This is a genomic window from Pseudohaliea sp., assembly GCF_040217025.1.
Taxonomy (GTDB): domain Bacteria; phylum Pseudomonadota; class Gammaproteobacteria; order Pseudomonadales; family Halieaceae; genus Pseudohaliea.
The window spans coordinates 684,824-740,728 of record NZ_JAVJOA010000008.1; the positions used below are offsets into that span (position 1 = coordinate 684,824).

Genomic DNA, 55,905 nt, shown 5'->3' on the forward strand with positions numbered 1-55,905 from the left:
CGTGGTAGGCAATGCCGGCCGCCTCCACCATGGCGATGAAATCCTCGGGGGTATAGCGCCTGAGGGCGGAAATGCAGAAGTGGGGGTTATCGGAGAGGAAGTGCTCGAGCGGGTCCGCCCGGCGATTGGTGAAGTTGCAGCGCCCCCCGCCGGAGACCAGGATCTTTAGCCCCACTTTGGGCCCCATCTCCAGCACCCGCACCGAGCGACCCCGATAGCCGGCGCTGATGGCGCACATGAGGCCGCTGGCGCCGCCGCCTACGATGATGACATCGGGGTTTTCACTCATGGCCGCGACTGCGCTGCAAAACGCCCGCCAGTATACCGTGCCGAGCAGTCCGATCCGGACCCGTGCGTCCGCCTACGGCGTTCGTTCCGCGAGATGTTTGGTTTCGTCCCGGACTGCGAGCAGGCAGCTGCGGCACAGGCAGCCTTCCCAGCGGGTGGCAATAATGCTGCGCTGCTCGTCGTCAAGCGCCACCCCGGCGCAGGGGCACGGCCTCCCGGTGCCCGCCATGCACTGGAAGCCCCCCCGGCAACGCGGGCACGTCGAGTTGTTGCCGTCTGCGGCCGGCCCGGCCACCAGCTCAGCTGCATCAATGACGCGGTTACGCCCCGCGTTCTTCGCCGCATAGAGCGCCTCGTCAGCTCGCTCGCGCAGCACCTTTACTGTGCCCGACCCCGGCACGTGCGCGGCCACACCCACGCTGACCGTGACCGCGGGCGAGCGCAGTTCGGCCTCGACAGCACGCCGCAGGCGCTCTGCCACCTGCATGGCGCCATCCCGATCCGCCTCGATAAGCAGCAGAGCAAACTCCTCGCCGCCGATGCGCGCGGCGCAGTCGGTGCGCCGCGCACAACCATCGATCACCCGACCGAGTTCGGCCAGCACCCGATCACCGACGGCGTGACCATGCGCATCGTTAACGGCCTTGAAATGATCGGCATCCACCAGGAGCAGTGCCAAACGCTGCCCGTTCCGCTCCGCCCGCAATAGCTCCTGGTCGAGAACGGCCTCGAAGCGGTGGCGATTGGCAAGGCCGGTCAGCGCGTCGGTAAACGCCAGCCGGTGCTCTTTCCGAAGGCGGCGGGCCACGCCCCAGGCGAAGCAGGGCAAAGCGATCACGATACCGATAGCCGGAAGATGCACGATCCAGTCGGCCGGCGGGAGATGGCCGGCGATGCGCAGCGTGTTCAGCAGGGCACTGCCGTGCGCCACGACCCAGCCTACAGTGAAAACACCGGCAAAGGGGTGACCCCGCCCCCACAGCCAGGCCGCGAACAGCGAGTTGAATACCGGCGCCACGCCGGTGAGCAGGAGAAACACCGACGACACGAAGATGGCGGGGAGGCCCAGGAAGAAAAGTGTCGGCGCCAGGAAGCTGGCCCACTGCAGCACGCGTAGCCCCGTGTCAGCCCGCGGATAGAAAGCGGCGAGCTGCAGGAAACGGCGAAAGAACAGCGTGCCGGAACCGAACAGCAGCCCGATCGTGGCGATGTGCGCGTAATAAAGCAGGGAGGTCGACAGCGGTGCGAGCCAGCCCGTAAACAGTCCGTTGAGGAAGCCGATGTAGGCGCCCCAGGCGGCGAGATACACCGCCATGGCCAGGGCGGTGCGGTCCCGGTAGAGGACGACACCGTAGAGCAGCCACAACTGCGTCAGCGCAAGAGCACCGAAAAGGAAACCGTAGGCTGCGAGAACGATGCCCTCGGAGCGCGCGTAGGCCGCCGGCGACCAGAGGGAGAACGCGAAGTTCATGTTGGCACTGCTGCGCAGCTGCAGCAGGACCGTGCGCGACTCCCCGGCATCGAGGGTCAGCGGGAAATTGGCGAGGCGCCGTGGGTAGTTAGAGTCAGCGCGCGGCACGCCGTCGCCCGCGACCCGGGTGCGCTCAGCGTCGTACAGCGTAACGCGGTCCATGGGGGCGTAGTCGTGAGCGAGCACCACGGTGCGCCGCTCCGGCGCCGCGTTGCGCAAACGCATGGCTGCCCAGAAGGTATCGCCGGTGATGCCGGCATTGAGCGCAGCATCGCTCGTCGCGTCACCAGCGCGCAGGCGCGCCAGGGCCTGCTCCGGTGCCAGTGCACCCGCCGGGTCGCGCAGCACTCGCACGGCGGCCGCCGGAACCTTGGCTTGATCAACGGGCAGCGCCATCGCCGGCCAGGGATCCTGCGCCAGACCCTCGGCGCAGAACAGCGCCAGGAGCCCCGCGAAGAGCCTCCGTAAGAGGCTCAACAGGTCGGGCCCGGCGCCTGGTGGCCGCCCCCGCGCCTGGCTCAGGCCCTGCGGGTCCCCGCCCCGCTTCGCTGGCTGGGCAGCAACTCCTCGAGCAGCGCCGGGTGGTGCTTGTACAGCTGCCGGTACACCGACCCGTTCAGCTTGCGCAGTTCCGTGCGGTTGCGCGGCTCGTGCTCGCGCAGGTAGCGGCGGAAGTCGCCCTCGGCCCAGGTCGCCGGATCGGCGGCCTCAGGCGGTGCGGGCGCGGGCTCGGCCGTGGGGCGGCTCTGCGGCGCCGGTGCCGCGGCGTCTCCGGCTGTCTGCGCCGGCGCCGTGGCCGGGCTGTCCAGTTCGCCGGCAAACAGGGCCCGCACGCGCGCCCGGTCGCCCGCGGCGACCCGGGGCAGCAGGCGGGCTTTCAGGTCCCCGTCCTTGAGGCAGGCCTTCAGCGCCGCCTCGCCGAGTGCAGCCAGGGCGGCGTTGCGCCGGGCTTCCCATTGCTTCTGGTGCAGGTTGTCGACGACGGCACCCACCAGTGAAAAGCGGGTCAACTGTCCGGCGACAGCTTCCTTCATGCGGATGAAGTGCGCCTCGAGGCCGGGCGCGTCCTGGTCTACCACGGGTCTCTCCTCTCCTGTTCCCCCCACAGGCAATTCTAGAACGCCAGCGGGAAATTGCAGGGCTTTTCAGCCACCCCATCCACCCTGACGTCAGTCCAGGGTGCGCTCCAGGAAGTCCTGGAAGGCCGCCCAGGACTGTTCGTCCGCGTCGGCGCGATAGCGGTCGCTGCCGAACACGGTGAAGGCGTGGGGCGCGCCGCCATAGGTCGTCATCTCGTGGGGAATGCCGTTGTCTTCCAGTGCGCTGGCGAGCGTCGCGAAATCCTCGAGCGTGACCGCGGCATCGGCGCTGCCGTGGTAAACGGCAACCGGGCCGGCCACGGCGCGGTAGTCCTGCCCCGGCGGCGTACCGAGGCCGCCGTGGAAGGTCGCGAAGCCCTTCAGCGCCGCGCCCGAGCGGGCGAACTCCAGCACCGCCGCGCCGCCGAAGCAATAGCCCATGGTGACCGCATTGCCGACGTCGCCACCCTGGCGCTGCGCTTCCGCGAGCGCGCCGCGCATGAGCGCACGCATGCGCTCGCGGTCCTCGTACAACTCGCCCGTGTGCTGGCGCTTGTCCTCTACCTTCGTCGGACGGACACCGGCGCCGAACAGGTCGGCGGCGAAAACGTCGTAGCCGAGCTCTGCAAGCATGTCCGAGCGCTGGCGCTCGTAATCGGTGAGGCCGTCCCAGTCGTGGATCAGGAGAACCAGGCCCTTGGCGTCTTCGGCGGCAGCAAAGTACCCTTCGAAAGGTTCTCCGTCGACCGAATATGAGACGTCCTTTCCAGCGGCATGAAGCGGCGGCGCGGCCAACGTCACAAGGAAAGGCAGGAGGAAGAGCAGGCGAACCATGGATGACCTCGTTATGCAGACGCGGCGCTTCACCTTAGGCCAGCGCCGCGCCTTACTGCAACCACGGCCGGATACAGGGCATAAACGGTGACCACCCTCGACTGGTGGGTCATCGGCTGCTACCTCGCGGGGATGCTGCTCCTCGCGGTGGGCCTCGGCCGGCACCAGCATTCGCGGGAGGACTACTACCTCGCCGGCCACGGCCTGCCCAACTGGGCCCTCGCCACCTCGATCATCGCCACCCAGTGCTCCACCAACAGCCTGCTGGGGGCGCCGGCTCTCGTGGGCTTCGCCGCGGCCGGCGGCCTGCTCTGGCTGCAGTACGAGCTCGCCGTGCCCCTGGCCATGCTGGCGCTGTGCTTCCTGTTCGCTCCGGTCCACGCCAGCGGCGTCATCTCGATCTACGCTTTCCTCGAGGAGCGGCTGGGGCCGGCGGCGCGCCGCCTCGCCAGCGGCTGCTTCCTGGTGTTTCGCGGTGTCGCCACCGGGGTCACGGTCTACGGCGTCGCCTCGGTGCTGGGACTCATCACCGGCCTCAGCTACCCGGTCGCGGTCTGCCTGCTGATGGGGATCACCATCGCCTACGACGTGCTCGGCGGCATGCGCGCGGTGGTTATCTCCGACGTGGTGCAGATGCTGCTGCTGGTGGCCGCCGTGCTCTTCGCGGTCGCCTGGCTGGCCGAGCCGCTGCTCGCGGACCTCGACGGGCTCGTCCCCCGCCTCGGCCCGCTGGTCGATGACTGGGGGCTCACCACCGGCAACGACTACGGCTTCTGGCCGATGCTCTTCGGCGGTTTTTTCCTCTACGTGGCCTATTACGGCTGCGACCAGAGCCAGGCCCAGCGGCTGCTCGCGGCGCGGGACCGACGCGGCCTGGAGCGCGTGCTGGTGCTGAACGGCCTGCTCCGCTTTCCCCTCGTGCTGGCCTACTGCCTCCTCGGCCTGGGCCTTGCCGCCTACGCCGCGCGCCAGCCCGAGTTCCTGGCCTCCCTGCCGCGCACGGCGGACGGCAGCGCGAACATCAACCTGGTGTTTCCCGCCTTCGTCTCCCGGGAATTCGCCCCGGGCTTTGCGGGCCTGGCCATCGTCGGCCTGTTCGCCGCCGCCATGTCCTCCATCGACTCGGCGCTGAACAGCCTCTCGGCGGCCACGCTGGAGGACTTCATCGACCGCGACCGGCGGCGCAATGAGGAGCAGCTGTTCCGCCTCTCCCGCTGGGTCACGCTCGCCTGGGGCGCGGCCGCCGTGGCTTTCTCCTTCAGCGTGGAACACATCGCCCCCACGGTGCTCGAGGCGATCAACAAGGTCGGCTCCATGGCCAACGGCCCGCTCCTCGCCCTGTTCATCCTGGCCCTGTTCGCGCCGGCCGCGCGCGGCGCCCCGGCGATCCTCGGTTTCCTCGCGGGCATCGCCGGCAATGCGGTCATCGCGCTCGCGCTGCCGAGCGTCTCCTGGCTGTGGTGGAACGTCTCCGGGCTGGTGCTGGCGCTGGGCATCGCCCTGGGCCTCACCGCGGCCGGCGGCCACCGCGAGCGCGCCCGGCGCCTCACAGCGCCCGCGGGGCGCAGCATCGCCTGGCTCGCGGGGGGCGCGGCGTCGATCCTCGCCGGTCTCGGCGCTGTCCAGCTCCTGTCGCGAGGGCTCGGCTGAGGGCGCCGATCACCCTTGCAAAGCGCCCCACAGCCCCCATACTGTTCACCTATGACAGGGAACCGAAAGCGGCTTTCCCGGTCCTACTTCAGCACGTGTCCCAACGGAGTGAACGATGGAGAACAGAAGCCTTTACAACGTTGCCAACAGCGGCGTGGAGCAGGTGGCGAGCACCAACAAGGTGCTGCGCAGCACCTACATGCTGCTGGGTATGACCCTGCTCTTCAGCGCCGGTACCGCGGGCCTGTCCATGGCGCTCGGTCTCGGCCACGGCGCCGCCCTCGTGCTGACGCTGGTCGGTTTCGGCCTCCTGTTCGTGGTCAACCGCCTGGCGGACAGCGCGAAAGGCCTGCCCGCGATCTTCGCCTTTACGGGCGTGATGGGTGCCTCCCTCGGCCCGCTGCTCAGCTACTACCTGTCGATGCCGGGCGGCTCTTCGCTCGTGCTGCAGGCACTCGGCGGCACCGCGATCGTGTTCTTCGGCCTGTCCGCCTATGCGCTGACCACCCGCAAGGATTTCTCCTTCCTCGGCGGCTTCCTGATGGTGGGCCTGCTGATCGCAGTGGTGGCCATGATCGCGAACATCTTCCTGGCGATCCCGGCGCTGTCGCTGACGATCTCCTCGGCCGTGGTGTTCATCATGTCGGGGCTGATCCTGTTCGACACGAGCCGCATCATCCACGGTGGCGAGACCAACTACATCCGCGCCACGGTGGGTCTGTACCTGAACATCTACAACCTGTTCATCCACCTGCTGAGCCTGCTCACGGCGCTCGGCGGCGACGACTGACGGCGGCGCTGCCCGCCCCCGGAACCCCGGCCCTGCCGGGGTTTTTTGTTTATAATCCGCGCCCATGCGCTACGCCCTCCTCGTGCTCGCCCCGCCCCAGGCCACCGCCGTACACCGCGCCGCCATCGGTCTCTGCGAGGCCGCGCTGGACGCGGGCCACGCGCTGCCCCGGGTGTTCTTTTCCGATGCGGGAACGCAGGTGGCCCTCGACACGGCCGTGCCGCCCGGTGACGAGCCGTCGCCCCGGGAGCACTGGCAGGCGCTCGCCCGCCAGCACGGCGTCGAGCTGGTCGCCTGCATAGGCTCCGCCGTGCGCCACGGCGTGCTCGACAGCGACGAGGCCGCGCGCTTCGAACGCCCGGCGGCGACCCTGGCAGAAGGCTTCGTCCTCGGCGGCCTCGGCCTGCTGGTGGAGGCCACCGCCGCCGCCGACCGCGCCCTGACCTTCGGCGGCGGCGCGCCGTGAAGTCCACGCTGCTGGTCATGAACCGCGCGCCCTACGCCGGCACCCTGGCGCGGGCGGGCCTGGACGCCGCGCTGGCCTACGCCGCCTTCGACCAGCCGACCAGCGTGCTCTTCGCCGGGCCCGCGGTGCTGCAGCTCGCGCCCGCGCAGGAACCGGCCGCGATCGGCCGCAAGAGCCTGCGCCGGCTCATCGATTCCATGCCGCTGTACGACCTGGAGGCGGTCTACGCCGATGCCGGGGCCCTGGCCCGCTACGGCCTGGCCGCCGCCGACCTGCCTGCCTTCGTCACCGTGCTCGATCCGGCGGCGCAGCGCGAACTGCAGGACCGGCACGAGCACCTGCTGTCCTTCTGATGGCCCTGCACACGGTCAACCTGCTGCCCGGCGATGACGCCACGGAAGCTGCCCTCGCCCAGCTCCGGGACGGGGATGCGGTGCTGTTTCACGGCGAGGGGGCCTGGCACGCCGCGGCGCCCGCGCTGGACGCCTGGGCGCGCACCGGTGCGACGCTGCACGTGCTCGCGGCAGACCTCGCCGCCTGCGGCCTCACCGGGCGCTGCGACCCGCGCGTTGCCGCGGTGGATTCGGCGGGCTTTCTCGCCCTGACGGAGCAGCACGCGACGCAGCGTGCCTGGTTCTGAGCCGGCCGTGGCCCTGCCCCCGCTGGATAAGGACGGCTTCCTGCGCGACAGCAGCGACTGGAACCGCGACGTGGCCGCGGCGCTGGCCGCCGAGGAAGGCATCGCCCTGGACAAAGCCCACTGGGAGGTGCTCGAGCTCCTGCGACGCTACTACGCGACCTATGACAGCTCCCCGGCCATGCGGGCGCTGGTGAAGTACTGCCGGCAGGAACTCGGGGCCGACAAGGGCACGAGCCTCTACCTGCTCAAGCTCTTCCCCGGCTCACCGGCCAAGGTCGGTGCGCGCCTCGCGGGCCTGCCGCGGCCGGCAAACTGCCTGTGAGCCTGCCCCGCTTCGAGCCCCACCGCTACGACGCGCTGCTGGCGGACAAGGCCCGGCGCGTGAGCGCCCTGCTCGCCCCCTTCGACCCGCCCGCGGCCACGGTGGCGCCGTCGCCGCCGGAGGCTTTCCGCATGCGCGCCGAGTTCCGCTTCTGGCATGGGGGCGACGACAGTTTCTACGCCATGTTCGACCCGGCGGCGCCGAAGGAACCGCTGCGGGTCGACGATTTCCCAATCGCCTGCACCCCGATCCGCGAGCGCATGGAACCGCTGCGCCGGGCGCTGCGGGATGACGCCGATTTGCGGCGCAAGCTGTTCCAGGTGGAGTTCCTCGCGGCGACCACGGGCGAGGTCCTGGTCACCCTGGCCTATCACCGGCGCCTCGACGACGCCTGGGAAGCCGCGGCAAGCGCCCTTGCAGAGGCGCTCGGCCTGGCGATCGTCGGGCGCAGCCGCGGCCAGAAGGTGGTCATCGGCCGCGACTGGGTCAAGGAGCAGCTCACCGTCGACGGCCGTCGCTGTCACTACCGGCAGCGCGAGCAGGCGTTCACGCAGCCCAACGCGGCGGTCAACGTGGCCATGCTCGAGTGGGCCTGCGCGGCCGCGAGCGAGCTCCCGGGCGATCTCCTCGAGCTCTACTGCGGCAACGGCAACTTCACCGTGCCCCTGGCCCGCCATTTCCCGCGCGTGCTCGCCACGGAGCTGTCCAAGGTGTCGGTGCGCGATGCCCGCCACAACCTCGCCGACAACGGTGTCGACAACGCTGCCGTCGTGCGGCTCTCGGCAGAGGAAATGAGCAGCGCCCTGCGCGGCGAGCGGGCATTCCGCCGCCTCGCGGAGCTGCCGGTACCCCTCGAGGACCACGACCTGCGCTGCGCCTTCGTGGACCCGCCGCGGGCGGGCCTGGACCCGGCGACCCTGGCCAGCCTGCGCCGCTTCGATCACCTGCTCTATGTCTCCTGCAACCCCCACACGCTGGCAGAGAACCTCGCGGTGCTGCACGCCGACTACCGCATCACCCGCTTTGGGCTGTTCGACCAGTTCCCCTACACTGACCACATGGAGTGCGCCGTCGCCCTCGCGCGGCGCTGACGCGCCCGCAAACACCACGACCAGTGACGGAGGTTTCCATGGAACGGCTGAACGATGCCGCCGTCGAGGCGGCCCTCGACAAGCTCAGCGGCTGGCGCCGCGACGGCGACCACCTGCGCCGGGACTTCAAGTTCGCTGATTTCAACGCTGCCTGGGGCTTCATGAGCCGGGTAGCGCTCTGCGCAGAGGCGATGAACCACCACCCGGAGTGGAGCAACGTCTACAACTCGGTGAGCATCGGGCTGTCGACCCACGACGCCGGCGGCCTGACGGAGCTCGACCTGAAGCTGGCCGAGGCGATCGACCGCTGCGCGGGGGAAGGCTAGAAGCGCAAGCCGAACTCGAGCAGGCGCCGGCCGAGGACTTCGTCCAGGCGGCTCTCGTCCCGGGCATTGATCTCTATGCTGCGCAGCCCCAGCTGCTCGTAGATGTCGCGTTTGCGCAGCCGGCCGCTGAGCTCGCCGGCGGGCACGTCTGCTTCCCAGCAGTCGATGTAGATACGTCCCGCCGGCAGATAGAAGTCCGCGCAGAGCGTCTCGTCCACCGGCAGGCTGCGGGCGTGCGCGTGGGTGAGCTGGGCGAGGTAGAGCCAGTTGCAGACGTGCATCTGCAGCGGGCTGTGCAGCACGTGGCCGTCGATACCGGCGTAGCCTTCGACGGCGACCTGGCCGGAGCTCGCGAACAGGTCCGGCTCGGCGCTGTCGTCCACCCGCGGCGCGCCGTGCTCGGAGAAACGCCCCAGTTCCCGGTGCACCACGGCCTCGTCGATGATTTCGTGGGGCCAGCTCACGTAGAGCGCGCCCGAGTCCTCGCTCTCCTCCTGCTGGCCGCCGAAACGGCGGCCGAGCTCGGTCAATTCCCAGCCCAGCAGCGTGTGCTCCTGCAGGCCGAGCTCCGCCAGCGCCCGGTTGATGGTTTGCGGGTGCAGCTGCGGGTAGTAGCGGCGCATGCCGCGCGCGGTAATGCGCTGCCGTGACTCGATCGCCGCCAGCAGCGGATGGGAGGCGAGGGTCTCGGGCCAGACCACGTAGCGGCCGAAACGCTTGCTGTTCTGGTAGGCGCCGCCCTCGAACTCGCCCTTCGGCGTCAGCAGCCAGTGGTCGCCGCTGCGCTCGATCCAGCCGTAGTCACGCAGCGTGGCAAAGAGCTGCTGGATCGGGAGGTGCAGCTTCTTGGCGAGCGCGGAGGTGGAGAGCAGGCCGCCCTCCCCGCGTTGGTCAGCCCCCGGCGCCATAGCGCTCGCCGAGGGCGACGTAGAGCCGCTCGGGGAAGTCCGCGGCGCTGCCGTCGAGGCTGCCGAGAAGTTCGTTCAGGTGCTCGTTGTCCTCGCGTCCGCTCCAGGTCTTGCGGTAGCTGCCGTCCTGGTAACCGTTGTCCTGGCGGAAGAAATTGAGCACGTTCTTGCCGACGTAGGCGGTGTAGAGATCCTCGAACGCGAGCTCTGCGGTGCGCATGAGATCGCGGAAGGCGGTCACGGAAAAGCGCCGGGAGGCCAGCGCCTCGGCCGCCAGGGCCTCGGTGGCCAGGCGCAGGTCGTCGGTGGCCGGGGCCTCGTGCTCGATCTCCGCGGCGATGCGGGTCGCAAGTGCCGCGTGGTCGTCATCCTCGAGCAGCAGCATGGACAGGCCGAAGTGCCAGATATCGACGATTTCCAGCCGCACCTGTTCCATGGCCGGCTGCTGCCGCTTCCACCACTTGTAGCCGAAGTGTTCGAGCAGCTCCGCGCACTCGATCCAGGTCGCCCGGTACCAGGCAAAGCCCTGCTCCCGCCACTCGGGATGGACCCGCGTATTCATGCGGTCCTGCATGGCGAGCATGGTCTCGAGTTGTTGCTGCACGGCCGGTCTCCAGTCGACGGGAGAGCGCAGTGTAGCAGCGGCTGCGGGGGCCTCCCAGCCTGCCGCTCAGCCCGATTGCGCCGCCGCCGGCCACTTCGCCTGCACGATGCGGAAGCGCCCGGCGACGAAGGCGAGGTCGGTTAGACAGGCGTTGCCCGCCGGGTTGAGGCCGGTGACGTGATAATCGGAATAGGCCGCGGCGAAGTTGATCGGCATGCCGTGCAGGTTGCAGGCCACGGAGGCGCCGGCGTCGTGGTAGGCGTCGATGGCGCGCTCGATGAAGGCGTCATCCGTGCTGTAGACGTGCGCCGTGATCGCCCCGCACTCGCGGGCGTTGCGCGTGGCGTCGGCCAGCGCCTCCTCCGCGGAGCCGTGGCGGATGACGAAGGAAACGGGGCCGAAGACCTCCTGCCGGTACCAGTCCGCATCGTCCGGCGCCGCGGCGATCACCAGCGGCGTCGCGGTGCGCGCGGCGGGAAACTCCGGGTTTTCGTAGGGACACGAGTCGCGCAGGATGCGGCCGCCGGCCGCCGCGCGCTCGCGGCAGGCATCGACCGTCGCCTGCACCGAATCGTCGAAGAGCGTGCCGCAGAGCGTGGCCGCCCGGCGCGGGTCGGCGAGCCAGCCGTCCACGGCCTCGCAAAGCGCCTGTTCCACCGCCTCGACCGGCACCGTTTCCCCGCCCACGCGCGCACCGCCGGCCGGCACGTGAATGTTCTGCACGCTGGTACACATCTGCGCCGAGGCCTGGCACAGCGACTGGGCGATGGCCCGGGCGGTGGCGTGGAGGTCATCGGTGGACTCGAGCACCACGGAGTTGCAGCCGGCGGTTTCCGTGAACACGAGCTTGCCGGGGCAGTTGTGTTCCAGCCAGCTGCCGAAAGCCGGGCTGCCGGTGTAGTCGACGATCGCCGTCTGCGGCTGCGCCAGCAGCGCCTGCGTCGCGGGTTCCGCACGCGTGTCCGCGACCAGGGTCACGAGGTTCGGGTCGAAGCCGGCTTCGGCCAGCACGGCGCGGCAGGCCGAGACCACCAGGGCCACCGGCAGCACCGCGCGCGGGTGCGGCTTCAGCACCACCGGGTTGCCGGTGGCCAGCGACGCACAGAGCGCCGGGTAGGCATTCCACAGGGGAAAGGTCGCACAGCAGATGACCACGCCCACGCCGCGCGGCCGCAGCCGGTACTGCTTGGCCAGGTCGGCGACGCCGTCGCGGCCGAACTGGCGCTGCCAGCGGCCGGTCCGCGGCACGTCGGCCATCGCCTTGTGCGCGTAGACGAGCGCTTCGAGCCCGCGATCCAGCGCATTGGCGCCGCTGCCGGCAAAGGCCATGACGTAGGACTGCCCGGAGGTGTGCATGGTCGCGTGGGCGTTCTCGAACAGCTGCTCGCCGCAGCGTGCCAGTATCTCCAGGCAGAGGCCGACGCGCGTCCCGGGATCCGCGGCCGCCCAGGGGCCGCGCGCCGCGTCGATGGCGGCAAAGAGTTCCGGCACGGCGACCTTCGGGTAGCCGATGCCCAGCGGCTCGCGGGTGTAGGGCGACAGCTCCTCGCCGATACGGCCGATCTCCGCCGGCTGCTCCAGCGGGAACGGCTTGCCCAGCAGTGCCTCGAAGCGCGCCCTGCCCGCGGCCGGCGGTTCCTCGCCGTGGAGCTTGCTGCTCGGGTTCTCCGGCCAGCCGCTGAAGTGCCGGCGGTCCGCGCAGGCGGCCAGCGCCTCGTCGAACAGGGCCCGGTGCCGGGCGAGGTAGTCAGTGGTCATGGTGCAAAGCCTCCTGCACGGTTTGCAGCGCCTTTTTCCGCGCTTGCTGTGGCAACTGCCGGCTCCTGCTCCCCGGCGAAGGTCAGGGCGACCTCGTAGGCCTCCAGCGGCTCGCCGCACTGGTCGCAGCGCACGCGGCTGTAAAGGCGCTGGCCGCAGGGATCGTGGCGCAGCAGCATGGGCGGGCCGAGGCCGTGCCGGTCACACCAGCGGTCACCCCAGTGCAGCAGCGTCTGGAAGAAGGGAAACAGGTCCCACCCCTTCCCGGTGAGCCGGTACTCGAAGCGCCGGGGCCGCCGCTGGTAGGCCTGGGCCGCAAGCACGCCCGCATCCTCCAGCAGGCGCAGCCGGTCGGCGAGGGTGTTCGTGGCCACCGGCAGCTCGCGGTGGAAATCGTCGAAGCGGGCGATGCCGTGAAAGGCGAGCGCGATCACGTTCGCGGTCCAGCGGTCGCCGACGAGGGTGACCAGGTGGCGGTAGACGTTGCGGGCACCCGGTACCGCGCTTGCCGGCAGCGTGGAGCGACGGCGCGTCTTCACCGGGCGCTCGTCGGTGGTCGCGCCGGGCCCGGGGCTGTAGGAAACGGCGCGGCCGTCCACCGCGGCCCTGCAGCCATCGCAGGCCAGCACCGGGGAGAAGGCCTGGCCGCAGCGGCGGTGTCGCAGCGTGAAGTCCTGCGCCGCGGGCACCGGGTGGTAGCGGCGCTCCCAGGCCATGGCCATGAGCGCGGTGTCGTAGAGGTCGAGCGACTTGCGGGTGAGCCGGTAGCGGCCGTCGCGGCGGCGCAGGCAGTCGATACCCTGCAGCCACTTGAGCCGGTCCGAGAGCACGCCGCGGGAGGCGCCGGTCGCGGCGAGCAGGTCGCCGAAGGTAGAGCCGCCCCAGAAGGCCTCCTGCAGGATCAGCAGGCTCCAGCGATCACCGACCTCGTCCAGCGCCCGGTTGATGGAGCTGGCGCGGGTAACGAGTACGCTCACGGCTCAGGCGCGGTACAGGTCCTCGCCGCGCGCCCAGGTGGCGTGGAAGCCATAGGGCACGCGCCGCGGCAGGTGCACCCTCGCCACGGGCCCCTGCTCGATGTCGCGGGCATCGAAGACCAGGCAGTCCGACTGCCAACTGTTCGAATCGGTCACCAGGGTGATGACGTAGCCGTCGTCCTCGGCCCGTTCGCGGCCGGCGCCGCGGCGCGGCGCGAACACCGCCTCGCTGCCGAAGACGCCGTCGCCGTAGTCCCACTGCCAGCGGCAGCCGCTGTCGTTGTCGTACTTCACCAGGCCGGTAAAGCGCAGCGTGTGACCGCCCTCGTGGGACAGGGGAATGCGCTGGTGGTAGGCATAGCGGCTCTTCTCGCCGTGGAAGAGCGGGTTGGTCTTGTTGAACTCCGTGTTCAGGTCGTCGATGTCGCCCTCGCGCACTTCGCCGGTGCGCAGGTTGAAGCGCCAGCGGTAGTTGTTCGCCTCGAGGCGCATGTAGGCGAGCATGTGGGCCAGCTCGCCCTCGCCGGGCTTCGCCTGCGGCATGGGATTCACCGAGCGGCAGCCGTCCATGATTACCCAGTCGCCCTCCTCCCAGCAGTTGCTCACGTGGAGGATGTAGCACGGCTCGCACTCGAACCAGCGCACGTCGCCGCCGTCGCCGTAGCGCGGGACGATGCCGAAGCGGGTCGGGATATCGCGGTGGAAGGTGAGCACGCGCAGGTGGTGCTTGCGCAGCACGTCCATGTCGTGGAAGAACGGCAGGTCGTGAACGATCGCATAGTGCCGGGTAAAGCCGATGTCGTGCGGCAGCCGCGGCCCGGGCAGGTCGATGGCCGTCTCGTGCACCAGCCGGCCCTCGCGGTCGGCGATGCCGTAGGTCATGTAGGGCGGCTCGTCGCCGTAATCGAAGAAGATCAGCTCCCCCGTGGCCCAGTCGACCTTGGAGTGGGCCGACATGCGCGCGTGGCGGCGACCGGGGAGCACGAAGCCGCCCTGCGTTTCCAGCGTCTGGCCGTCGAGGCGGCAGGGGTTGCCGGCGTTGTACCAGAGCGACACCAGATCGCCGTGGTAAAAAACCAGGTCGGTATTGGAGGTGTCCTTGATGCCGAAGGGCGAGACACTGTAGTCGAAGGGACCCATGACGCCCGGCGACACGGAGCTGCCCCGGGCCCGCTCCCCGGCCAGCGCATCGGTGCCGACCCAGCGGTTGCGATAACTCACCGAACCCTCGCGGAAATAGACGCCGTGCACCATGCCGTCGCCATCGAAGGGGTGATAGCGGTTTTTCGGCGGAAGCAGCGGGTTCGGCCCGTTGCGCAGGTAGGCCCCTTCCAGGTCTGCCGGGAGCTCACCGCTGACCCGCAGGCCCTGCGCGGACAGTTCCTGCGTCACCGGTGCGTACACCCCGTGCAGGTAGGGGTTGTCAAGGCCGTAGATCCATTCCGGCGCGTCGTCGAAGTGGGTAACGCCCCCGACGCAGTGGTTCACGGTGGGGTACTCGGGATGCTGTGCGGGAAGGCCCATGGGGAACTCCTGCCTGGCTGGCTGTATGCCCGAGTATAGAGCGGCAGTTCTGTTATGCAAGTTGCTCTTTCTGCAGGCCTCGGCTTTGCTCACCCCGGTATTTGCCGGGCGCATCAAGCTGCCCTAGACTGCAGGTCTAATTACAAAAGTTACTATTCGCGAAACTCACTACGGACGACCGATGACAGACTGCCTCTCCCGCCTCCGCCTGCCCGTGTTCCAGGCGCCCATGTTCCTGCAGTCCGGGCCCGCCATGGTCATCGCCAGCTGCCGCGCGGGCATCGTCGGCTGCTTTCCCTCGGTGAATGCCCGCTCCGAGGCCGACCTCGCGCAGTGGCTCGAGGAGATCACGGCCGCCGTCAGCCCGACCGATGACGCCCCCTGGGCCATCAACCTGATGATGCACCGCTCCAACAGCCGCCGCCACGCGGACCTCGAGCTCGCCGTGCGCTACCGGGCACCGCTGGTCATCACCGCCCTCGGCAGCCCGAGGGAAGCGGTCGACGCGGTGCACGGCTACGGGGGCCGGGTCTTCGCCGACGTGATCGACCCGCGCTTTGCCGCCAAGGCCCTGGAGGCCGGGGTGGACGGGCTGGTACTGGTCGCCGCCGGGGCCGGGGGCCACACCGGCCAGATCGCCGGCTTCGCCTTCGTGCAGGAAGTGCGGCGTTTCTGGGACGGCCCCATCGTCCTGGGCGGCGGCATCAGCACCGGCCGCGCCGTGCGCGCCGCCGAAGTGCTCGGCGCGGACTATGCTTACCTGGGTACCCGCTTCATCGCCAGCGAGGAAAGCATGGCAGACCCGGATTACAAGGCGATGGTCGTCGCCGCCTCGAGCGGGGATATCGTCTGCTCTGACGCCCTCACCGGGGTGCGCGCGAACTGGCTGCGCCAGAGTCTCGTCCAAGCCGGCTACGACCCCGACGCCATGCCGAGCCCCGGGCAGATCGATGTCATTGCCGCGGCCGGGGACGCGAAGCGCTGGCGCGACGTCTGGTCCGCCGGCCAGGGGGTCGGCGCCATCGACGCCGTACAGCCGATCAGCGCCATCGTGGACGACCTCGCCCGGGACTATGCCGCCGCCAGGGGAGACGCCTGAGATGAAAACGAGCAGCGCGGCGCGCATCGCCGCAGAACGCGAGGCGGGCTACTGGGGCGACGACACGCTGCACAGCCTCCTCGCGGGGCTCGCCGCGGAGCACGGCGAGCGCGCGGCCGTGGTGGACCCGCCGAACAGCGAGGCGCTCGGTGCCGGGACGCCGCGGCGCCTCACCTTCGCAGCCCTCGACCGGGAGAGCAGCGCCCTCGCCCGGGCGCTCTCGGCACGGGGGGTCCGCCGGGGCGACGCACTGCTCGTGCAGCTGCCGAATACGCACGCGCTCGTCCTGCTCTACGCCGCCGCGAGCAAGCTGGGCGCCATCCTGTCGCCGCTGGCGGTGCAGTACGGGCGCCACGAGATCGCCGGCTTTGCCGCGACCCTCGAGCCGCGGGCCTTTATCGGGCAGCGCGCGCTTGGGGAGCGGGCACTCCTCGACGAGGCCGCGAACGCGCTGCGCGACCTGCCCGCCTGGGCCATCGACGAGCTGCTCGCCGATGCCGCCGCTTGCGGGGACGGGGACGCGGACTGGGGCGGTGACGCGGACGAGATCCTGACCGTCTGCTGGACCTCCGGCACCACGGGCACACCCAAGGGGGTACCGCGCTCGCACAACATGTGGCTGGTGCAGGGCCGCACCACGCAGACGGCCGGCGGCTACCGCCCCGGCGAAGTGCTGCTGGCGCCCTTCCCCTTCGTCAACATGGCCGCCCTGGGCGGCTTTCTCTTTCCCATGGCGCTGCTCGGCTGCACCGTGGTCCTGCACCACCCGCTGGACCCGGCGCTCTACCTTTCGCAGCTGCAGGACGAGGCGGTCAATTTCACCATCGCCCCGCCGGCGCTCCTCAACCGCCTGGCGCAGCAGCCGGCGCTCTGGGAACAGTTCGATTTCACTGCCCTGCGCGCCATCGGCTCCGGCTCCGTGCCGCTGTCGCCGGCCATGATCGAGGTCTTCGAGGAAAGCTACGGCAAACCGGTGGTGAACTTCTACGGCTCCAATGAGGGCATCGCCCTCTTCGCCACGCCGGACAGCGCACCGGCACCCGAGCAGCGCGCGAAGCTGTTTCCACGGCTCGGGGCGGCCGGCATGCCCTTCGGCGGCTACGGCGCCGAGGTGCTAAGCACCCGCGTGGCCGACCCGGCAACCGGCGCCATCATCGACGAGCCGGGGCGGCCCGGCGAGCTCTGCATCGCCGGCCCCGGGGTCTTCGACGGCTACCTGGGCCACGACAATCGCGGGCTGTTCAGCGACGACGGTTTCTTCCGCACCGGCGACCTGGTGGAAATCAGCGGCGACCCGCCCCACTTCTACCGCATCGTCGGGCGCTGCAAGGACATCATCAACCGCGGCGGCATGAAGCTTTCGCCGAGCGAGCTCGACACGCTGCTCGAAGGCCACCCGGACCTCGCCGAGGCTGCCGTCTGCGCCTACGCGGACCCGGACCTCGGGGAGCGCGTCTGCGCCTGCCTGGTGCTCGTCGAGGGATCCAGCGCCCCCAGCGTCGAGGCGCTCGGCGACTGGCTCGGCGAACGCGGCCTCGCGCGCTTCAAGGCCCCGGAACGCATCGAACTCTTCGACGCCCTGCCGCGCAACCCGCTCGGCAAGGTCGTCCGCAATGAACTGGCGGCTGCGGTAGCAGCCCGGGGAGGACCCGCGTGAACCACGTCTACATCCTGGGCGGTGCCCAGAGCGACTTCGCCCGCAACTGGGCCCGCGAGGGCCTGGACCTGTACGCCCTGTTCCGCGAGACGCTGGAAGCCGGCGTCGCCGATGCGGGCATCGAGCCGGCGCAGATCGAGGTCGGCCACGTTGGCAACTTCGTCGGCGATCTTTTCTCGCGCCAGGGGCTCATCGGGGGTTTCTTCGCCCACGTCTACCCGGAACTCGCGGGCATTCCCACGGCCCGGCACGAGGCCGCCTGCGCCTCCGGGTCCATGGCAATCCTCGCGGCCATGCGCGACATCGAGGCCGGGCACTACAGCGTCGCCTGCGTGGTCGGCCTCGAACTCATGCGCAACGTCGACGGGCGCACGGGTGCGGAGTACCTCGGGGCGGCGGCCTGGCAGGGCCAGGAAGCGCAGGAGGCAGAGTTCCCCTGGCCGCACCTGTTCGATCGCATCACCGCGGAGTACGAACAGCGCTACGGCATCCGCGAGGAGCACCTGGCGCGCATCGCCGAGATCAACTTCGGCAATGCCCGCGACAACCCGCATGCGCAGACCCGCAACTGGACCTTTCCCGACGGCTGCTTCGGCCCGGACGACCAGCTCAACCCGGTCGTCGATGGCCGCATCCGCAAGCTCGACTGCGGCCAGATCACCGACGGCGCAGCCTGCGTGGTGCTCGCCAGCGAGAACGTGGCCCGCGCCCACGCCCAGCGCCAGGGGCTGGCGCTCGCGGACCTTCCCCGCATCAAGGGCTGGGGCCACCGCAGTGCCCCGCTACTGCTGGAGCGCAAGCTCGCGCTCAGCGCCGGCCAGCCGCTTGTCTTCCCCCACGCGGCGAAGACCCTCGAAGATGCCCTGCACCGGGCCGGCTACGCCGAGGTAACCGAGGCCGATGGACTCGAGACCCACGACTGCTTCACGATCACCGAGTACCTCGCCCTCGACCACAGCGGACTGACACCTCCCGGGCAGGGCTGGCAGGCCGTGGAGGACGGGCGCATCGCCCGGGACGGCAGCTTCCCGGTCAACGCCAGCGGCGGGCTGATCGGTCTCGGACACCCGGTCGGCGCCACCGGCGTGCGCATGGTCCTCGACGGGGCGCGGCAGGTCAGCGGCCGCGCCGGTGCCTGCCAGATCCGCGGTGCCGAGAACCTGCTCACCTTCAACGTGGGCGGCTCCACGACCACCTGTGCCAGCTTCGTGGTGGGGGTCGGTGAATGACGGACGCCTGCCTCTACGAATGGGTGCGCAGTCCGCGAACACGGGCCAAGGACACCGGTGGGCTGCACGCGCTGACCCCGCAGGCACTCCTAGGCCGGCTTTACGGCGCCCTGGCGACCCGGGCGCAGCTCGACCCGGCGCTGGTCGACGACGTCATCCTCGGCTGCGTCACCCAGCACGGTGAGCAGGCGGGCAATATCGCCCGCTCGTCGCTACTGCACGCCGGCTGGCCCGATCACGTACCCGGGATCACCGTGAACCGATACTGCTCTTCCGGGATCGACGCGCTGGGCCTCGCGGCGCTGAAGGTCCGCGGCGGCGAGGCGGGCGCCGTGCTTGCCGGCGGGGTCGAGATGATGTCGCGGGTGCCCATGCTCGCCGACAAGGCACGCGTCTTTCTGGACCCGGCCTTCGCGGCCGAATGCCGCATGCTGATGATGGGCAGCGGCGCCGACCTGATCGCGACGCTCAACGGCGTAAGCCGCGAGGCCGCCGACGCGGTCGCCCTGGCCAGCCAGGAGCGCGCGGCGCGGGCACGGGACGCGGGCTACTTCGCACCCTCCCAGGTGCCGATCGAGACCCCGACGGGCACGGCCGCCGTGGACGAGTGTATCCGCGAGGGTCTGCGTGCCGAGGACCTGGCCGCCCTCCCCCCGGCTTTTGCCGAGGCCGGTGCTGCCGGTGTCGACGCCTACCAGCTCGCCGCCAACCCGCAGCTCGCGGCAATCGAGCACATCCACACGGCGGGCAATTCGCCCGCCATGGCCGACGGTGCTGCGCTGCTGCTGGTGGGCGACGCCGCCCTCGGCGAGCGCCTGGGCCTGGCTCCGCGCGCCCGCATCCGCGCTGCCTGCACCGTGGCGGCGGACCCGCTGCAGGTACTGACCGGGTGCCTGGCCGCCACCGAGGCGCTGCTGGCGCGCACGGGCCTCACCGTCGACGATGTCGACCTGTTCGAGATCCACGAGGCCTTCGCGGCGGTTTCCGTGGTCGCCCGGGAGCGCCTGGGCATCCCCGACGAGACGCTCAACGTCAATGGCGGCGTGATCGCGCTCGGCCACCCCATGGGCGCCACCGGCGCGATCATGGCCATCACCCTCCTCGACGAGCTCGAGCGCCGGGGGCTGGAGCGCGGCCTGGTCGCCGCCGCCGGGGCGGCGGGCAGCGGCAGTGCCCTTTTGATCGAGCGGGTAACGGTCGCCTAGACGCCGGCCGGACTTGCCCGAAAACCCGCCGTAATTACTTTGTAATAAAAGTATTGTAGGCCGCGCCACTCTGCGACCTCAGCCTAAAAAAATGTTCTAAATCGGCAACTTACTTGCGTTTTGCCCTGATTCCTGTATCATTTGGGACAAATTTGATTTGGGACTAAACCATTACACCCGAAAATATCGATGGGCCCCGGAAGACCGCAAGCCTCCGGGGCCCGACAATCGACGACGGCGCAGCTGTCAATCGCCTGATCAGCGAGTGCCCCCCGCTCGACGAGAATTCCCTCTACTGCAACCTGCTCCAGTGCGACCACTTCGCGGCGACCACCGTCGTCGCGGAACAGGACGGCGAAGTGGTGGGGTGTATCTCGGGATACCTCGTCCCGGCGCAGCCGGACACCCTGTTCATCTGGCAGGTGGCGGTCGGCGCCGCGGCCCGCGGCCAGGGCCTCGCCCTGCGCATGCTCCAGCATCTCCTCGAGCGCCCCGCCTGCCGGGCCGTGCGCTACATGGAGACGAGCATCACGCCCGACAACGACGCCTCCTGGGGGCTGTTCCGCAAGCTCGCGGAGTCCCGCGATGCGCCGCTGGCTGACAGCGACTGGTTCGACCGGGACCGGCACTTCGGCGGCGCCCACGACAGCGAACAGCTGGTCCGCATCGGCCCCTTCGCGGCGGCCGAGGACAGAGAATCCACCTTTAAAGAACAACGCAATGACGAGAGGAACACGGCATGAACATCTTCAAGGAAACTGAATCGGAAGTTCAGAGTTATGCACGCTCCTTCCCGCGCGTCTTTCACCGCGCCCAGGGCGAACACATCTATGACGAGGACGGCAACGCCTACCTCGACTTCCTCGCCGGCGCCGGTGCCCTGAACTACGGCCACAACAACGCCGTGCTCAAGGAGAAGCTCCTCGCCTACATTGCCGAAGACGGCATCACCCACGGCCTCGACATGCACAGCCGTGCCAAGGCGGAATTCCTGAAAACGCTGCGGGACAAGATCCTCAAGCCCCGCGGCCTCGACTATCGCGTGCAATTCACCGGCCCGACAGGCACCAACGCCGTGGAAGCGGCGATGAAGCTCGCGCGCAAGGTCAAGGGCCGGGAAACCATCGTGTCCTTCACCAACGGCTTCCACGGCGTGAGCCTCGGGCCGCTGGCGGCGACTGGCAACGCGCATCACCGCGGCGGCGCGGGCACGCAGCTCGCCGGCATCGCCCGGGTGCCCTATGACGGCTACCTCGGCAAGGGCGTGGACACCACGGCCTACCTCGACAAGCTGCTCTCGGACGGCAGTTCCGGCATCGACCACCCGGCGGCAGTGCTCGTGGAGCCCGTGCAGGGCGAGGGTGGCGTGAACGCCGCCTCTGCCCAGTGGCTGCGCAACCTCGAGAAGGTCTGCCGCAAGCACGACATGTTGCTGATCGTGGACGACATCCAGGCAGGCTGCGGCCGCACCGGCACCTACTTCAGCTTCGAGGGCGCCGGGATCAAGCCGGATATCGTCACCCTGTCGAAGTCCATCAGCGGCTACGGCCTGCCCATGGCCATCGTGCTGCTGCACCCGGAACTCGACCAGTGGAAGCCCGGCGAACACAACGGCACCTTCCGCGGCAACAACATGGCGTTCCTGACGGCGAAGGCGACCATCGACGAGTTCTGGTCCGACAACGCCTTCAGCGACAGCGTGAAGCGCAAGGGCGCTTACGTGGCCAAGCGCCTGCAGCGCATGGCGGACGAGTACGGCGAGGGCCACTTCTCCGTCCGCGGCCGCGGCATGTTCCAGGGGCTTAACTGCGTCTCTGGCGACCTCGCCGGCAAGATCGCCGCGCACTGCTTCGAAGAGCGCATGATCATCGAGACCTGTGGTGCCGATGACGAGGTCATCAAGATCTTCTGCCCGCTGACGATCTCGGACGCCAACCTGACCAAGGGCCTCGACATCCTCGAGAAAGCCGTGGCCGAGGTCTGCGCCGAGACCGACGAAATGCCCGAAGCCACGGAAGTGTTCGAGCTGCGCCGCGCCTCCTGAAGGCGCCGCAGCCACCGACCTGCAAGCAATAGGAGCCAAGAATGATTGTAAGGACCCTGGCGGAGGCGCAAGCCTCCGGCCGGCGCATCGTGTCGCCGGACAACAACTGGGAAAGCACGCGCATGTTGCTTAGGAACGACAACATGGGCTTTTCCTTCCACATCACCACGATCTACGCCGGTGCCGACTTCCGCATGCACTACAAGAACCACCTGGAGTCGGTGTACTGCGTGAGCGGTGAAGGCGAGGTGGAGACGCTGGCGGACGGCAAGAAGTACCCGATTGCCCCCGGCACGCTCTACATCCTCGACAAGCACGATGAGCACATCCTGCGGGCCTTCAGCGAAATGACCATGGCCTGCGTGTTCAACCCGCCCCTGTCGGGCAAGGAAGTACACAACGCGGAAGGCGCCTACGAGCTGGACGCGGAGGAGATCGACGCGTGAATACCCACACGGTAGAGAAGATCGGCGGGACGTCGATGCTCGACTACCGCGCAGTCCGCGACAACATCTTCCTGCACGGTGGCGAAAGTGACAATCTCTACGGTCGCGTGTTCGTGGTCTCCGCCTACGGCGGCATCACGAACCGCCTGCTCGAGCACAAGAAGAGTGGTCGGCCTGGCGTCTATGCCCTGTTCTCCGGCAGCCAGCAGGACTCGTCCTGGCGCGAGGAGTTCGAGACGCTGCGCGAGGAGATGCACGCCCTGAACGCCGAGCTGTTCGAGGATCCGGCCGAGACGAAGCGCGCCAACGGTTTTATCGACGAGCGCCTGTACTCGGCGGAAGCCTGCCTGCAGAACCTGGCCAAGCTGTGTGACCACGGCCACTTCAGCCTGGAGGCCCACCTGGACACGGTGCGCGAGATGCTCGCCAGCCTCGGCGAGGCTCACAGCGCCTGGAACACCGCGCAGCTGCTGCAGCGCGACGGTGTCAACGCCTGCTTCGTAGACCTCACGGCCTGGCGCAGCGAGGAGCACCTGCCGCTGGACGACCGCATCCGCGAGGCCATGGCGGAAATCGACGTGAGTACGACCATGCCCATCGTCACCGGGTACGCGCACAGCGACAACGGCCTCATGGCGAGCTTCGACCGCGGCTACAGCGAGATGACCTTCAGCCGCCTGGCCGTCATAACCGGCGCCAGCGAAGCCGTGGTGCACAAGGAGTTCCATCTCTCCAGCGCCGACCCGAAGGTCGTCGGGGAGGACAAAGTCGTTCCCATTGGTCGCACCAATTACGACGTGGCCGACCAGCTTGCCAATCTCGGCATGGAGGCAATTCATCCGAAGGCCGCCAAGGGCCTCCGCCAGAGCGGCATTCCCCTCCGCGTGAAGAACACCTTCGAGCCGGAACACACGGGTACGCTGATCACGTCCGAGTACGTGAGCAGCACGCCCTGCGTGGAGATTATCGCCGGCCGCCGCGGCGTCTACGCGCTGGAGGTCTTCGACCAGGAGATGGCGGGCCAGGTGGGCCGCCATGACCAGGAGATTCTCGCGATCATCCGGCGCTTCAAGGCTGGCATCGTGTCGAAGGACATCAACGCCAACACGATCACCCACTATCTCAATTGCAACCTGAAGACCGTGAAGCGGATCCGCCGCGAGATCGAGGCGCTGTTCCCGAGCGCCGAGCTGGATCAGCAGCGAGTCGCGATCGTCTCGGCAATCGGCAGCGATATGCAGATTCCCGGCATCCTCGCGCGCACGGTCACTGCCCTCGCGGACGATTCGGTCTCGGTGCTGGCCATGCACCAGTCCCGCCGCCAGGTGGATATGCAGTTCGTGGTCAACGAGAACGACTACGAGCGCGCCGTCGTGGCGCTGCACCGCAGGCTGGTGGAGCCAATCGATCACGGCCGCGCTATCTCCCTCGCGTCCTGATGCGGAACTGAAGCGAGCACTGCGGCGTGGTCGCGTCTTTCGTTCTCTGCCTCCTCGGCTTCACCCTCATTGGCCTCTCGTCGGCGCGGGCGAGCCGGGGCACGCGGCACGACTACTACCTCGCCGACGGTACCGTGCCCCCCTGGCTGGTCGGGCTGTCTGCGGTCGCCACCAACAACTCGGGCTACATGTTCATCGGGGTAATCGGCTATACCTACGCCACCGGCTTCCCCGCCATCTGGCTCATGCTCGGCTGGCTCCTCGGCGACTACCTCGGCTCCACCTTCATCCATGCCAGGCTCCGCGCCGCCACCGAAGGCTGTGACGAGGTGTCCTACGCCGGCGTCCTCGCGCGCTGGCACGGCGAGCGCAACACCGCCCTGCAGCGCAGCATCGGCGCTATCTCCCTGCTGTTCCTGATCAGCTATGCCGGCGCACAGCTGCTAGCCGGCAGCAAGGCCCTGCACGTGCTCTTCGAGTGGCCGCTCTGGGCCGGGGCGGTCCTCGGGTCGGTGCTCGTCGTCGCCTACTGCTTCGCCGGCGGCATCCGCGCATCCATCTGGACCGACGCAGCCCAGTCCATGGTCATGATCGTCGCCATGAGCCTGCTGTTGGTCGTCGCGGTGGTCGAACTGGGCGGCTTCGGCGCCGCCTGGGCCGAGTGGAAGGAAATCCCCGAGTTCACGCGCTGGACGCCGCAGGCGCCCGCGTTCCTCGGCTGGACCGGGGGGCCGCTGTTCGTGCTCGGCTGGATGGCGGCGGGGCTGTCGGTGATCGGGCAGCCGCACGTCATGGTGCGCTTCATGACCCTCTCCGCAGGGCCCACGGGCATGCGCCGGGCGCGTACCTGGTACTACCTCTGGTTCACCGCGTTCTACTTCGCGGCCACCGCCGTGGGCCTGCTGTCTCGCCTCTACCTGGCCGACAGCGGCGATTTCGACGCCGAGCTGGCCCTGCCGACCATGGCCCTGGAGCTGCTGCCGGGCGTGCTCGTGGGGGTGATCCTCGCCGGCATCTTCGCGGCGACCATGTCGACCGCGGATTCGCTTATCCTGTCCTGCTCGGCCGCCCTCACCCACGACCTGCTGCCGCACCGCATCGAGCGGCCGCTGCTGATCAAGGCGTCGACGGTGCTGATGACCGCCGGCGCTCTCGTGCTCGCCCTCTCCGGCAGCGACAGCGTGTTCGCGCTGGTCATCCTGTCCTGGTCGGCCCTCGCCAGCGCCTTCGCGCCGCTGCTCATCGCCCTCGCCCTCGGTGCACGCCCCTCCCAGGCGCGCGCACTCATCGCTCTGACCGTTGGCCTGGGCGTCTCGCTCCTCTGGCGCCAGCTGGGGTGGGAATCGGTGGTCTACGAAGGCCTGCCTGGCATAGCGGCAGGCCTGCTCGTGCACGCGGTCCCCGCCGCGGGGCGCAGGGCCCTGCGCGCAGCGGAGTCGTCGACCTGACGGGCTCAGGCCGGGTAACGCGACCCGGAGGTCATCGAATAGCCGCGCGCCGCACCGCCACACTTTAAGTCGTCTCTGGAAATGTTCCGTCGGGAACGAGAGCCGATTCTTCCTGGCCGTTGGCGGCCTGGAACGGGCCGTCACTCGCCAACGAGTTCAAGTGAATGCTTAGGTATCGCACCGCGATTCGGCCACCGTCACGTGGCACAGGCGCTCCACCTTGTCGCGCCCGTGGGAACGTGCCATCCAGACCGATCATGGCCACAGTGCGCTCGGGGCCCTCAGTCCCGTCGAGTAACTGGCGGCGAACCAAGGCGCCGAAATCTCAAATAATGCGTGGACCTAGTTACGGGATACTTACACGCGCATGACTGTTTTCTCAGGAGCGGACCCTCAGCCGAGGGGCGCCGACAGGCTGCCCCAGGCCAGAAGCTGCCGCTCCGAACACTAGTTGGTCAAAGATCGAACTGGTTCTTGATCCGCACACATTCCGCCGACTATTTGCCAATCACCAGCCACCTTCATCCAGGTATGGGTGAACTTTCGCCAGTCCCCTTCACCCTTACTGGTGCCGTCGCCGTAGCCAAATATGTACCCAGCGGCATAGTGAACAACTGCGACCTCTCCGAAGAGCTGCACCGCCTGAGGCTTCAGTTCATACGTAAGTGACCAGTTGTTGTCACGAATTTCCTCAACCCATGATCCGATATTTGCCTTTCCGGTCGGCGTCCAGCTAAAACACGGCCAACCGACGAAATCGTCGTGCCAAAGAGCGACGTAGTCCTCGACATTTGCAGCTGCTACGAGACGCCAATACGTCTCTTCCATCTGCCACACGGCGGCCTGTTCCTCGTCAAGTTCGAGCGCGCCGGCCGACAGACAAAAAGGCAGGGTGAGGACTACCAGCAGGACTAATCTTGTCATTGTTCTTCTCCCCACACTTCAAACATCAAGATGCAAATGAGCAGCTGCTTTGGGTCAGTAGCTGTTAGTGTAGCTCAACTGTCGTGAACGGCTGGAACGGGTCGGGAGCGGTCACACAGGACCGGCTTTTTAAACGGCCGCTAACGGCTTCTCTGCAGCCCAGCCGCCACAATTAAAGTTGCTTCTAGAAACGTTCCCGCGGGAATGAGAGGCAATGGTTTTCGCAGCCCGGTAGCCGGTAATGTAGCTCCCCGATCTTATCGTTCATCGCGCTGAGTCGAGAACCCGTAAAACACGCACGACCGCTAGGCCGACGGCGCAAGACCCGCTGCCAGCGCGGGAACCGCGCCTCGATGCCAGCGCTCAGGCTGATTGATCGCAAGCCTGAGTGAGATAGGTGCCCGTCCTTTCGATACCAGCCGCGGCTACCTTCATCGTCATCATCGCCTGAGAAACCAGTTAAGCAGGCACCCGGGGCCAGGCGCGGCCGGTCTAGAAGGCAACGTAACTGCTGCGTGAATGGTTTACGACGCACTTCGCGAAGCGGTCATTCAGCTTCTGCGGCTCGGAGTCACCGGCCATCAGGCCTGCCATCCACTCATCGTAGGCAGTACCGAAGGCAGCAAAGTCAGCGCTTGTCCCGACCCAGTAGTAGGTTTCTAGGTCACTGTCGTCGTGCGGCATGAATATCTGCGCGTTGTAGCCGCGGGGGTTTGCCCAGCCGTTGAAGTCCTCGACGACTTTCATGTATTCGCCCCAGCTGCATTCGCCGGTCATCTTGAAGGCGATGATGTCCTTGTGTTCTGCCTGGGACAATGCTGAAGCCGACAGCAGGGCAGCGGCGATGGCCATTTTTTTCATTGTTCTTTCTCCTCGGTGTTGGGTCTACGGGTTATCCCGAGTTGTAAGTAAAGTCCAGGATGGGGTTCTGCGCCATTTTTCTGGCCCACGGCTTCAAGCCTGCCCGAAAGCCCGCGGCTTCAGGCTTCCATCGGGCTTTGCAGACCGGACAACTGAAACCAGCGCTTTGGATCCCTGCCTGGCAGGCAGCATATAGGGCGCCGCGCCGCGCCGCGCAGCTCTGCGAAGCAAAACCACGGCTGCAGGCAAACAAGGTTTCCGGGCAGCATTGTATGCGCTCTCCTATACTGTCTGTCCCGGCAGCGCCATCGCCAACAAGAAGTGCACAATAACCCTGAAGGGAGAAAACAATGAAAATGCAGCACTGGATTCCGGCGTGCGCGGTCGCGACGTCGTTACTCGCCTCGGCAGCCTCCTTTTCCCAGGTCACCGAGGACGGCATGGGGAAGATCCTGCCCGTCGAGCTCTATGTCTGTCAGTTCATGGATGGAAAAGGCCATGGTGACCTGGAGCCTGTGGTCGCACAATGGAATGCGTTCATGGACGAGCATGACGTAAACGGTTACGCGGCATGGCTGCTGACGCCCTACTATCGCGGCGCCGAGCAGAACTTTGACGTTCTGTGGATGGGCGCCGCAACAGACGGCAACGCGATGGGCCGTGGTGCCCATCACTGGATCACGGAGGGCGGCGAGGTCGCTGCGGCCTTCGCAGAGGTCATGGACTGTCCGGTTCACCTCGGCCTCGCCTCGGCCATGTACAAGGCGCCACCGAAAGGCAACACCTCCGGCTTGCAGGTGATCAGCATGAGCGACTGCAAGATGAACGAGGGCACGCGCTATTCCGACGTGCGGTCCGCGGAAGTCGAATGGGCACAGCACCTGTCCGACGCCGGATCTGATGCTGCCTATTATCACTGGTTCCCCGACTTCGGCGGCGGCGATCAGGACTTCGACTACAAGCTCGTCTACGGTTATACGGACCTGAAGCGCATGGGCAGTAACTGGGAGATGATGGCCAATGGCGGCGGCCGCACGAAGTCCAAGGAAATCTTCGGCGATCTCGACGAGTGCGATGACTCGCGCGTCTATGTCGGTAAAAGCATCAGGAGCACCAAACTGCGCAAATAGCCCGCGTCCTGGCACCGCCGGTCGCGGACGGGCTGCCGGGAAGCCCGGCAGCCCTGCTCCTGCACGCAGTGCCCGCTGCGCGGCGGAAAATGCTGCAGGCCGCCGAGCCCTCGGCCTGACGCGCTCAGCCCGGAGCGCTGTCTCCGGTCGCCATGGGCAGTAACAGGTCCTCCAGGAAGAAGGCGGACAACTCGGCCCGCCCGGTCACGCCCGCCTTGCGGTAAACCGCCCTCGCCTGCTCTCGCGCCGTGCGCTCGCTCGTGGACCGCACCTCCGCAATCCCCTTGTGTCCCAGGCCCTTCAGGAGCAGAAGGGCGACCTCCTGCTCTGCACCGGTCAGTTCCCAGCGCTGGAACTGTTCCTCGATCGCCGCGCCAAGCCCGCGCAACACCTGCTCGTTCTCGCTGCGCCAGCGGGTGGCTTCGGCCTGCGCCTCTGAAAGATCCGACTGCAGGGTGGATACGGCAACCCGCGCGGCCCGGAGACGACGCCAGAGCAGCACCGCGCCAAGTAACGCCAGGATCAGGACGAAGCCCTCCGCGAGGAGGTGAGCCATGCCGCTGCCCTCGCCATAGTCTGCAACGAGGTCTGAGGCCACCAGGCAGGCGATAACCACGAAGAGCACCAGGGATGCGATCGACAGCCGTCCTTCCTGTGCGTCATCCGACCTAAAGCTCGACAAATCAACCACCTGCGACCGCCTGCGTCATGCGGCGCATTGTAGCAACGGGCAGCCGGCACCACGATAAACGGAACGACAGGGACTCGCAGGAGCGATGCCATGAGTGATACAGCGACCGATACTGCACGACATGAAGGGACGGCCCCGCCGGCGGGGAGGCCGGGCAGTGAGATCAAGGTCTGGGACCTGTTGGTGCGCCTGGGACACTGGACGCTGGTGATCGCGTTCACCATCGCCTGGTTGACCGGCGAGGAGGAAAGCGCGTTGCACATCTGGTCGGGCTACGCGATTGCCGCTGTGGTGGCGCTCCGCCTCTGCTGGGGTCTCGTCGGTACGCGCCACGCCCGCTTTAGCGACTTTGTGCGCGGCCCGCGGGCAGTGATCGACTATCTCCGCGGCCTCGCCGCGGGGACGGCGCCGCGCCACCTCGGGCACAACCCGGCCGGCGGTGCCATGACGGTACTGCTGCTGCTTGCGCTCGCCGTGACCACGGTGAGCGGCATGATGGTCTACGCCATTGAGGAGAACGCGGGGCCGCTGGCCGGCTTCGTCATGTCGACGGACAGACCGGCACCCGCACTCGCTCTCGTGCCCCGGGCCGTGGCTGACGACGATGACGAAGAGCACAGCCGGGGCGGACACGACGAGCAAGGCGAGGAGTTCTGGGAGGAGATTCATGAAATCGCCGCCAACCTGTGCCTGGCGCTCATCATTCTCCACATTCTCGGCGTGATCGCCTCAAGCCTCGCTCATCACGAAAACCTGCCGCGGGCGATGGTAACCGGCAGAAAACGAGCGGAATGACAAGGACAGGCTGGCGGCGAGAGCCGGACTCGATGGTCCGGCACCCCGGCCGGCACGCGTGCCGGTTCGGCCGCCGCGTTGTCAGGCTGGTGCCCGGAGCCGGACTCGAACCGGCACGGCCTTTCGGCCTGGAGATTTTAAGTCTCCTGTGTCTACCTATTTCACCATCCGGGCGCGCCGCGGAGCATAGCACAGCGGCCCGCGCGCCGGCGGCCGTCGCGGCCAGTGCCATGCTAAACTGGCCGCGTAACAGCGACCCCGGACCATCATGTCGGCCCTTCGCAAGTGGCTACTTTCCTGCCTGGCTGTTCTCGCCGTTCTCGTTGCCGGCGGCTTCGCCGTCCTGCTCTCCGACCGCGCCCTGTTCGCGTCAAGCCAGTACCTCGTCGAGACCCTGACGCCCTACCGGCTCGAGTTCGAGGCCCCCTCGCTGGACCGACGGGCGCGCGTTCTCTCTGTCGCAGGCGTCCGCCTTTACCAGCAGGGCCACGACGGGCCGCCATTGCTGGCGGTGCAGCGCCTGGAGATCACCGATCTCATCAATCTCCTGCGCAATGGCAGTCTCCGCGGCACCACCGTACGCGCCGTCAGCGTGCAAGCCTACGTGGACGCCACCGACAGTACGGAAGACCCGGACCCGGAGGACTGGCTGCGCCAGACCCGCTGGCTGCCGGAAGTGCTCGAACTCGACGCCATCCACGTGATCACCCGCGGCGCCGAGACGAAGGTGCTTCCGGTGCGCTCGATTCACGGAGCCTGGAGCCAGGCGGGGCGCTTCGAGTTCAACGCGAGTGTCGAACTGCCGCGCCGAAGGCTGCTCACGGATGGCCACCTGCAGGAACCGGCACGCAACACGCTGGTGCTGGAGGCCTTGATCAGACACCCCGACGGTGAAAGCGTCATCGCTGTCGATGGCGAGGTCACCGCATCGGACAGCAACCTGAACTATCGCCTCGGCGTCGAGGGCACCTACCGACAGGTGGAAAGCCTGCTCGCGGTTCTCGACCCGCAGGCCTACGGTTTCGAGGGATCGCTCCGGCTCAGCGGGGAGATGACGGGGAACCTGCAGGCCGCCGATCTCAAGATCACGGAGCTGGTCCTCGACAATCGCCCCGACTCCGCCTTCACAGCAACGGGCAGCCTCCACTGGCAGAAGGGAGAGCCCGTCTTGGCTGACCTGACCGCACGGGGCACCATGACCGACCTAGGTCCCTTCGCCGCGCTCCTGGGCACGGACCTGTCTGCCCTCGGCCAGGTAGACACCGCCATCGAGCTGGACGGCACATTGAGCCGGCCGCGGATCCGCCACTTTGAATTCAAGAGCCAGAGTGAAGAAGGCCTCGCCGTGGCTCTCGCACCGGTGGATGAGGAGCTGTACCTCGATGAGACCCTGCCGACCGACATCGCAGTCGCGGTACGCCTCAGCGGGCCCGACCCGTCCGTGCTGGCCCCCTGGATCACCCCGCCCCCCCTGCAAGCCGGGGCGTGGGAGGTGAACGGAACCGTGCGCCGGCCCGGTGAGACGCTCACGGTGCATGACCTCACCGTCACGGTGGAAGACCTGGCGGGGAGCGGGACCTTGCGCGGAAACGGCGACATCGAGCAACTCGTCCCCGGCGCAGCAGGCGGCCCGCGCTTCCGCGGGCTGAAACTGCGGCTGTACGCTGACGCGCTGCCCCTGGCTCCGCTGGTCGCCGCTGCTGGGGAAGCGCTGCCCTTCCCCATCGACGGGGAGGTCGGCGGCGTGGCCGACCTGTTGGGCGACGAGGGCAACCTCGAGCTGCGGGGAGTCGATGCGTCGGTGTCCGCACTGGGCGGCAGCACTCGCTTGCGCGGAAGCGTCGGCCAGTTGATCGGGCTCCAGGCGGTAGACCTTCGGATTGAACAAAGCGGTCTGACGCTCGCAGAGCTGGGAGAGGCCCTGCCCGGTAAGCTGAACGAACTGCTCGCCGGCGCCCGCGCCGGGGGGTCGCTGCAGCTGCGCCGCAGCGGTGGTGACTGGCGCGCCGAAGACGTCAGCCTTTCCCTGGCCGGCGCAGAGCGGATCGAGCTCTCCATGACCGGCACCGTGCGCGAGCTCAGCAGCGCGCCCCATGCGCAGCTGGAAGCCCGTTACCGCATACGGCGACCCGCAGACGATGATGCCATCGCCCTGCCGCCCGGGGCGGGAACGGCGGTGCTGGACCTGGCAGCCGACCGTCAGCTGATCGGCCTGCACGCCTTCCTCGGCGCTACGGATCTCACCAGCATCGTCGAGGTCACGCGGGACGGCGGCGGTATCACGGGTCTCCAGGCGGAGCTACACGCGCCGCGCCTGCACCTGCCTGACCTGGCAAGGATGCAGGCACAGCGGCAGCTGGCCGCGGTCGATGCGGAGGACGAGTCAACGGCGGGCGACAGGCGCGGTGCCAAGGCCTTTTCCCGCGTGCCGGCGTACCCCATTGCCCTGCGTCTCGATATCGGTGATATCACCGGCAGCAACACCCGGCTGAGCGATTTCCAGATCGTGCTCCGCGGCGCCGACCGACGCTTCACCCTTGATCGTCTCGACGTTGACTACGCGGGCGGCGCTGTTCGCCTTCGCGGTGTCGCCGACTTCAGCGGCACCGCAGCGGCGATCAGCGTCGCCGGCGAAGCGCTTAGCCTGCCGGTCACGGCCCTCGCGGAAGACCTCGGTTACGGCGGCGAGATCGAGGGGATACTCAGCCTGCGCGGCGGCCTGACCACCCAGGCCAGCGCTCCCGGCGACCTCGTCGCCAACATCGACGGCAGTCTTGCCGGCGCCGTGGCCGACGGCTACGTCGAGGGGGCCGCCTTCGACCTGCTGATGACGGACCTCGTGTCCTGGCTGCTCCTCGGGGGCATCCTGCAGGAAAACACCAATTTTGAATGCGGCATAGCGAAGTTTCTCTTCGAGGACGGCGTCGCCCGCAGCGAGGGCATCTACCTGGCGACCAAACACATGATCGCCGAGGGCAAGGCCACGCTGGACTTCCCACACAAGTCGCTCGACGTGCGCATCGATCCCCGGGCACGGTCCCGGGCGGTACAGATTCCCTCCTCGGTGCGCATCCGGGGGCCGATGAACAACCCGGCAATCATCCCCTCACCGATCGCCGCAACGCTCGATGCCTCCGCCAAGCTGCTCTTCCTGATTCCCGAACTCGGCATGAAACTCCTCGGCATCAAGCCCGGCAAAGGCAACCGCGCAAACCCCTGCGCGGCGATCTTTGCAGACGAGAACGGGGGTGCCCGCTAGCGTGCTACACTCGCGCCGGACCGAATAAGTACAGGAAGATCCATGGCCTCCGCGCGCGGCGAATTCAGCTCACGCTTCGGGTTCATCATGGCCGCCGCCGGCAGCGCCGTCGGCCTGGGCAACATCTGGGGCTTCCCGACCCAGGCCGCGAGCAACGGCGGCGCCGCCTTCCTGCTGGTCTACCTGCTGCTGGCCTTTACCCTTGCCTACCCTGCCCTCATGGCCGAGATCATCATCGGTCGCCACGCCCACGCCAACGCGGTGAACGCCCTGCAGCGCATCGCCGGCGGGCCCGTCACGCGGCGGCTCGGGGCGACCACCGGGCTGGTCGGCCTGGTCGTGGCGAGCTTCATCCTGAGCTTTTATGCGATCGTCGCCGGGTGGATGATCGCGCATTGCCTCGGCTCGCTGGCGGCGCTGGTCGGCGCTGATGGCATCGCGGCATGGCTGACCTTCTTTTCCCTCGGTCGCAACGCGAGTTTCGTCGTTGTTTTCATGCTGCTCACGATCGGCATCATCGCCGAGGGCGTGCACGACGGCATCGAGCGCTGGTCCAGCCGGCTCATGCCCATCCTCCTGGTAACCCTCGGCTGCCTCGTGCTCTACGTGCTAACCCTCGACGGCGCCATGGAGGGTCTGAAGGTCTACCTGCTGCCGGACTTTTCTGCCGCCCTGTCGCCGCAGCTGATCATCAACGCGCTCGGGTCGGCGTTCTTTTCCCTCTCGCTCGGCGTCGGCACCATGCTGATCTACGGCTCCTACATCAACGACCGGGAGAACCTGCCCGTGGTCGGCGGCCTGGTGACCGGCGTGGATATCGGCATCGCCGTGCTCGCCGGCTTCCTGGTGCTGCCCGCCATGTACGTGGCCCTGCACAACGGCGTGGAGATCTTCGACGCCGCCGGCGGGCTCATCTCCGAGGACACGCTCATCTTCACCGTGCTGCCGGAGCTGTTCACCAGCATGGGCGTCGCCGGCGCCTTCGTGTCGCTGCTCTTTTTCTTCCTCATGAGCATCGCCGCGCTCACCTCGTCCATCTCCATGCTCGAGGTACCGGTGGCGTATACGATCGAGGAGCACGGGGCCAGCCGGCGCAGCGCGGTACTGCTCATCGGCGGCATCATCACCGCCATCAGCCTGCTGATTCTGCTCAACTTCGAGACGCTTTTCGGCCTCGTGGTGACGGCGACCACGCGCTACAGCCAGCCGCTGCTGGGCTTCGTCTTCTGCATCTACGCGGGGTGGATCTGGCGCCGGGACCAGTTGCTCGAGGAGCTGCGCAAAGGGTCCCCGGAGATTGCCGGCACCCTGTTCTGGCGCATCTGGCCCTGGCACGTGCGCCTGGTGTGCCCGTTGATCATCTTCGGGATCTTCGCGCAGAACCTGTTCGGCTGAGCCGCCATGGCGCGCTTCCTCGTCGTCTTCCTCATCCTGCTTGCGGCCCTGTTCACGGTCGAACTGCTGGAGCCGGTGCAGGAGCACGTGGTGCAGCCCTTCACCGCCGCACTGGCCGACATCAGCGCGGCTATCATCATGCCCTTCGATGACCAGGTCATCGCCAGCGGCCGGGTGATCCGGCACACCGGCAACTATTTCGCGGTGTCCATCGAGGCGGGCTGCAACGGGGTGGAGGCCGCCATCGTGCTGGTCGCGGCGGTCATCGCCTTCCCGGCCCGCTGGCGGCAGCGGCTCGCCGCCATCGCCATCGGCTTTCTCGCCATCCAGGCCATGAACATCCTGCGCATCATCAGCCTGTTCTACCTCGGCATGTGGAACATGACCGTGTTCAGTTAGACCCACCTCTACCTGTGGCCGGTGCTGATCATGCTGGACGTGCTGGTGGTGTTCCTGTTCTACCTGCGCGTGGTGAACCGCGAGGCGGCGCCGGCGTGACCCCCCTGGGCTTTTTCGGTCGCGTGCTCCTGCTGCTGGTACCGGCCTTTGCGGCCTGGTACCTGCTGGGCGCCGTGCTCGCTGCACCGGCGGTCTGGCTGGTGTCGGAAATCCTCCCGGCCTGGCTGCCGGCGCTGGTGGCTTCGGTCTACCTGGACGGTGCGACCATGACCGTGGTGTCGAGCCTCGGCGAGGCCGGCGGCAGCTTCCTGCCGGCGGAGCAGGCCGGCGGCGCGCTCGGCTTCCGCATCGATTCCCGCGTCCTCAGCTACTCCATGCCCTTCTTCGCGGCGCTGCACTTCGCCACCCCGCTGCCCGGGCGCTGGGAGCGCTTCGCCCGTGGACTGTTCGTGCTCTGGCTGCTCCTGGTGCCCGGGCTCATCAGCACGGCCTTGAAAGACCTCATGCTGACCCTCGGCGAAAGCTTCCTAGCCGCGCCGGGCACGCCGCCCGCCGATGCCGTTGCGCTGGCCTACCAGTTCAATACGCTGATGGTGCCGCCGCTCGCGCCCATACTCCTCTGGGGCTGGGAGGCGCGGCGCTCGCCCGCTATTCAGGCGCTGTTCCCGGCGCTCTTCCCCGCCACGCCGGAAGCGGACGGCGTGGCCGGGCACGACGACAAGGCGCCCGGGACACCCTCACGGCGCTCACCGCTGGAGCGGTAACGCCAGGGGCGGCCGCCACAGGTCGCGTAGTTCGCGCAATCCGCCGTGCAGCCGCGGCACGGCAGGCGCTGCCCGGGCTCAGGCGGCATCGTCGACCCCCCGCGCGCGCTCCTCGCGCAGGAGCGCCTGGAAGTCCTCGCCCCGCTCCTCGAGCACCGCGTGCAGCGCCTTCTCCATGAGGTGCCGGGCCTGGCCGGTATAGGCGTAGATGCAGGCGTGGACGGCGGCGTCGTGCCAGTTGTCCACGGAGCAGGAGGCCGAGTACTCCTCGAAGTTCACCAGGGCCCGGATGAGGTCCGTGATGTGCCGCGGACACTCGCAGTCCAGCCGGCTGCGCAGGCGGCGGGCCGCCGACAGCTCGAGCTCGTTGAACTCCCGCGGCCGTGAGGCGACCAGCTCGCCGAGGTCCGACTCGCCGAGGCGCACAGCCTTCTCGGCGCTGCTGCGCGTGATCTCGAAAGCGAGGTAGGCCGGGTCCGGCGGCAGCGAGGTCACGACCAGGCCCCGGCTTTCCAGTTCCTCGAGCCAGCGCTCGTTGCCGAACTGGTAACAGACGATGGTGCGCCCTGGCTGCAGCTGGTCGACCACGGCCTGCAGCCGCGCTACGCTCGAGTTGGCGAGGTTCGGGCACTCCACGACCAGCGTGTCGAGACTGCCCAGTTCCGCCATCAGGGCTTCACCGAGCTCCGCGAGGCTCAGGCGGGCCAGCCGGGCATCGACGCCGGTGATGCAGCCCTGGTGCCCGTCGAGCCATTCGCACAGCTGTTTGCCGACAAAGGCCACGCGGGGCTTGCGATCGGCGAGCAGTTCGCGGCTGTTGCGGCCGCGCTGCCGCAGGAGCATTTCCAGGGTCTTGCGCTCCGAGGCGGCAATTTCGCCGATGCGGGCGCCATCGCGCACGAGCGCCGCGACCAGCTGCAGGTGCTCGAGGTCGGCCTGGGTATACTGGCGGCGCCCGGTGGCCGACTTGTGGCTCGCGCCGAGCCCGTAGCGGCGCTCCCAGACACGCAGCGTGTCCGGTTTTAATCCTGTGAGCCGCGCAACCGTACCAATACCATAGAGCGGCCGGGTTTCCAGGTGAGCGCCAGCGTCGGCGCCCGCGGTTTCGCCGGCCTCCGACGCCGGCGTCGAGCTGTCATTTGCCTGTACCATTGTCAGGTCCTCGCTGGGTGTTTCACGACAGGTTACGCGACAAAACCTGGTCCAGATCGGGCAAAAGCTGCCGATGTACGGATTTTGTCGTGCTTATACCGGGACAAACGGGCGATTTACCTGTCCAAACCGCTACATTCGACCGTATTCCTGAACAAGACGAGCCAGAAGAGAGGTATCCCGTGGATTCAGTCTTGGCAGACACCGAAGAGAAAGATCTCGAACGGCTTTTCGCCGAGGCGCGGCGCTATCCGCTCCTCACCGCGGAACAGGAGCGCGAGGTGGATACGCGCAAGTGGGCGGCCGTGCACGGGCTGCAGGCGTTGTTCGCCCGCGATGCGGCGGCACGCCACTACCTGCTCGAGTGGGCGGGAAACTGCGCCCTTGCGCCGCTGGACATCGCCGGCTTCGACAATCGCGAGCACCACTTCATCCTGCGCCGGGAGGTCGCCGACTACCTGCCCGGCGGCAAGGCACAGGAGGCCATGCAGGCGCTCGCCGCGGGTTTGCGCAGGGGCCGCTCGGAGCGGCACCTCGCGAAGCTGATCAGCGACCTGAAGCTCCCGGCGAGCCTCACCGTGGGCCTAGCCGGGGTCATCCTGCGCCTCGAGGGGTTGGAAGTGCCGTGCAGCGTCGCCAACGCCCTGCAGGACTGGCAGCGGAGCTGGCAGCGCATTAGCCAGCGCGCCCGCCCGGCCCTCGACGAGACCGCGCGGATGACGCTCGAGTCGCTGATCGAGGAGTACACCGACGCGCGTGACACGCTGACGATGCACAACCTGCGCCTGGTCTATTCCATCGCGGGACGCCACCGGGGCAAGGGCGTGAACTTCCTGGACCTTATCCAGGAAGGGACCCTGGGCCTGATCCGCGCCGCGGAAAAGTTCGAGTACGACAAGGGTTTCCGTTTCAGCACCTACTGCTTCAACTGGATTACCCAGTCGGTACGCCGCTTCGTCGGCGACACCGGCGGCCTCGTGCGCTACCCGACCCACGTACAGGAGCAGGTCGGCAAGCTCTACCGCATCAAGCTGAACCTGGTAAACCGGACCGGCAACGAGCCGGGTGACGAGGAGCTCGCGGAGGCGGCCGGTCTCAGCGTCGAGAAAACCCGGCAGCTCCTCCAGTTGCGCAATCTCGGGGTGTCCCTCGACACGCCGCAATACGAGGACGACGACAGCACACTGCTCGACACGCTGTCCGGCGGGCCCTTCCAGCACACGGAAGCACGCGCCGAGACCGACTCGCTGCACGAGCGGCTGCTCTCGGAGCTGACCAGCCTGGAGCCGGCGGAGCGGCAGGTCGTCATCGCCCGCTGGGGCCTGCACGAAGGGCCGCCGCTGTCCCGGGCGGAGATTGCCGACAAGATGGCCGTCTCCCGGGAGTGGGTGCGCCAGCTGGAGCGCTCGGCACTGAACAAGCTGAGCCGCAGTGAGACGGTGCGAACGGCGTACGAGGATTACGGCGCCGTCAGCTCCTGGGAAGGCGCCTGAGAGAGCGCAGCGAGGCGGGGGCTAGGGTTTGCCGAGGAGCTGGCCGACGGCGCTGTCGATGTCGCGGTAATGGAAGGCAAAGCCCGCCGCCTCGAGACGTTTCGGCAGCACCTTCTGGCCGGCGAGCAGCAGCTCGTCGGCCACCTCACCGAGCATGATGCGCATCACGAAGCCCGGAACGGGCATGCCGGGCAGCGTGGTGAGCCTGCGCCGCAGTGCGGCGCAAAGCGTGCGGTGGGTCACAGGCGCGGGCGCGGTTACGTTTACGGGCCCGGCGAGGGCCTCCTGCTCGAGAAGGAAGGCAAAAGCCGCGATCACGTCCGCCCGGTGCACCCAGCTCAGGTACTGGCGGCCACTGCCCAGCCAGTTCGCAATGCCGAAGCGGAAGGGGCGCGACAGCTCCACGAAGGCGCCGCCCTCGCGATCGAGGACGACCCCGAGGCGGGCGAGGACGACGCGGGTGCCCAGCGCCTCGGCCTCGCGGGCCGCGGCCTCCCAGTCGCGGCACAGCTCGGCGGAGAAGCCCTCGCCCATGCTGCTCTGCTCGTCGAGGGTCTCGTCGCCGCGATCACCGTAGTAGCCGATAGCGCTGGCGCTCACCAGGACCGACGGCGGTCGCGCCAGGCGACGGCATAGCGCGACCACGGCGGCGGTGGTATGCAGGCGGCTCGCGACCATCTCCCGCTTGTAGGCTTCGGTCCAGCGCCTGCCGTTCAGGGAGGCGCCGGCGAGATTGATCACCGCGTCGACGCCGGCGTCGTCCGCGAGTGCGTCGAGGCTCTGAACGTAGCGGACGCCGCCACCGTCGGCGTGCTTTCCGCGGGAAAGTATCGTGACCTCGTGCCCGTCCCCGCGCAGCCGGGGCACCAGGGCCGAGCCGATGAAACCCGTTCCGCCGGTCACTAGCACATGCATCGTCGCGCTGCTCCTTCTGCTCACTGTCGTCTCGGCTTTCCCTTCAGGCCGCTCCGGCGTCTGCCGCCGCTCCGCCACCCGCGGGGGGAGCAAAACCTGGACACGGCGCGCAGGCGCGCCTGCCACCCCGTATAGTAACGGGATGGCCGACCCGCTACAGTCAGACCTTGACCAATTGCTCGCGTTCCGCGCGGGGCATCCCCGCCTGCTGGTGCTCACCGGCGCCGGCATCAGCGCCGGCTCCGGTATCCCCACCTACCGGGACGCCGAGGGCACGTGGCTGCGCGCCGCGCCGATCACCCACCAGGACTTCCTTCGCGATCCGGCGCGGCGCCGCCGCTACTGGGGCCGCTCGGCCGTGGGCTGGCCCGGTGTGCGCGATGCGCGCCCGAACGACGCCCACCGCGCCCTCGCCCGGCTGGAGCGTGCCGGCGCGGTGGAGCTCCTGGTAACCCAGAACGTCGACCGCCTGCACCAGCGCGCGGGCAGCGCCCGGGTCACCGACCTGCACGGCCGCCTCGACCGCGTGGTCTGCCTGCACTGCGGCCGGCACGGGGACCGGGAGGCCCTGCAGCAGCGCCTGCTGCGCGACAACCCCTTCCTCCGCGAGGGCCGCGGCGATGCGCGCCCCGACGGCGACGCGGAGCTGCCGGACGCCGACATCGCCCGGCTGCGGGTGCCCGACTGCGACCACTGTGGCGGCGTGCTCATGCCGGACGTCGTGTTCTTCGGCGGCAGCATTCCCGCAGCGCGGCTGACGGCCTGCCGCGAGGCGCTGGCGGCGGCCGATGCGCTGCTGGTCGTCGGCAGCTCGCTGCAGGTCTACTCGGGTTTCCGCTTCTGCCGGGACGCCGCAGCGGCGGGCAAGCCGATCGCCCTGCTCAACCCCGGGCGCACGCGGGCCGACGACCTGGCCGGGCTGCGGCTGCGCTCCCCGGCCGAGGTCCTGCTGCCGGCCCTGGCCGACGCACTCGCCAACGATACCGCGAAGGCGGCCAGCGCATGAGCGATGCACCGATCATCTACTGGTTCCGCCAGGACCTGCGCCTCGACGACCTGCCCGGCCTCTGTGCCGCCGCCGCCACCGGCCGGCCGGTGCTGCCGGTCTACCTGCTGGACGATGACGCCGCCGGTGAACGCGCGCCCGGCGGCGCCAGCCGCTGGTGGCTGCACGGCAGCCTCGCGGCGCTCGCCGGGGAACTCGACGCGGCGGGCGGCGAACTCTATCTGCGCCGCGGTGACACGCTGGCGCTGCTAGAAGAGCTGAGCGCGCGCACCGGCGCGACCGCCGTCTACTGTTCCCGCCAGTACGAGCCCTGGGCCGTCGCCCTCGAGGAACGCCTGAACGAACGCCTCGGCGCGAAGGACATCACCGTGCGCCGCTACCCCGGCACCCTGCTGTTCGAACCCGGCAGCGTGCTGACGAAGAACGGCGACCCGTACAAGGTCTTCACGCCTTTCTGGCGCGCCTGCCGCGCGGCGGCGCCGCCGAAGGCGCCGCTCGCGCGGCCGGATTCCCTCTCCTGGCAGGCACCCCCGGATGCCGGCGATCAGCTGGACGACTGGCAGCTGCGGCCGAGCAAGCCCGACTGGGCTGCCGGCTGGAGCGACGACTGGGAACCCGGCAGCGCCGGTGCGCAGCGGCGGCTGCAGCAGTTTCTCGAGGAGACCGTGGACAACTATGCCGAGGACCGCGACCGGCCGGACCGGGACGGCACCAGCCGCCTGTCGCCGCACCTGCACGCCGGCGATGTTTCACCGCGCAGGGTCTGGGACGCGGCACAGCGGGTCGCCGGTGGGCACGGGGCGGCGGCGAAGGCGGTGGACAAGTTCCTGGCCGAGCTGGGCTGGCGCGAGTTCTCCTACCAGCTGCTGAGCTTTTTCCCGACCCTCGGCGAGAAAAACTTCAAGACCGACTTCGACGCCTTCCCCTGGGCCGACGACCCGGAAGGCCTCATCGCCTGGCAGCGCGGGTGCACCGGCTACCCGCTGGTCGACGCCGGCCTTCGCGAGCTGTGGGCCACCGGCTACATGCACAACCGCGTGCGCATGGTCACGGCCTCCTTCCTCACCAAGCACCTGCGCGTGCACTGGCGCGAGGGTGAGGCCTGGTTCTGGGATACGCTGGTGGATGCCGACATGGCCAACAACTGCGCCGGCTGGCAATGGGTCGCCGGCTCCGGCGCCGACGCGGCGCCCTACTTCCGCATCTTCAACCCGGTGGCGCAGGGCGAGAAGTTCGACCCGGATGGCGCCTACGTGCGCCGCTGGGTGCCGGAACTGGCACAGCTGCCCGACAAGTACCTGAACAAGCCCTGGGAGGCGCCGGAAGACGTGCTCGAAGCCGCGGGTGTCGAGCTCGGCAAGGACTACCCGGCGCCGATCGTCGAGCACAGGGCCGCGCGCCAGGCGGCCCTCGACGCCTACGGGGAAATCACCGGGAAGAAGTAGGCCGGCCCCCGGCCTGGCCCCGGCGCGCCGCCAGCAGCGTCTTCTGCAGCCCCTCGATACGCCGCGATGCCGCGAAAGGAGACAGTTCCGGCACGGTGTGCCCCTCCTTGCCCAGCAGGTCCAGCTGCGCGTAGAACCAGTACATGGTGCCGAAGGTGTCGAGGGTGCGCAGGAGCTTGGAGCCGCGGAGGAAGCGCAGCGGCTTTGGCAGCAGGCCCAGGTCCGCCTCGTAGCTCGGCAGGCTGTCGGCACCGGCCAGCAGCCGCGCCGGGCCGTCGGTCTGCACGCAGAGGGGGCGGCCGAGGCCGATGAGGTCCACGCCCTCGGCCAGGGCCTGCTCCATCGCCGCCCGGGTGCGGAAACCGCCCGTCACCATCAGCGGCACCTTGACGGACCCGCGCATCGCCAGCGCAAAGTCGACGAAATAGGCCTCCCGCGCGCGCGTGGACGCCGCCACGGCCTGTTCCTCCGCCGGCTCCAGCCCCTCGACGCCCAGCAGCCGCGGCTGCTCGTAGGTACCGCCGGAGATCTCGACCAGGTCCACGCCGGCCTCCTCCAGCCAGCGCGCCACCTGCAGGCTGTCCTCGAAGGCGAAACCGCCCTTCTGGAAGTCGGCGCTGTTCAGCTTCACGGCCACGGCAAAGCCGGGCCCGGTGGCCGCGCGCACCGCCGCGATAGTCTCCAGCAGCAGGCGCGCCCGCTTCTCCGCGGAACCGCCGTAGGCGTCGTCGCGCCGATTCGCGCGAGGGCTCAGGAATTCCGAGAGCAGGTAGCCGTGGGCCGCGTGTACCTGCACACCGCCGAAGCCCGCGGCCTGCACCGCGGCGGCCGCCGTTGCGAAGCGCCCCGGCAGCTCGCCGATCTCGGCGTCGGTCAGCGCCACCGGCTCGCCGAACTGCCCGCCGGGAAGACCGAGCTTGATCGCCGACGGTGCCTTCGGGTGCGGGTTGACCTTCTTCATCGTCTGCCGCCCGGCGTGGCTGAGCTGCACCCAGGCCGTATTGCCCGCGCTGGTGGCCGCCTCGGCCCAGCGCGCCAGCGCCGCCTGCTGCTCCTCGCCGGGCGCACCGTGGATCACGACGTTCCCCGGGCGCTCGAGATGGTCCCGGTCGACGATCACGTTGCCGGTGATCAACAGACCGGCCCCGCCCTCGGCCCAGGTGCGGTACAGCCTGCAGAGCGCCTCCGTGACAACGCCGTCGGCCGTTGCCAGGCCCTCGGTCATGGCCGCCTTGGCAAGGCGATTGGGCAGCCTGGCGCCGCAGGGCAGCGTCAGCGGCTCGGCGAGCCTGCTGTCGGCCGGACTGTCGGAGCGGGTCGGTGCTGTGGCCATCGGGCTGTCTCCAAGATGCGGGCCGTCATGGTAGGCCGTGATGCGAGGGGTGTACACGCCGCGACGGGGCTGGTGCAGCTCCTGGGGTCCGCGGCCCGTGACGGTCGCTTTACAGGCTGGGAAGCGTCTACTGCCTTCAGAAATACACTCGTTTTGAGTGTAGTCATAAGGCAACGTCATGGCCGAACGCCATGGGGAGCAGACCCATGCCTGATATCGCAATTTGGCTTTGGATTCTTTGTGCACCCGCCATCGTCGTGATGATGAGCGCCAAGCGGTGAGCCCGGCGCGGGGCGGGGGAAGGTGAACCCCCCGGGCCCGCGTTTCCGCGGAAACGTACCTAGAAATTACTTGAAGTCTACTGCCGGCAGGCTGAGCCCGCGCTGGTGAGCGCTAGTCGGCGCCAGCAACAGTCTCGACACGCAGCCAGAGGCTGTCGTCGTCACGACGGGTGCTATAGGTGCGGTGGCCCGTCTCCCGCGCGCCACCGGCCGGCTGCCAGAGAGGCAGCCACTCGCCAGGAGTGGCGAACACGTCACCTTCATAGCGCAGCAGGTCGTCCCCGGCCTTACGTGCGACCACGAGCTGCACGCGAACCTCGTCTCCCTCGCGGCTTACCGTCAAGCGCAGGCTCTCGGCATGCACCGGTACGCTCGCCACCGAAACCCAGCCGAAGGGTCCCACGCCCGCCGCCCGGCTCTCGGCACCCCGGCTGCGGGCAAGCGTGACCGTGGCGCCCTCGGCGGCCTGCACAGAAACGCCCGGCGGGGCCGTGGACAGCCTTCCACCGGCGGGCGGCTCGGAAGCCAGCGTGAGCCGGTAGGTCTCGGCCATGGAGGGGGCGACGAGTCCGGGGAGCAGGACCACGGCCAACACGAGGGATGCAAGTAGCCTGGTTGCGCGCGATCGCGATATTGGAGGCTCGGGTCGGAATCGAACCGGCGTAGACGGATTTGCAATCCGCTGCATAACCACTCTGCCACCGAGCCTGGGGATATTGGAGCGGGAAACCGGGTTCGAACCGGCGACCTCAACCTTGGCAAGGTTGCGCTCTACCAACTGAGCTATTCCCGCTTTTGACCGGCCGTCGGGCCGTAAGAGCGCTCACCCTTGGGTGAGGGCGCCAATTGTAGGCCTTCCCCGGCGCCAGTCAAGACATGCCCTCCCGGGCGCGGATGACGTGGGCGGCGGCGCGGAGGTAGGCGACCATGGACCAGAGCGTGAGCACCGCGGCCGTGTACAGGAGCAGGTAGCAGAGGCCCAGCAGCCAGGTGCCGTCGCGCGCCGGGTCGATGGCCAGCAGGCCGATGACCGCCACCATCTGGAAGGCCGTCTTCACCTTGCCGATGTAGGAAACCGCCACCGAGGTGCGCTCCCCCAGCTCGGCCATCCACTCCCTCAGGGCCGAAATCACGATCTCCCGGCCGATGATCACGCTGGCGGCGAGCGTGAACAGCGGCGTGTCGTGGCGCTCCACCAGGAGCACCAGGGCCACCGCGACCATCAGCTTGTCGGCCACCGGGTCGAGAAAGGCGCCGAAGGGGGTCATCTGGCCCAGGCGGCGCGCGAGGTAACCGTCGAACCAGTCAGTCACCGCAGCGAGGGTGAAAATGCCCGCCGCGACCAGCAGGTGGCCCTGGAACGGCAGGTAGAACACCACGGCCAGGACCGGGATCAGGAGGATCCGCAGCAGGGTCAGGGCGTTGGGAATATTGATCGGCAAGGCGCTGTCTCGTGGTTCCTGGAGCTGCCGACCTAGTCCGCCGTGCTGTGCAGGTGGTCGTAGATCTGCTGCGCCATGGTAGCACTGATGCCCTGGGTTTTTTTCAGCTCGTCGACGCTGGCGTTGGCGACGCCCCTAGCGCTGCCGAAATGGCGCAGCAGCTCCCGCCGCCGCCTGGCACCGACGCCGGGGATATCCTCCAGCCGCGAACCGCGCCGCGCCTTGTCCCGGCGCGCCCGGTGGCCGCTGATGGCGAAGCGGTGCGCCTCGTCGCGGATCTGCTGGATGAGGTGCAGGGCCGGGCTGTTGGCGGGCAGGTTCTGCTCGATGCCCGAGGCGCCGAGCACCAGCGTTTCGAAACCCGCCTTGCGCGTTGCACCCTTGGCGACGCCGACCACCAGGATGCCCTCCAGTTCGAGCTCGGCCAGCACGTCGAGCGCCTGCTGCACCTGCCCTTTGCCGCCGTCGATGAAGAGCACATCGGGCACGCTGCCCTCCCCCGCCTTGAGGCGCTTGAAGCGCCGGTTCAGGGCCTGCTCCATCGCCGCATAGTCGTCGCCCGCGGTGATGCCGTCGATATTGAAGCGCCGGTAATCCGCCTTGCGCGGGCCGTTCTCGTCGAAGACCACGCAGGACGCGACCGTGGCCTCGCCGCTGGAGTGGCTGATGTCGAAGCACTCCATGCGCTGCGGGTAGGCCTCGAGCTCCAGCACCTCCTGCAGCGCCTGCAGCCGCTCCTGGGTACTCTCGCGCCCGGCGAGATGGGCGGCGAGATTGGTCGCGGCGGTCTGCTCGGCCATCTGCAGCCAGCGTGCCCGGGCCTCGCGCACGCGGTGGCGCAGGCGGACCCGGCGCCCGGCCTGGAGGCTGAAGGCCTCCTCGAGCGTTTCGCTATCCTCCGGCGCGGCATTGAGCACGATCTCCGGCGGCAGCGCCCGCCCCTCGCTCAGGTAGAACTGCGGCAGGAAGGCGCCGAGCAGCCCCTCCGGCGTTTCGGCGAGCTTGGTGCTGGGGTAGAAGGTGCGGCTGCCGAGCACCCGGGCACCGCGCACGAACAGCACCTGCACGCAGCTGTGGCCGCCCTCGGTCACCGCCGCCAGCAGGTCGAGGTCGCCGCTGCCGCCCTCCACGCCCTGGGTCGCCTGCACGTGCTGCAGCTGGCGCAGCTGGTCGCGCAGCACCGCCGCCTTCTCGTAAGCGAGCTCCGAGGCGGCCTGCTCCATGTCGTCGGCCAGGCGCACCATCAACTCCTGGTTCTTGCCCTCGAGGAACAGCGCCGTGTTCTCGACCTGCTGGGCGTAATCGGCCTCGGAGACCAGATCCACGCAGGGCGCCGTACAGCGGTCTATCTGGTACTGCAGGCAGGGGCGCGAGCGGTTGCGGAAGTAGCTGTCCTCGCACTGGCGCACCTTGAACACCTTCTGCAGGAAGTGCAGGGAACGGCGCACGGCCCCGGCGCTCGGGTAGGGGCCGAAGTAGCGCCCCTTGCGCCGCTTCGGTCCCCGGTGCAGCGCCAGGCGAGGAAAGCTGTCCTCGCTCGACAGGAAGATATAGGGGTAGGACTTGTCGTCCTTGAGCAGGATGTTGAAGGGCGGCCGGTGGCTCTTGATGAGGTTGTGCTCGAGGAGAAGCGCGTCGACCTCCGTGGCCGTGACCGTCACCTGGATATCGGTAATCCGCGACACGAGCGCCACGGTCTTGGCATTGAGGCCCCGGTTGCGGAAATAGGAGGCGACCCGGCTCTTCAGGTTGCGCGCCTTGCCGACGTAGAGCAGCCCGCCGTCGGCGCCGTACATCTGGTAGACCCCGCAGCGGGTGGTCAGCGTCTTGAGAAACGCCTCGGCGTCAAAGGCGCTCATGACGCCACCCCGTACACGCGCGGCTCGATCTCCAGGTGGCAGCCAAAGGTCTCGGCCACCGAGGCCTGGATGCGCTGCGCGAGGGCCAGCAGCGCGCGCCCGTCACCGCCGTGGCTGACCAGCACCAGCGCGTGGCCCGGGTGCACGGCAACGCCCTCCCCGGCCACACCGCGCCAGCCGCACTGCTCGATGAGCCAGCCGGCGGCGAGCTTGCGGCCACCGGGGGCTGCGAACTGCGGCATACCGGGGTACTTCCGCGCAAGCGCCTCTGCCGTCGCTGCGTCGACCACCGGGTTCTTGAAAAAGCTGCCGGCATTCGGGGTGGTCGAAGGGTCCGGCAGGCGCGCGCGGCGCAGGGCCACGACGGCGTCGAATACCGCCCGAGGCCCGGGCGGCGTCGCCTGACCGGCGAGTGCCTCGCGCAGCGACGGATAGTCCGTGACCGGGGCGGGCGCGCGCGGCAGGCGGAAATCCACGGCGGTGATGACCACCGCGTCGCGCAGCGTGCCCTTGAAGATGCTGTCCCGATAGGCGAAGGCGCACTCCGCCCGCGAGAGCGTCAGCGTCTTACCATCGGCGATACGCACGGCATGGACTGCCGCGACGAAAGGCGCCAGCTCGACCCCGTAGGCGCCGATGTTCTGGACCGGCGCCGCGCCCACGGTGCCGGGTATGAGCGCGAGGTTCTCGAGACCGTGGTAGCCCTGCTCGAGGCACCAGCAGACCAGCGAGTGCCAGCGCTCGCCGGCGGCGACGCGGAGCGTGACGCTGTCGCCGTCCCCGGCAAGCACTTCGCGGCCGGTCGCCGTGTAGCGCAACACCAGCGCCTCCACGTCGCCGGCAAAGACCACGTTGCTGCCCTCGCCGAGCACGATAACCGGCAGGCCCGCGGCCCGGGCGGCGGCAAGTGCTTCTCGCAGCGCCCCCAGGTCGGCGACATCGCGGCGGGCCGTCGCCTTCGCCGGCAGCCGCAGGGTCGTCAGCGCGGTGAGCTCTTCAGCCGCGCCCGGCACCGGTCAGCTCCGCCAGCAGCGCCTCGCCCGCCTGCTCCACGAGATCGAGGACCTCCTCGAAGCCGCGCTCACCACCGTAATACGGGTCCGGCACCTCGCGCCGGCCGAGCGCCGGGGCCAGGGCGAGGAACAGGTCCAGCCGGCCGCGATAGCCCTCGGGCCGCCGGGCCTCGAGGTGGGCGAGATTGCTCTCGTCCATGGCGAGGATGTAGTCGAAGCGCTCGAAATCCGCGGGATCGAACTGCCGCGCGCGCAGGGGCGACAGGTCGTAGCCGCGCCGGGCCGCCGCCGCGGTCGCGCGCGCATCCGGCGGCTCACCCACGTGGTAGCCGGCGGTGCCGCAGCTGTCGATGCGCACCCGGCCGGCAAGCCCCGCCCGCGCGACCTGCTCGCGAAACACCGCGTCCGCGGTGGGCGAGCGGCAGATGTTCCCGAGGCAGACGAAGAGAACGCCGGTCTCACCGCTCATCCCGCGCGCCCCTTCGTCCAGTGCGCGCGCAGCCGCTCGAGGTCCTCGGGCGTGTCGACACCGCCGGGCACGGGGCGGCAGGCGTCGGCCACGTGAATCGCCTCGCCGTGATACAGGGCGCGCAGCTGCTCGAGCTGCTCCAGGGCCTCGGCGGGCACCACGGGCCAGCCCACGAAGCGCTGCAGGAAGCCCGCGCGGTAGGCATAGAGGCCGATGTGCCGGCGCCAGGGGGTAAGGCCCTCGGCCGCTTTCGCATCGCGGAGATAGGGGATAGGGGCGCGGCTGAAATACAGGGCGCGGCCGGCGCCGTCGACGACGACCTTGACCACGTTAGGGTTGTCCAGCTGCTCGCGGCTGCCGAGCGGCTCGCAGAGGGTGGCCACGGAGGCCCAGAGGCGCTGGCGCAGGTTCTCGGCGACCTGGTCGATCACCGCGGGCGGAATGAGCGGCTCGTCCCCCTGGACGTTGACGACGATGGCGTCGTCGTCGAGTGCGAGCTCGGCGGCCACCTCGGCCAACCGGTCCGTGCCCGAGGGGTGGTCGTCCCGCGTCAGCAGAACGTCGGCGCCCCACTCAGCCGCGGCATCGCGGATGCGTACGTCATCGGTGGCGATCACCACGCGCTCTGCGCCGCTGGCGCCGGCCCGCTCCCACACGTGCTGCAGCATCGGCCGGTCGCCGATGCTGGCCAGCGGCTTGCCGGGAAGGCGCGTCGAGGCAAAGCGCGCCGGGATGACGACGGTAAAGGCCATGATTGAAACTCCTGCTCGCCGGGACGCCGGCACGGCACCGGGCCGGAAGCGCAGCGCCCCGCAGCCGCGCATTCTACCGCGTCCGCAGGCGCCTTGCGCTAGGCGTCGGGCCCCGGGCGCAGCGTGGCGATACTGAGGCGGGAGAAGCCCATCTGCCCCGCGGCATCCATGGCGCGCACCACCGCCGCGTGGCTGGTGTCCGCGTCGGCGGAAATGAGCAGCGGCAGGGTCGTATCCCCCTGCGAGTACTCGTAGAGCGCGGCCTGGATCGTGCGCACGCGCCGGTCGACCAGCGCCTCGCCGTTGACCCGGTAGGCGCCCGCCTCGTCCACCAGCAGCTCGATCTGGCGGGGGGCCTGCGTGGCCGGCGCCGCGTCTGCCTCGGGCAGGTCCACGAGGAGCCGCGTCTCCCGGGTGAAGGTGGTGGACACCATGAAGAAGATGAGCAGCAGGAAGACCACGTCGATGAGCGGCGTGAGATTGAGCCCCGGCTCCTCCCGCCGCCGGCGCCGGAATTTCACGGGGTTTTCTCCCCGCTCTCCCGCGCGTGGAGGGCGTCGACGAAGCGAATGGACTCCTGCTCGAGGCCGACCACGATCTCGTCCACCCGGCCGGTAAAGAACCGGTGCATGGCCAGCGCGGGGATGGCAACGCTCAGCCCCGCGGCCGTCGTGATCAGGGCTTCCGAGATGCCGCCGGCAAGCGCGCTGGCGTTGCCCGTGCCCTGCACCATGATCTCCGAGAACACCTTGATCATGCCCACGACGGTCCCGAGCAGGCCCAGCAGCGGCGCGATGGCGGCAATGGTGCCGAGCGTGTTCAGGTAGCGCTCGAGCTCGTGCACCACGTGGCCCGCGGCCTCCTCGATGCTGTCCTTCATCACCTCGCGCCCGTGGTGGGCATTGGCGAGGCCCGCGGCCAGGATGCGGCCGAGCGGCGATGACTCGCGCAGCTTGCGCAGCTGCTCGCCGCCCAGCCGGCCGCTGCGGAGCTTCTCCCATACCGAGACGGAAAGCTGCGGCGGCGCGATGCGGCGCGGGTTCAGGGCGTACAGGCGCTCGATGCAGATCGCCAGCGCGACGACCGAGCACAGCAGGATGACGATCATCAACCAACCGCCGGCTACCACCAGTTCCAGCACGGGCTACTCCTCTACCCCCGGGTTGGCCCGATTATACGCACGGCAGCCGAGCGGCGTCAGCGGCGGCGCGCGGCGCCAGTAGCGGGCGTAGTGATCCCGGTAACGGAACACCGTCACCGTGCCGCCGTCGTCGACCCGGTAGCTCAGCGCGCCGCCGGCCGCGGTGCCATCGAGCCGGGCACCGCTGCGGCACAAGCGTTCGACAACCGCCGGTGCCGGGTGGCCGAAGGGGTTGGCCCGGCCGAAGGTGAGCGCCGCCCAGCGCGGCGCCACGGCGCGCAGGAAGGCCGCGCCGGTGGAGCTCGCCGAGCCGTGGTGGGCCACGAGCAGCCAGTCCGCGCGCAGGGCCTCCCGCCAGTAGCGCACGAGGCCGCGCTCCCGCGACCGGCCGATATCCCCGGTGAGCAGGAAGCGGCGGCCGTTGACGCTGATGCGCAGCACGCAGGAGGCATCGTTGCGCCCGAGGCGCTCGCCCGGCGCGGCGCTCAGCAGGCGGAAGACCGTGCCGTCGGGCCAGCGCCAGCTCGCACCGGCCCGGCAGCGCCGCCCGCGGGTCACGCCGGGAAGCGGTTGACCCAGCAGCACCTCGCCCACCGGCAGGGCCTCGAGGACGGCAACGGTGCCGGCACTGTGGTCCCGGTCCGGGTGGCTTACCACCAGCGTGTCGATACGGCGCACGCCGGCTTGGCGCAGGTAGGGCAGCAGTACGCGACGGGCGGCGTTCGCGCCCGCGGGGTCACCGCCGCCGGTATCGTAGACCAGCGTACGCGCCCCACTGCGGTAGACCGCAGCCGTGCCCTGGCCCACGTCGAGCACGGTCAGCTCCGGGATCGCGGCGCGGGAGCCGGCGCCGGGCCACAGGAGCGGCAGCAGGCCCAGCACACCCAGTACGCGCAGCAGCGGCCGCCGGGCGCCGAAGAGCAGGAAAGCGCCGAGCAGCGCGAGCGCGCACTCGAAGGTGCCGCCCCCGGTCTCACGGTAGAGCGCGCCCTGCCGGCTGTCTGCCAGCGCCGCGGCGACGGCGAGCAGTGGCTCGACGATTGCGGCGGCGAGCTGCCAGCAGCCCGCGGCCAGAGCGGGCAGCCAGGGCAGGCAGAGCGCGCCGAGGAGCAGCAGGGGCACCAGCACCGCCCCGACCAGCGGCACCAGCACCAGGTTCGCCGGCGCGGACACCAGCGAGGTGCCGCCGAACCACCAGGCCGTGAGCGGCGCCATGGCGACGGCCATGAAAGCATGAACGAGCAGCGCCGTGCGCCAGCGCGGCGCGCCCCGCTGGCGGGCGGCAAACCACAGCAGCCACGCGACCGCCAGGAAACTCAGCCAGAAGCTCGAGCCCACGGCCGCTAGCGGGTTGCCGGCGAGCACCAGCGCGGCCGCGAGCAGCAGGTTGCGGCCGCTGCGCGCCGGGCGGCCGAGGCACAGCGCCAGGCAGACGCAGAAGAGCATGGCGAGGGCACGCTGCGTGGGCAGGCTGAACCCCGCCAGCCCCGCGTAGAACGTCGCCGCAAGCAGGGCGCACGCCGGACGCAGCCAGGTCCAGGCGCCGGCCCACCCCGCCAGCGCGGCAGAGCGTGCGAGCAGGCCGCCGAGCAGCAGCCCCAGCCCCGCCACCAGCGAGACATGGAGACCGGAAATCACCACCAGGTGGACGACGCCGAAGGCGCGCAGCAGCGCCCAGTGCCCGTCCGCCAGCCCGCCCCGGTCACCGACCAGCAGCGCCGCCAGCGTTCCCGCCGCCGGACTGTCGCCCACCGCAGCGTGAAGGGCTGCCAGGAGCCGGGCCCGGGCGCGGTGGAACGGCGCCCTCGCCCCCGCCGGCTCGAGGCGTTCGCCGTCCCCGGCGCTGACGCTCGCGCTGGCGTCGAGGCCGGCGCGGGCGAAGAAATCCTGGCGGTTGAAGCCGCCCGGGTTCGCCTCGCCCCAGGGCAGCCGCAACCGGGCGAAGAAGCGCCAGCGCTCGCCGGGGGCGAGGGTCTCCTCGCCGTACCAGGCGAGCGAGACCCCCCGCGGCCCGCGGCAGGCCGGATCGTCGATGGAAGCCACAGCGACAGGCACGCGCTGCTGCCAGCTGCCGTCGCGCAGCAGGCGCCGCTGTGGCAGCCCCGCGATGGTGCCCGTCAGCCCGCTGCTGTGCCCGTCACAGGTCGGGGGCAGACGCTGGGCGAGGAGGGCCTGGCCGTGCAGGCAGGCCCAGGCGAGGCCCAGGGCCGCGGCGAGGAGGCCCGCCGGGCGCCCCCGCCACGCGAGCAGGAGCAGGCACGGCAGCAGGGGCCACAGGCCGCTCCCGGGCAGGGCCGGCAGCCGGGCTACGAGGAGCACCCCGACCACGAAGGCGACCAGGCGGCCATCCGCAGCCGTGACCGGCAGGGCGGGCCGGCGAAGGAATGGCGGGAACGGAAAGAAAGGTGGAAAAGGCACAGCGGCCGCAGCGCGTTACCGTTAGAATGGGGCACTGCATCACGATCGCTGGCCCGCGGCCACGTCCGCAGCAGCCAGGCCGGAAATGCCCAAGAAGACCCTGAAACAACTCGCTCCCTCCCCTGCCCGGCTCAAGCGCTGGGGTGCGCTCGACCGTTTCGGAGAAGGGATCTACAGCGGCAACCTCTGGCACATCAACCGCTACTCGGCCTCCATGGCCTTTTTCGTCGGACCCTTCGTGGCCTTCCTGCCCGTGCCCGGGCAGATGCTCATCGCCGCGCTCGCCGCCATCCGCCTGCGCTGCAACCTGCCCCTGAGCGTCGGCCTGGTCTGGATCACCAACCCGCTCACGGCACCGGCGATCATCTATCTCGCCTACCGCGTGGGGGCGCTCGTGCTCGGAGTCCCACCGGGCATGCCGGCCTTCAGCCTGAGCTGGAGCTGGCTTTCCAGCGAGCTGGGCTCAATCTGGCAGCCGTTGCTGGTCGGCTGCCTGATCCTCGGCCTGTTCTCCGGCAGCCTCGGCTATTTCGTGATCAACAACCTGTGGCGCTGGCGCGTGGGACTGCAGTGGAAGCGCCGCAAGCTGGCCCGTGCGCTCGCTAGTGATCGGCCTGGAGCACTGCGGCGGGCGCCAGGCGGGCAGCGCGAAGCGCGGGATAACAGGCAGCGCACAGGCACATGAGCAGCGCGGCCGCTGCGACCAGCACGAAATCCGACACCCGCGCATCCGAGGGGATGAACGAGACCGGGTAGACATCCGTGGCCAGCAGCCGCAGGCCCAGGGCCCGCTCCAGGGCCGCCACCCCCTTCGGCACGCCGAGGCTGGCGAGGAAGCCGAGGCCGCTGCCAAGGGCCACTCCGGTCACCCCGATCATGCCCCCCTGCATCAGGAACAGCGCGCCGACCTGCGCCGGCGTCGCGCCGAGCGTGCGCAGGATGGCGATACTGCCGCGCTTGTCCATGACCACGAGGACCAGCGACGAGACCACGTTGAACGCCGCCACGGCGATGATCGACAGGAGCAGCACCGTGATCAGCCGCCGCGAGAGCTGGATCGCCTCGTAGAGATTGCCGTGGGTCAGCGTCCAGTCCGTGAGGTAGTAGCCCGGGGGCAGGAGCGGCAGCAGTTCCCGGCGGATCCGCGAGACGTCGAACAGGTCCCGGGTGTGCAGCCGCAGCCCGCTGGCGCCCCCGTCCAGGCCCGCCAGCCTTGAGGCCGCCGCGAGCGGCAGCACCGCGAGGGCCTCGTCCAGCTCCGTGCCCGTGTCGATGATCCCGGCCAGCGGGAAGGCCGCCGTCTCCGGCGCGCCGCGCCCGTCGCGGGCCGGTACCAGCAGGGTGACGATGCTGCCCTCCCCGGCGCCGAGGCGCCGCGCGACGGCGGCGCCCAGGTACAGGCCGTCGCCGCGGACCGGCGCACCGGCCAGGCCGAGCGCGGTGAACTCCGCCAGGGCGGCCGGCTCGAGACCCAGGCCGGCCACGGCCTCGACGCTGCCGTCGGCCATGGCCAGCCCCTCGAAGGAGGCGAAGGGCGTCGCCTCGGCCACCGCCGGCTGCGCCAGCAGGGTCTCGGCGAGAACCCCGGGGTCGCGGTCCCCGAGGGCGGCATGCACGGTAATGTGCGGGACGAGCGAGAGGATGCGCTCGCGCATTTCCCGGTCGAAGCCGTTCATGACCGAGAGCACGGTCAGCAGCAGCGCAATGGCCAGCACCAGGCCGATCATCGCCAGCGTGGACATGAACACCGAGAGGTGGCCCTGGCGCGCCGCAAAGGTGTGCCGCAGCGCAATACGCGCGAGTTCAGCTGCGCGCATGGGCCTCGACCAGGTGACCGTCCTCCAGCACCAGCGTGCGGTGCATGCGCGCGGCGATGACCGGGTCGTGGGTGACGATGATGAACGCCGCCTGCTCCCGCCCGAGGTCGTCGATCAGCGCGAGCACGCGCTCGGCGGAGGCCGGGTCGAGGTTGCCGGTCGGCTCGTCCATCAGCACGCAGCCGGGCGAGGCGACCAGCGCGCGGGCGATGGCGACACGCTGGCGCTCGCCCCCGGAGAGCGCGCCGGGACGGTGGTCGACCCGGGCCCCCAGTCCCACGCGCTCGAGCATCGCCCGGGCGCGCGCCAGGGCCTCGGCTCGCGGCACGCCGCCGATGAGCAGCGGCATGGCCACGTTTTCCGCCGCGTCGAACTCGGCGAGCAGGTGGTGGAACTGGTAGACGAAACCGAGGTGCCGGTTGCGCCAGCGGCAGCGCGCCTTTTCCGGGAGCCGGTCCAGGGCCTGGCCGGCGACCTCCACGCTGCCGCTGCTCGGCGGGTCGAGCCCCCCGAGCAGGTTGAGCAGCGTGGACTTGCCGCTGCCGCTGGCGCCGACGATGGCGAGCCGCTCCCCGGCGGCCAGCGTGAGCTCGACCCCGCGCAGCACCTCGACCTCACGGTTGCCGTCCCGGTAGACCTTGCCGAGGCCGCGGCAGCAAAGGACCGGCTCAGCCACGGCGCAGCGCTTCCGCCGGTGCCACCTGGGAAGCACGCCAGGCCGGGTACAGCGTGGCCACGAGGCCCAGGGCGAGCGACGCCGCGACCACCGCGGCCACGTCGGACCAGCGCAGCTCCGCGGGCAGGCCGGTGATGAAGTACACCGCCGGGTCGAAGAGCCGCGCCTGCAGCAGCCCCTCCAGGCCGGCGGCAATCCGGTCGACGGACAGCGCCAGCACGATACCGAGGACCGCGCCCACGGCCACCCCGAGGCAGGCGAGCGCCGCACCGTGGACCACGAACAGCCGCAGGATCGCCGGCGGGTCCGCACCGAGGGTGCGCAGCACGGCGATGTCCTCTCGCTTCTCCGCCACCGACATGACCAGCGTCGCGACGATGTTGAACGCGGCCACCGCGACCACGCTCAGCAGCAGCAGGCTCACCGTCAGCTTCTCCATGCGCACGGCGCGGAACAGCGAGCCCTGGGTGTCGCTCCAGGGCACCGGGCGGACGCCGTCCGGCAGCGTCGCGGCCAGGCGCCCGAGGGTCGCCGGTGCCGCGAAGAGATCGGCGGTGCGAAGCTTCAGGCCGGTCGGCAGGCCGTCATTGCCGAGCAGGCGGCTGGCGGTGTCGAGGGACACGTAGGCCAGCTCGGCGTCCTGCGCCGCGCCGACCCGGAACAGGCCCACCACTTCCAGCCGGCGGCTGCGGGGAAACAGGCCCAGCGGCGTGGCGGTAAAGCGCGGCAGGGTCACCCGCACCGTGTCGCCGATGCCGACGCCGAGCATGCGGGCGAGGGTGGCACCGAGCACCACGCGGAACGGGGCCTCGTCGAGGGCTTCCAGGCGGCCGGCCACGAGCGTGGCGGGCATGCGTGAAACGCTGCTTTCCCGCGCGGTGTCGATACCGGTCAGCTGCACGCCGCGCTGCCCGCGACCGGCGCCGAGCAGCGCCTTCTCGCGACTGTAGGGCGCGACACCCAGCACCGCCGGGTCGGCGGCCACGCGGGCGGCGAGGCCCTCCCAGTCCGCGGCGGCCTTCGGGTCCTCGAAGACCAGGTAGCCGTGGGGAACGAGGGCGAGGATGCGCCCGCGGAGCTCACCGGCGAAACCATTCATCACGGAGAGCACGACGATCAGGCTGGCCACACCGATGACCATGCCGAGCATGGAAACGAGGCTGACGAGAGCGGTGAAGCG

General features: G+C 69.3%; 54 protein-coding genes and 3 tRNA genes (2 of these 57 only partly in view). 27 read left to right on the plus strand and 30 right to left on the minus strand.

From position 1 onward, the window contains the following. The 4 genes from RKE50_RS07335 to RKE50_RS07350 form a co-directional block, all read right to left on the minus strand. On the minus strand, positions 1–289 hold the start of the coding sequence (locus RKE50_RS07335) for a BaiN/RdsA family NAD(P)/FAD-dependent oxidoreductase (RefSeq protein ID WP_350035546.1). It extends 896 nt beyond the left edge of the window; 289 of the gene's 1,185 nt are visible here — the first part of the coding sequence; it begins with the start codon at positions 287–289; its stop codon lies off the left edge, out of view. A 72-nt stretch (positions 290–361) separates the two neighbouring features. Continuing rightward, entirely contained in the window at positions 362–2,236 is a 1,875-nt protein-coding gene (locus RKE50_RS07340) for a cysteine-rich CWC family protein (RefSeq protein WP_350035548.1), read from the minus strand. 41 nt (positions 2,237–2,277) lie between these two features. Further along, complete coding sequence (locus RKE50_RS07345) at positions 2,278–2,838, minus strand: hypothetical protein (RefSeq protein ID WP_350035549.1); 561 nt, start codon at positions 2,836–2,838, stop codon at positions 2,278–2,280. 90 nt (positions 2,839–2,928) lie between these two features. After that, entirely contained in the window at positions 2,929–3,672 is a 744-nt protein-coding gene (locus RKE50_RS07350) for a dienelactone hydrolase family protein (protein ID WP_350035551.1), read from the minus strand. A gap of 87 nt (positions 3,673–3,759) precedes the next feature. On the opposite strand from RKE50_RS07350, the gene RKE50_RS07355 reads away from it, so the two are divergent. The 8 genes from RKE50_RS07355 (at position 3,760) to RKE50_RS07390 (ending at position 8,957) form a co-directional block, all read left to right on the plus strand. Then, positions 3,760–5,322: a sodium:solute symporter family transporter gene (locus tag RKE50_RS07355; protein WP_350035553.1), complete on the plus strand. Its 1,563-nt coding sequence runs from the start codon at positions 3,760–3,762 to the stop codon at positions 5,320–5,322. A 115-nt stretch (positions 5,323–5,437) separates the two neighbouring features. Further along, a complete protein-coding gene (locus tag RKE50_RS07360; RefSeq protein ID WP_350035555.1) occupies positions 5,438–6,112 on the plus strand; it encodes a Bax inhibitor-1/YccA family protein in 675 nt (224 codons plus the stop codon). Between the two features lie 64 nt (positions 6,113–6,176). Beyond that, entirely contained in the window at positions 6,177–6,578 is a 402-nt protein-coding gene (gene tusD / locus RKE50_RS07365) for a sulfurtransferase complex subunit TusD (protein WP_350035557.1), read from the plus strand. Then, complete coding sequence (locus RKE50_RS07370) at positions 6,575–6,931, plus strand: DsrE family protein (protein WP_350035559.1); 357 nt, start codon at positions 6,575–6,577, stop codon at positions 6,929–6,931. The genes tusD and RKE50_RS07370 overlap by 4 nt, the downstream gene beginning before the upstream one ends. Further along, positions 6,931–7,218 carry a DsrH/TusB family sulfur metabolism protein gene (locus tag RKE50_RS07375; RefSeq protein ID WP_350035560.1) on the plus strand — a complete coding sequence of 96 codons (288 nt, stop codon included), beginning with the start codon at positions 6,931–6,933 and terminating at the stop codon, positions 7,216–7,218. The genes RKE50_RS07370 and RKE50_RS07375 overlap by 1 nt, the downstream gene beginning before the upstream one ends. Before the next feature lie 7 nt (positions 7,219–7,225). After that, a complete protein-coding gene (locus tag RKE50_RS07380) occupies positions 7,226–7,540 on the plus strand; it encodes a TusE/DsrC/DsvC family sulfur relay protein (protein WP_502937873.1) in 315 nt (104 codons plus the stop codon). Next, positions 7,537–8,631, plus strand: coding sequence for a tRNA (uridine(54)-C5)-methyltransferase TrmA (trmA, locus tag RKE50_RS07385; RefSeq protein ID WP_350035562.1), 1,095 nt, complete (start codon positions 7,537–7,539; stop codon positions 8,629–8,631). Before RKE50_RS07380 ends, trmA begins: the two co-directional genes overlap by 4 nt. 38 nt (positions 8,632–8,669) lie before the next feature. Then, a complete protein-coding gene (locus RKE50_RS07390; RefSeq protein ID WP_350035564.1) occupies positions 8,670–8,957 on the plus strand; it encodes a 4a-hydroxytetrahydrobiopterin dehydratase in 288 nt (95 codons plus the stop codon). On the opposite strand, the gene RKE50_RS07395 is transcribed toward RKE50_RS07390, so the two are convergent. The 5 genes from RKE50_RS07395 to RKE50_RS07415 form a co-directional block, all read right to left on the minus strand. Beyond that, positions 8,954–9,865 (minus strand): hypothetical protein, encoded by a 912-nt coding sequence (locus RKE50_RS07395; protein WP_350035566.1) that lies wholly within the window; start codon positions 9,863–9,865, stop codon positions 8,954–8,956. The genes RKE50_RS07390 and RKE50_RS07395 overlap by 4 nt on opposite strands. Beyond that, positions 9,849–10,469 (minus strand): dUTP diphosphatase, encoded by a 621-nt coding sequence (locus tag RKE50_RS07400; protein ID WP_350035567.1) that lies wholly within the window; start codon positions 10,467–10,469, stop codon positions 9,849–9,851. Before RKE50_RS07400 ends, RKE50_RS07395 begins: the two co-directional genes overlap by 17 nt. A gap of 66 nt (positions 10,470–10,535) precedes the next feature. Beyond that, on the minus strand, positions 10,536–12,227 hold the full coding sequence (gene paaN / locus RKE50_RS07405) for a phenylacetic acid degradation protein PaaN (protein WP_350035569.1): 1,692 nt from the start codon (positions 12,225–12,227) through the stop codon (positions 10,536–10,538). Further along, a complete protein-coding gene (locus RKE50_RS07410; protein ID WP_350035571.1) occupies positions 12,224–13,204 on the minus strand; it encodes a winged helix-turn-helix transcriptional regulator in 981 nt (326 codons plus the stop codon). Before RKE50_RS07410 ends, paaN begins: the two co-directional genes overlap by 4 nt. Positions 13,205–13,207: 3 nt before the next feature. Then, entirely contained in the window at positions 13,208–14,728 is a 1,521-nt protein-coding gene (locus tag RKE50_RS07415; protein WP_350035572.1) for a carotenoid oxygenase family protein, read from the minus strand. A 181-nt stretch (positions 14,729–14,909) separates the two neighbouring features. Between RKE50_RS07415 and RKE50_RS07420 the strand changes: the two genes are divergently transcribed. The 9 genes from RKE50_RS07420 to RKE50_RS07460 all read left to right on the plus strand — a co-directional run bounded on the left by RKE50_RS07420 (position 14,910) and on the right by RKE50_RS07460 (position 25,295). After that, entirely contained in the window at positions 14,910–15,827 is a 918-nt protein-coding gene (locus RKE50_RS07420) for an NAD(P)H-dependent flavin oxidoreductase (RefSeq protein WP_350035573.1), read from the plus strand. Between the two features lies 1 nt (position 15,828). Beyond that, on the plus strand, positions 15,829–17,484 hold the full coding sequence (locus RKE50_RS07425) for a class I adenylate-forming enzyme family protein (RefSeq protein WP_350035574.1): 1,656 nt from the start codon (positions 15,829–15,831) through the stop codon (positions 17,482–17,484). Next, complete coding sequence (locus RKE50_RS07430; RefSeq protein ID WP_350035575.1) at positions 17,481–18,713, plus strand: acetyl-CoA acetyltransferase; 1,233 nt, start codon at positions 17,481–17,483, stop codon at positions 18,711–18,713. Before RKE50_RS07425 ends, RKE50_RS07430 begins: the two co-directional genes overlap by 4 nt. Then, complete coding sequence (locus tag RKE50_RS07435; RefSeq protein ID WP_350035576.1) at positions 18,710–19,918, plus strand: acetyl-CoA C-acyltransferase; 1,209 nt, start codon at positions 18,710–18,712, stop codon at positions 19,916–19,918. The genes RKE50_RS07430 and RKE50_RS07435 overlap by 4 nt, the downstream gene beginning before the upstream one ends. A gap of 185 nt (positions 19,919–20,103) precedes the next feature. Further along, entirely contained in the window at positions 20,104–20,661 is a 558-nt protein-coding gene (ectA, locus tag RKE50_RS07440) for a diaminobutyrate acetyltransferase (protein WP_350036491.1), read from the plus strand. Beyond that, positions 20,658–21,962 carry a diaminobutyrate--2-oxoglutarate transaminase gene (ectB, locus tag RKE50_RS07445; RefSeq protein WP_350035577.1) on the plus strand — a complete coding sequence of 435 codons (1,305 nt, stop codon included), beginning with the start codon at positions 20,658–20,660 and terminating at the stop codon, positions 21,960–21,962. Before ectA ends, ectB begins: the two co-directional genes overlap by 4 nt. A 41-nt stretch (positions 21,963–22,003) precedes the next feature. Continuing rightward, positions 22,004–22,408 carry an ectoine synthase gene (locus tag RKE50_RS07450; protein WP_350035578.1) on the plus strand — a complete coding sequence of 135 codons (405 nt, stop codon included), beginning with the start codon at positions 22,004–22,006 and terminating at the stop codon, positions 22,406–22,408. Positions 22,409–22,443: 35 nt separating this feature from the next. Next, the gene (locus tag RKE50_RS07455) at positions 22,444–23,847 is read left to right on the plus strand and encodes an aspartate kinase (RefSeq protein WP_502937885.1); all 1,404 of its coding nucleotides are present in this window, start codon (positions 22,444–22,446) and stop codon (positions 23,845–23,847) included. 26 nt (positions 23,848–23,873) lie between these two features. Next, positions 23,874–25,295, plus strand: a complete 1,422-nt coding sequence (locus RKE50_RS07460) for a sodium/proline symporter (protein ID WP_350035581.1) — start codon at positions 23,874–23,876, stop codon at positions 25,293–25,295. Between the two features lie 447 nt (positions 25,296–25,742). On the opposite strand, the gene RKE50_RS07465 is transcribed toward RKE50_RS07460, so the two are convergent. Continuing rightward, on the minus strand, positions 25,743–26,219 hold the full coding sequence (locus RKE50_RS07465) for a YybH family protein (RefSeq protein ID WP_350035582.1): 477 nt from the start codon (positions 26,217–26,219) through the stop codon (positions 25,743–25,745). 492 nt (positions 26,220–26,711) lie between these two features. Beyond that, positions 26,712–27,080, minus strand: coding sequence for a hypothetical protein (locus RKE50_RS07470; RefSeq protein ID WP_350035584.1), 369 nt, complete (start codon positions 27,078–27,080; stop codon positions 26,712–26,714). 350 nt (positions 27,081–27,430) lie between these two features. Here RKE50_RS07470 and RKE50_RS07475 point away from each other — a divergent pair, with 350 nt between their 5' ends. After that, positions 27,431–28,210: a hypothetical protein gene (locus tag RKE50_RS07475; protein WP_350035586.1), complete on the plus strand. Its 780-nt coding sequence runs from the start codon at positions 27,431–27,433 to the stop codon at positions 28,208–28,210. 124 nt (positions 28,211–28,334) lie between these two features. Here RKE50_RS07475 and RKE50_RS07480 read toward each other — a convergent pair whose 3' ends face one another. Next, a complete protein-coding gene (locus tag RKE50_RS07480; RefSeq protein ID WP_350035587.1) occupies positions 28,335–28,901 on the minus strand; it encodes a helix-turn-helix transcriptional regulator in 567 nt (188 codons plus the stop codon). A 90-nt stretch (positions 28,902–28,991) separates the two neighbouring features. Between RKE50_RS07480 and RKE50_RS07485 the strand changes: the two genes are divergently transcribed. Further along, a complete protein-coding gene (locus RKE50_RS07485) occupies positions 28,992–29,696 on the plus strand; it encodes a cytochrome b/b6 domain-containing protein (RefSeq protein WP_350035589.1) in 705 nt (234 codons plus the stop codon). Between the two features lie 87 nt (positions 29,697–29,783). Here the strand turns inward: RKE50_RS07485 and RKE50_RS07490 are convergent. Continuing rightward, a tRNA-Leu gene (locus RKE50_RS07490) sits at positions 29,784–29,870 on the minus strand. 94 nt (positions 29,871–29,964) lie between these two features. Between RKE50_RS07490 and RKE50_RS07495 the strand changes: the two genes are divergently transcribed. The 4 genes from RKE50_RS07495 to RKE50_RS07510 all read left to right on the plus strand — a co-directional run bounded on the left by RKE50_RS07495 (position 29,965) and on the right by RKE50_RS07510 (position 35,513). Next, on the plus strand, positions 29,965–32,955 hold the full coding sequence (locus RKE50_RS07495; protein ID WP_350035590.1) for an AsmA family protein: 2,991 nt from the start codon (positions 29,965–29,967) through the stop codon (positions 32,953–32,955). A gap of 42 nt (positions 32,956–32,997) precedes the next feature. Next, entirely contained in the window at positions 32,998–34,350 is a 1,353-nt protein-coding gene (locus RKE50_RS07500; protein ID WP_350035591.1) for a sodium-dependent transporter, read from the plus strand. Positions 34,351–34,356: 6 nt separating this feature from the next. Further along, positions 34,357–34,749, plus strand: coding sequence for an exosortase H (gene xrtH / locus RKE50_RS07505; RefSeq protein WP_350035592.1), 393 nt, complete (start codon positions 34,357–34,359; stop codon positions 34,747–34,749). 95 nt (positions 34,750–34,844) lie between these two features. Next, positions 34,845–35,513 (plus strand): exosortase H-associated membrane protein, encoded by a 669-nt coding sequence (locus RKE50_RS07510; RefSeq protein WP_350035593.1) that lies wholly within the window; start codon positions 34,845–34,847, stop codon positions 35,511–35,513. 78 nt (positions 35,514–35,591) lie between these two features. Here RKE50_RS07510 and RKE50_RS07515 read toward each other — a convergent pair whose 3' ends face one another. Next, the gene (locus RKE50_RS07515) at positions 35,592–36,665 is read right to left on the minus strand and encodes a MerR family transcriptional regulator (protein ID WP_350035594.1); all 1,074 of its coding nucleotides are present in this window, start codon (positions 36,663–36,665) and stop codon (positions 35,592–35,594) included. A 194-nt stretch (positions 36,666–36,859) separates the two neighbouring features. Between RKE50_RS07515 and RKE50_RS07520 the strand changes: the two genes are divergently transcribed. Further along, complete coding sequence (locus tag RKE50_RS07520; RefSeq protein ID WP_350035596.1) at positions 36,860–38,158, plus strand: sigma-70 family RNA polymerase sigma factor; 1,299 nt, start codon at positions 36,860–36,862, stop codon at positions 38,156–38,158. A 21-nt stretch (positions 38,159–38,179) separates the two neighbouring features. Here RKE50_RS07520 and RKE50_RS07525 read toward each other — a convergent pair whose 3' ends face one another. Beyond that, positions 38,180–39,073 carry a TIGR01777 family oxidoreductase gene (locus RKE50_RS07525; protein ID WP_350035598.1) on the minus strand — a complete coding sequence of 298 codons (894 nt, stop codon included), beginning with the start codon at positions 39,071–39,073 and terminating at the stop codon, positions 38,180–38,182. 142 nt (positions 39,074–39,215) lie between these two features. Here RKE50_RS07525 and RKE50_RS07530 point away from each other — a divergent pair, with 142 nt between their 5' ends. After that, positions 39,216–40,079, plus strand: a complete 864-nt coding sequence (locus RKE50_RS07530; RefSeq protein WP_350035600.1) for an NAD-dependent protein deacetylase — start codon at positions 39,216–39,218, stop codon at positions 40,077–40,079. Continuing rightward, positions 40,076–41,524, plus strand: coding sequence for a cryptochrome/photolyase family protein (locus RKE50_RS07535; protein ID WP_350035601.1), 1,449 nt, complete (start codon positions 40,076–40,078; stop codon positions 41,522–41,524). Before RKE50_RS07530 ends, RKE50_RS07535 begins: the two co-directional genes overlap by 4 nt. On the opposite strand, the gene RKE50_RS07540 is transcribed toward RKE50_RS07535, so the two are convergent. The 12 genes from RKE50_RS07540 to RKE50_RS07595 all read right to left on the minus strand — a co-directional run bounded on the left by RKE50_RS07540 (position 41,508) and on the right by RKE50_RS07595 (position 52,232). After that, positions 41,508–42,857 carry an NADH:flavin oxidoreductase/NADH oxidase family protein gene (locus RKE50_RS07540; protein ID WP_350035603.1) on the minus strand — a complete coding sequence of 450 codons (1,350 nt, stop codon included), beginning with the start codon at positions 42,855–42,857 and terminating at the stop codon, positions 41,508–41,510. The two genes, RKE50_RS07535 and RKE50_RS07540, sit on opposite strands and share 17 nt — an antisense overlap. A 393-nt stretch (positions 42,858–43,250) precedes the next feature. Further along, a complete protein-coding gene (locus RKE50_RS07545) occupies positions 43,251–43,724 on the minus strand; it encodes a hypothetical protein (RefSeq protein WP_350035604.1) in 474 nt (157 codons plus the stop codon). A 48-nt stretch (positions 43,725–43,772) separates the two neighbouring features. After that, positions 43,773–43,846 (minus strand) — tRNA-Cys (locus tag RKE50_RS07550). Between the two features lie 9 nt (positions 43,847–43,855). Next, positions 43,856–43,931 (minus strand) — tRNA-Gly (locus tag RKE50_RS07555). Positions 43,932–44,007: 76 nt separating this feature from the next. Next, positions 44,008–44,574, minus strand: coding sequence for a CDP-diacylglycerol--glycerol-3-phosphate 3-phosphatidyltransferase (gene pgsA / locus RKE50_RS07560; RefSeq protein WP_350036492.1), 567 nt, complete (start codon positions 44,572–44,574; stop codon positions 44,008–44,010). Between the two features lie 38 nt (positions 44,575–44,612). Further along, positions 44,613–46,439, minus strand: a complete 1,827-nt coding sequence (gene uvrC / locus RKE50_RS07565) for an excinuclease ABC subunit UvrC (protein WP_350035605.1) — start codon at positions 46,437–46,439, stop codon at positions 44,613–44,615. Beyond that, a complete protein-coding gene (murB, locus tag RKE50_RS07570; protein ID WP_350035606.1) occupies positions 46,436–47,452 on the minus strand; it encodes a UDP-N-acetylmuramate dehydrogenase in 1,017 nt (338 codons plus the stop codon). Before murB ends, uvrC begins: the two co-directional genes overlap by 4 nt. Beyond that, a complete protein-coding gene (locus tag RKE50_RS07575; RefSeq protein ID WP_350035607.1) occupies positions 47,436–47,921 on the minus strand; it encodes a low molecular weight protein-tyrosine-phosphatase in 486 nt (161 codons plus the stop codon). Before RKE50_RS07575 ends, murB begins: the two co-directional genes overlap by 17 nt. Further along, on the minus strand, positions 47,918–48,673 hold the full coding sequence (kdsB, locus tag RKE50_RS07580; RefSeq protein ID WP_350035608.1) for a 3-deoxy-manno-octulosonate cytidylyltransferase: 756 nt from the start codon (positions 48,671–48,673) through the stop codon (positions 47,918–47,920). The genes RKE50_RS07575 and kdsB overlap by 4 nt, the downstream gene beginning before the upstream one ends. A gap of 98 nt (positions 48,674–48,771) precedes the next feature. Next, positions 48,772–49,194: an ExbD/TolR family protein gene (locus tag RKE50_RS07585; RefSeq protein ID WP_350035609.1), complete on the minus strand. Its 423-nt coding sequence runs from the start codon at positions 49,192–49,194 to the stop codon at positions 48,772–48,774. Beyond that, positions 49,191–49,814 (minus strand): MotA/TolQ/ExbB proton channel family protein, encoded by a 624-nt coding sequence (locus tag RKE50_RS07590; protein WP_350035610.1) that lies wholly within the window; start codon positions 49,812–49,814, stop codon positions 49,191–49,193. The genes RKE50_RS07585 and RKE50_RS07590 overlap by 4 nt, the downstream gene beginning before the upstream one ends. A gap of 3 nt (positions 49,815–49,817) precedes the next feature. Continuing rightward, entirely contained in the window at positions 49,818–52,232 is a 2,415-nt protein-coding gene (locus RKE50_RS07595; protein WP_350035612.1) for a DNA internalization-related competence protein ComEC/Rec2, read from the minus strand. 85 nt (positions 52,233–52,317) lie between these two features. Between RKE50_RS07595 and RKE50_RS07600 the strand changes: the two genes are divergently transcribed. After that, on the plus strand, positions 52,318–52,917 hold the full coding sequence (locus RKE50_RS07600; RefSeq protein WP_350035613.1) for a DUF2062 domain-containing protein: 600 nt from the start codon (positions 52,318–52,320) through the stop codon (positions 52,915–52,917). On the opposite strand, the gene RKE50_RS07605 is transcribed toward RKE50_RS07600, so the two are convergent. The 3 genes in view from RKE50_RS07605 to RKE50_RS07615 are tightly spaced (each overlapping or abutting the next) and all read right to left on the minus strand, a layout consistent with a single transcriptional unit that may run on beyond the window. Beyond that, positions 52,835–54,049 (minus strand): FtsX-like permease family protein, encoded by a 1,215-nt coding sequence (locus RKE50_RS07605; RefSeq protein ID WP_350035615.1) that lies wholly within the window; start codon positions 54,047–54,049, stop codon positions 52,835–52,837. The two genes, RKE50_RS07600 and RKE50_RS07605, sit on opposite strands and share 83 nt — an antisense overlap. Next, positions 54,036–54,725 (minus strand): ABC transporter ATP-binding protein, encoded by a 690-nt coding sequence (locus RKE50_RS07610; RefSeq protein WP_350035616.1) that lies wholly within the window; start codon positions 54,723–54,725, stop codon positions 54,036–54,038. Before RKE50_RS07610 ends, RKE50_RS07605 begins: the two co-directional genes overlap by 14 nt. Then, positions 54,718–55,905 carry the 3' portion of a lipoprotein-releasing ABC transporter permease subunit gene (locus RKE50_RS07615; protein ID WP_350035618.1) on the minus strand. The gene runs 54 nt beyond the window's last position, so only the last 1,188 of its 1,242 coding nucleotides appear in the window; the start codon falls outside the window, past its right edge — the gene reads right to left on this strand; the stop codon is at positions 54,718–54,720. The genes RKE50_RS07610 and RKE50_RS07615 overlap by 8 nt, the downstream gene beginning before the upstream one ends.

Coding starts and splice junctions, on each gene's coding strand:
- RKE50_RS07415 (WP_350035572.1), bottom strand. CDS start 14,728: ATGGGCCTTCCCGCACAGCATCCCGAGTACCCCACCGTGAACCACTGC.
- RKE50_RS07360 (WP_350035555.1), top strand. CDS start 5,438: ATGGAGAACAGAAGCCTTTACAACGTTGCCAACAGCGGCGTGGAGCAG.
- RKE50_RS07420 (WP_350035573.1), top strand. CDS start 14,910: ATGACAGACTGCCTCTCCCGCCTCCGCCTGCCCGTGTTCCAGGCGCCC.
- RKE50_RS07525 (WP_350035598.1), bottom strand. CDS start 39,073: ATGCATGTGCTAGTGACCGGCGGAACGGGTTTCATCGGCTCGGCCCTG.
- RKE50_RS07465 (WP_350035582.1), bottom strand. CDS start 26,219: ATGACAAGATTAGTCCTGCTGGTAGTCCTCACCCTGCCTTTTTGTCTG.
- RKE50_RS07495 (WP_350035590.1), top strand. CDS start 29,965: ATGTCGGCCCTTCGCAAGTGGCTACTTTCCTGCCTGGCTGTTCTCGCC.
- uvrC (WP_350035605.1), bottom strand. CDS start 46,439: ATGAGCGCCTTTGACGCCGAGGCGTTTCTCAAGACGCTGACCACCCGC.
- RKE50_RS07515 (WP_350035594.1), bottom strand. CDS start 36,665: ATGGTACAGGCAAATGACAGCTCGACGCCGGCGTCGGAGGCCGGCGAA.
- RKE50_RS07450 (WP_350035578.1), top strand. CDS start 22,004: ATGATTGTAAGGACCCTGGCGGAGGCGCAAGCCTCCGGCCGGCGCATC.
- RKE50_RS07350 (WP_350035551.1), bottom strand. CDS start 3,672: ATGGTTCGCCTGCTCTTCCTCCTGCCTTTCCTTGTGACGTTGGCCGCG.
- RKE50_RS07395 (WP_350035566.1), bottom strand. CDS start 9,865: ATGGCGCCGGGGGCTGACCAACGCGGGGAGGGCGGCCTGCTCTCCACC.
- RKE50_RS07390 (WP_350035564.1), top strand. CDS start 8,670: ATGGAACGGCTGAACGATGCCGCCGTCGAGGCGGCCCTCGACAAGCTC.
- RKE50_RS07485 (WP_350035589.1), top strand. CDS start 28,992: ATGAGTGATACAGCGACCGATACTGCACGACATGAAGGGACGGCCCCG.
- xrtH (WP_350035592.1), top strand. CDS start 34,357: ATGGCGCGCTTCCTCGTCGTCTTCCTCATCCTGCTTGCGGCCCTGTTC.
- RKE50_RS07455 (WP_502937885.1), top strand. CDS start 22,444: ATGCTCGACTACCGCGCAGTCCGCGACAACATCTTCCTGCACGGTGGC.
- RKE50_RS07375 (WP_350035560.1), top strand. CDS start 6,931: ATGGCCCTGCACACGGTCAACCTGCTGCCCGGCGATGACGCCACGGAA.
- RKE50_RS07540 (WP_350035603.1), bottom strand. CDS start 42,857: ATGGCCACAGCACCGACCCGCTCCGACAGTCCGGCCGACAGCAGGCTC.
- RKE50_RS07605 (WP_350035615.1), bottom strand. CDS start 54,049: ATGCGCGCAGCTGAACTCGCGCGTATTGCGCTGCGGCACACCTTTGCG.
- RKE50_RS07600 (WP_350035613.1), top strand. CDS start 52,318: ATGCCCAAGAAGACCCTGAAACAACTCGCTCCCTCCCCTGCCCGGCTC.
- RKE50_RS07470 (WP_350035584.1), bottom strand. CDS start 27,080: ATGAAAAAAATGGCCATCGCCGCTGCCCTGCTGTCGGCTTCAGCATTG.
- RKE50_RS07435 (WP_350035576.1), top strand. CDS start 18,710: ATGACGGACGCCTGCCTCTACGAATGGGTGCGCAGTCCGCGAACACGG.
- RKE50_RS07535 (WP_350035601.1), top strand. CDS start 40,076: ATGAGCGATGCACCGATCATCTACTGGTTCCGCCAGGACCTGCGCCTC.
- RKE50_RS07500 (WP_350035591.1), top strand. CDS start 32,998: ATGGCCTCCGCGCGCGGCGAATTCAGCTCACGCTTCGGGTTCATCATG.
- tusD (WP_350035557.1), top strand. CDS start 6,177: ATGCGCTACGCCCTCCTCGTGCTCGCCCCGCCCCAGGCCACCGCCGTA.
- paaN (WP_350035569.1), bottom strand. CDS start 12,227: ATGACCACTGACTACCTCGCCCGGCACCGGGCCCTGTTCGACGAGGCG.
- kdsB (WP_350035608.1), bottom strand. CDS start 48,673: ATGGCCTTTACCGTCGTCATCCCGGCGCGCTTTGCCTCGACGCGCCTT.
- RKE50_RS07530 (WP_350035600.1), top strand. CDS start 39,216: ATGGCCGACCCGCTACAGTCAGACCTTGACCAATTGCTCGCGTTCCGC.
- ectB (WP_350035577.1), top strand. CDS start 20,658: ATGAACATCTTCAAGGAAACTGAATCGGAAGTTCAGAGTTATGCACGC.
- RKE50_RS07475 (WP_350035586.1), top strand. CDS start 27,431: ATGAAAATGCAGCACTGGATTCCGGCGTGCGCGGTCGCGACGTCGTTA.
- RKE50_RS07575 (WP_350035607.1), bottom strand. CDS start 47,921: ATGAGCGGTGAGACCGGCGTTCTCTTCGTCTGCCTCGGGAACATCTGC.
- RKE50_RS07425 (WP_350035574.1), top strand. CDS start 15,829: ATGAAAACGAGCAGCGCGGCGCGCATCGCCGCAGAACGCGAGGCGGGC.